The sequence below is a fragment of the Pseudomonas beijingensis genome, from assembly GCF_030687295.1.
Lineage (GTDB): Bacteria > Pseudomonadota > Gammaproteobacteria > Pseudomonadales > Pseudomonadaceae > Aquipseudomonas > Aquipseudomonas beijingensis.
In genome coordinates this window covers 3,075,883-3,133,553 of record NZ_CP117425.1, presented here as the reverse complement: position 1 = coordinate 3,133,553, position 57,671 = coordinate 3,075,883, and the positions used below count along the sequence as shown (strand labels likewise).

At 61.0% G+C, this 57,671-nt stretch carries 45 protein-coding genes and 3 pseudogenes (2 of these 48 only partly in view); 21 read left to right on the top strand and 27 right to left on the bottom strand.

Annotated elements, in window-relative coordinates; all coding sequences use genetic code 11:
- A protein-coding gene (locus PSH84_RS14140; protein ID WP_305483094.1) for a DUF2786 domain-containing protein crosses the window boundary here: on the top strand, positions 1-161 show its 3' portion. Its footprint begins 370 nt before the window's first position; only the last 161 of its 531 coding nucleotides appear in the window; its start codon lies beyond the left edge, outside the window; its stop codon occupies positions 159-161.
- A gap of 256 nt (positions 162-417) precedes the next feature.
- Positions 418-693, top strand: coding sequence for a pyocin activator PrtN family protein (locus PSH84_RS14135; RefSeq protein WP_305483093.1), 276 nt, complete (start codon positions 418-420; stop codon positions 691-693).
- Here the strand turns inward: PSH84_RS14135 and PSH84_RS14130 are convergent.
- Positions 668-1,819 (bottom strand): site-specific integrase, encoded by a 1,152-nt coding sequence (locus tag PSH84_RS14130; RefSeq protein WP_305483092.1) that lies wholly within the window; start codon positions 1,817-1,819, stop codon positions 668-670. The two genes, PSH84_RS14135 and PSH84_RS14130, sit on opposite strands and share 26 nt — an antisense overlap.
- A gap of 103 nt (positions 1,820-1,922) precedes the next feature.
- On the opposite strand from PSH84_RS14130, the gene dusA reads away from it, so the two are divergent.
- Positions 1,923-2,933: a tRNA dihydrouridine(20/20a) synthase DusA gene (gene dusA, locus PSH84_RS14125; RefSeq protein ID WP_305483091.1), complete on the top strand. Its 1,011-nt coding sequence runs from the start codon at positions 1,923-1,925 to the stop codon at positions 2,931-2,933.
- A gap of 177 nt (positions 2,934-3,110) precedes the next feature.
- A complete protein-coding gene (tal, locus tag PSH84_RS14120; protein ID WP_305470378.1) occupies positions 3,111-4,037 on the top strand; it encodes a transaldolase in 927 nt (308 codons plus the stop codon).
- Positions 4,038-4,254: 217 nt separating this feature from the next.
- Here the strand turns inward: tal and rssC are convergent, their stop codons facing one another.
- The 3 genes from rssC to PSH84_RS14105 all read right to left on the bottom strand — a co-directional run bounded on the left by rssC (position 4,255) and on the right by PSH84_RS14105 (position 6,952).
- The gene (rssC, locus tag PSH84_RS14115; protein WP_025212773.1) at positions 4,255-4,737 is read right to left on the bottom strand and encodes an anti-sigma factor antagonist RssC; all 483 of its coding nucleotides are present in this window, start codon (positions 4,735-4,737) and stop codon (positions 4,255-4,257) included.
- Positions 4,737-5,918, bottom strand: a complete 1,182-nt coding sequence (gene rssB, locus PSH84_RS14110; RefSeq protein ID WP_305483090.1) for a two-component system response regulator RssB — start codon at positions 5,916-5,918, stop codon at positions 4,737-4,739. The genes rssC and rssB overlap by 1 nt, the downstream gene beginning before the upstream one ends.
- Positions 5,919-6,262: 344 nt before the next feature.
- Positions 6,263-6,952, bottom strand: a complete 690-nt coding sequence (locus PSH84_RS14105; RefSeq protein ID WP_305483089.1) for an MlaA family lipoprotein — start codon at positions 6,950-6,952, stop codon at positions 6,263-6,265.
- A 201-nt stretch (positions 6,953-7,153) separates the two neighbouring features.
- On the opposite strand from PSH84_RS14105, the gene pcrP reads away from it, so the two are divergent.
- Together pcrP and PSH84_RS14095 are read left to right on the top strand one after the other, a co-directional pair.
- Complete coding sequence (gene pcrP, locus PSH84_RS14100) at positions 7,154-7,774, top strand: HAD superfamily inactivated hydrolase PcrP (protein WP_305470377.1); 621 nt, start codon at positions 7,154-7,156, stop codon at positions 7,772-7,774.
- Positions 7,775-7,882: 108 nt separating this feature from the next.
- Positions 7,883-8,146 (top strand): DUF4404 family protein, encoded by a 264-nt coding sequence (locus PSH84_RS14095; RefSeq protein WP_122567958.1) that lies wholly within the window; start codon positions 7,883-7,885, stop codon positions 8,144-8,146.
- Positions 8,147-8,333: 187 nt separating this feature from the next.
- Here the strand turns inward: PSH84_RS14095 and queF are convergent, their stop codons facing one another.
- Both queF and copI read right to left on the bottom strand, forming a co-directional pair.
- Entirely contained in the window at positions 8,334-9,173 is an 840-nt protein-coding gene (gene queF / locus PSH84_RS14090) for an NADPH-dependent 7-cyano-7-deazaguanine reductase QueF (RefSeq protein WP_305483088.1), read from the bottom strand.
- Between the two features lie 61 nt (positions 9,174-9,234).
- Positions 9,235-9,757: pseudogene (gene copI / locus PSH84_RS14085) on the bottom strand (copper-resistant cuproprotein CopI).
- A 151-nt stretch (positions 9,758-9,908) separates the two neighbouring features.
- Here copI and PSH84_RS14080 point away from each other — a divergent pair.
- Both PSH84_RS14080 and PSH84_RS14075 read left to right on the top strand, forming a co-directional pair.
- Entirely contained in the window at positions 9,909-10,589 is a 681-nt protein-coding gene (locus PSH84_RS14080; protein WP_122567955.1) for a heavy metal response regulator transcription factor, read from the top strand.
- Positions 10,586-11,938 carry a heavy metal sensor histidine kinase gene (locus PSH84_RS14075; RefSeq protein WP_305483087.1) on the top strand — a complete coding sequence of 451 codons (1,353 nt, stop codon included), beginning with the start codon at positions 10,586-10,588 and terminating at the stop codon, positions 11,936-11,938. The genes PSH84_RS14080 and PSH84_RS14075 overlap by 4 nt, the downstream gene beginning before the upstream one ends.
- 188 nt (positions 11,939-12,126) lie before the next feature.
- Here PSH84_RS14075 and PSH84_RS14070 read toward each other — a convergent pair whose 3' ends face one another.
- The 3 genes from PSH84_RS14070 to PSH84_RS14060 form a co-directional block, all read right to left on the bottom strand.
- On the bottom strand, positions 12,127-13,371 hold the full coding sequence (locus PSH84_RS14070; protein WP_305483086.1) for a lipoprotein-releasing ABC transporter permease subunit: 1,245 nt from the start codon (positions 13,369-13,371) through the stop codon (positions 12,127-12,129).
- A 63-nt stretch (positions 13,372-13,434) separates the two neighbouring features.
- Positions 13,435-14,118, bottom strand: coding sequence for a lipoprotein-releasing ABC transporter ATP-binding protein LolD (lolD, locus tag PSH84_RS14065; protein WP_305483085.1), 684 nt, complete (start codon positions 14,116-14,118; stop codon positions 13,435-13,437).
- A 7-nt stretch (positions 14,119-14,125) separates the two neighbouring features.
- A complete protein-coding gene (locus PSH84_RS14060; protein WP_122567952.1) occupies positions 14,126-15,376 on the bottom strand; it encodes a lipoprotein-releasing ABC transporter permease subunit in 1,251 nt (416 codons plus the stop codon).
- A 94-nt stretch (positions 15,377-15,470) separates the two neighbouring features.
- On the opposite strand from PSH84_RS14060, the gene PSH84_RS14055 reads away from it, so the two are divergent.
- Together PSH84_RS14055 and PSH84_RS14050 are read left to right on the top strand one after the other, a co-directional pair.
- Entirely contained in the window at positions 15,471-16,067 is a 597-nt protein-coding gene (locus PSH84_RS14055; RefSeq protein ID WP_053120743.1) for a PilZ domain-containing protein, read from the top strand.
- Positions 16,064-16,786 (top strand): glycerophosphodiester phosphodiesterase, encoded by a 723-nt coding sequence (locus PSH84_RS14050; protein WP_116831868.1) that lies wholly within the window; start codon positions 16,064-16,066, stop codon positions 16,784-16,786. Before PSH84_RS14055 ends, PSH84_RS14050 begins: the two co-directional genes overlap by 4 nt.
- 42 nt (positions 16,787-16,828) lie before the next feature.
- On the opposite strand, the gene sthA is transcribed toward PSH84_RS14050, so the two are convergent.
- A complete protein-coding gene (gene sthA / locus PSH84_RS14045) occupies positions 16,829-18,223 on the bottom strand; it encodes a Si-specific NAD(P)(+) transhydrogenase (RefSeq protein ID WP_003183399.1) in 1,395 nt (464 codons plus the stop codon).
- A 211-nt stretch (positions 18,224-18,434) separates the two neighbouring features.
- The gene (locus PSH84_RS14040) at positions 18,435-19,421 is read right to left on the bottom strand and encodes an FAD:protein FMN transferase (RefSeq protein WP_305483170.1); all 987 of its coding nucleotides are present in this window, start codon (positions 19,419-19,421) and stop codon (positions 18,435-18,437) included.
- A gap of 373 nt (positions 19,422-19,794) precedes the next feature.
- Here PSH84_RS14040 and PSH84_RS14035 point away from each other — a divergent pair, with 373 nt between their 5' ends.
- Entirely contained in the window at positions 19,795-21,093 is a 1,299-nt protein-coding gene (locus tag PSH84_RS14035) for an MFS transporter (RefSeq protein WP_122567949.1), read from the top strand.
- 169 nt (positions 21,094-21,262) lie between these two features.
- Here the strand turns inward: PSH84_RS14035 and PSH84_RS14030 are convergent, their stop codons facing one another.
- A complete protein-coding gene (locus PSH84_RS14030; RefSeq protein WP_305483084.1) occupies positions 21,263-22,726 on the bottom strand; it encodes a glyceraldehyde-3-phosphate dehydrogenase in 1,464 nt (487 codons plus the stop codon).
- A gap of 168 nt (positions 22,727-22,894) precedes the next feature.
- Here PSH84_RS14030 and mfd point away from each other — a divergent pair, with 168 nt between their 5' ends.
- Genes mfd through PSH84_RS14015 form a run of 3 tightly spaced genes read left to right on the top strand, consistent with a single transcriptional unit; the run spans position 22,895 to position 29,626 of the window.
- The gene (gene mfd / locus PSH84_RS14025) at positions 22,895-26,344 is read left to right on the top strand and encodes a transcription-repair coupling factor (RefSeq protein WP_305470372.1); all 3,450 of its coding nucleotides are present in this window, start codon (positions 22,895-22,897) and stop codon (positions 26,342-26,344) included.
- 10 nt (positions 26,345-26,354) lie between these two features.
- Positions 26,355-26,921 carry a CsiV family protein gene (locus tag PSH84_RS14020; RefSeq protein ID WP_305483083.1) on the top strand — a complete coding sequence of 189 codons (567 nt, stop codon included), beginning with the start codon at positions 26,355-26,357 and terminating at the stop codon, positions 26,919-26,921.
- An 11-nt stretch (positions 26,922-26,932) separates the two neighbouring features.
- Positions 26,933-29,626 (top strand): DEAD/DEAH box helicase, encoded by a 2,694-nt coding sequence (locus PSH84_RS14015; RefSeq protein ID WP_305483082.1) that lies wholly within the window; start codon positions 26,933-26,935, stop codon positions 29,624-29,626.
- Between the two features lie 1,363 nt (positions 29,627-30,989).
- Here the strand turns inward: PSH84_RS14015 and nagZ are convergent.
- A complete protein-coding gene (nagZ, locus tag PSH84_RS14010) occupies positions 30,990-31,988 on the bottom strand; it encodes a beta-N-acetylhexosaminidase (protein ID WP_305483169.1) in 999 nt (332 codons plus the stop codon).
- Positions 31,989-32,171: 183 nt separating this feature from the next.
- Positions 32,172-32,879, bottom strand: a complete 708-nt coding sequence (locus PSH84_RS14005; protein WP_013692622.1) for a TetR/AcrR family transcriptional regulator — start codon at positions 32,877-32,879, stop codon at positions 32,172-32,174.
- 241 nt (positions 32,880-33,120) lie between these two features.
- On the opposite strand from PSH84_RS14005, the gene lexA reads away from it, so the two are divergent.
- Positions 33,121-33,729: a transcriptional repressor LexA gene (gene lexA / locus PSH84_RS14000; RefSeq protein WP_003199651.1), complete on the top strand. Its 609-nt coding sequence runs from the start codon at positions 33,121-33,123 to the stop codon at positions 33,727-33,729.
- 10 nt (positions 33,730-33,739) lie between these two features.
- Entirely contained in the window at positions 33,740-34,213 is a 474-nt protein-coding gene (sulA, locus tag PSH84_RS13995; RefSeq protein WP_122567943.1) for an SOS-induced cell division inhibitor SulA, read from the top strand.
- Between the two features lie 70 nt (positions 34,214-34,283).
- Here sulA and PSH84_RS13990 read toward each other — a convergent pair whose 3' ends face one another.
- The 7 genes and pseudogenes from PSH84_RS13990 to PSH84_RS13960 form a co-directional block, all read right to left on the bottom strand.
- Positions 34,284-34,517: a hypothetical protein gene (locus tag PSH84_RS13990; protein ID WP_122568400.1), complete on the bottom strand. Its 234-nt coding sequence runs from the start codon at positions 34,515-34,517 to the stop codon at positions 34,284-34,286.
- Positions 34,518-34,623: 106 nt separating this feature from the next.
- Positions 34,624-35,148 carry a DUF6586 family protein gene (locus PSH84_RS13985; protein ID WP_122567942.1) on the bottom strand — a complete coding sequence of 175 codons (525 nt, stop codon included), beginning with the start codon at positions 35,146-35,148 and terminating at the stop codon, positions 34,624-34,626.
- 229 nt (positions 35,149-35,377) lie between these two features.
- A pseudogene (topA, locus tag PSH84_RS13980) lies at positions 35,378-37,991 on the bottom strand (type I DNA topoisomerase).
- A gap of 117 nt (positions 37,992-38,108) precedes the next feature.
- Complete coding sequence (locus PSH84_RS13975) at positions 38,109-38,345, bottom strand: DUF1653 domain-containing protein (RefSeq protein WP_025212748.1); 237 nt, start codon at positions 38,343-38,345, stop codon at positions 38,109-38,111.
- Positions 38,346-38,454: 109 nt separating this feature from the next.
- On the bottom strand, positions 38,455-39,630 hold the full coding sequence (gene fadA, locus PSH84_RS13970; RefSeq protein ID WP_024618393.1) for an acetyl-CoA C-acyltransferase FadA: 1,176 nt from the start codon (positions 39,628-39,630) through the stop codon (positions 38,455-38,457).
- A gap of 30 nt (positions 39,631-39,660) precedes the next feature.
- Positions 39,661-41,808 (bottom strand): fatty acid oxidation complex subunit alpha FadB, encoded by a 2,148-nt coding sequence (gene fadB / locus PSH84_RS13965; protein ID WP_305483081.1) that lies wholly within the window; start codon positions 41,806-41,808, stop codon positions 39,661-39,663.
- 599 nt (positions 41,809-42,407) lie between these two features.
- Positions 42,408-42,845 carry a hypothetical protein gene (locus PSH84_RS13960; RefSeq protein ID WP_122567939.1) on the bottom strand — a complete coding sequence of 146 codons (438 nt, stop codon included), beginning with the start codon at positions 42,843-42,845 and terminating at the stop codon, positions 42,408-42,410.
- A gap of 103 nt (positions 42,846-42,948) precedes the next feature.
- Here PSH84_RS13960 and PSH84_RS13955 point away from each other — a divergent pair, with 103 nt between their 5' ends.
- Entirely contained in the window at positions 42,949-43,389 is a 441-nt protein-coding gene (locus PSH84_RS13955; protein ID WP_122567938.1) for a universal stress protein, read from the top strand.
- Positions 43,390-43,586: 197 nt separating this feature from the next.
- Here PSH84_RS13955 and PSH84_RS13950 read toward each other — a convergent pair whose 3' ends face one another.
- On the bottom strand, positions 43,587-45,506 hold the full coding sequence (locus PSH84_RS13950; RefSeq protein ID WP_305470369.1) for an ATP-binding cassette domain-containing protein: 1,920 nt from the start codon (positions 45,504-45,506) through the stop codon (positions 43,587-43,589).
- A 213-nt stretch (positions 45,507-45,719) separates the two neighbouring features.
- Here PSH84_RS13950 and PSH84_RS13945 point away from each other — a divergent pair, with 213 nt between their 5' ends.
- Positions 45,720-47,648, top strand: a complete 1,929-nt coding sequence (locus tag PSH84_RS13945) for a transglycosylase SLT domain-containing protein (protein WP_305470368.1) — start codon at positions 45,720-45,722, stop codon at positions 47,646-47,648.
- A gap of 57 nt (positions 47,649-47,705) precedes the next feature.
- Here the strand turns inward: PSH84_RS13945 and PSH84_RS13940 are convergent.
- Together PSH84_RS13940 and PSH84_RS13935 are read right to left on the bottom strand one after the other, a co-directional pair.
- Positions 47,706-48,732, bottom strand: a pseudogene (locus PSH84_RS13940) (Fic family protein).
- A gap of 58 nt (positions 48,733-48,790) precedes the next feature.
- The gene (locus tag PSH84_RS13935) at positions 48,791-50,560 is read right to left on the bottom strand and encodes an ABC transporter transmembrane domain-containing protein (RefSeq protein WP_305470367.1); all 1,770 of its coding nucleotides are present in this window, start codon (positions 50,558-50,560) and stop codon (positions 48,791-48,793) included.
- A 259-nt stretch (positions 50,561-50,819) separates the two neighbouring features.
- On the opposite strand from PSH84_RS13935, the gene PSH84_RS13930 reads away from it, so the two are divergent.
- Entirely contained in the window at positions 50,820-50,999 is a 180-nt protein-coding gene (locus PSH84_RS13930; RefSeq protein ID WP_305483080.1) for a PA1571 family protein, read from the top strand.
- A 226-nt stretch (positions 51,000-51,225) separates the two neighbouring features.
- Here PSH84_RS13930 and pdxB read toward each other — a convergent pair whose 3' ends face one another.
- The gene (gene pdxB, locus PSH84_RS13925; protein WP_122567933.1) at positions 51,226-52,368 is read right to left on the bottom strand and encodes a 4-phosphoerythronate dehydrogenase PdxB; all 1,143 of its coding nucleotides are present in this window, start codon (positions 52,366-52,368) and stop codon (positions 51,226-51,228) included.
- Positions 52,369-52,662: 294 nt separating this feature from the next.
- Between pdxB and PSH84_RS13920 the strand changes: the two genes are divergently transcribed.
- Positions 52,663-54,066, top strand: a complete 1,404-nt coding sequence (locus tag PSH84_RS13920) for an MATE family efflux transporter (protein WP_305470365.1) — start codon at positions 52,663-52,665, stop codon at positions 54,064-54,066.
- On the opposite strand, the gene tusA is transcribed toward PSH84_RS13920, so the two are convergent.
- A complete protein-coding gene (gene tusA, locus PSH84_RS13915; protein ID WP_003183455.1) occupies positions 54,063-54,314 on the bottom strand; it encodes a sulfurtransferase TusA in 252 nt (83 codons plus the stop codon). The two genes, PSH84_RS13920 and tusA, sit on opposite strands and share 4 nt — an antisense overlap.
- 189 nt (positions 54,315-54,503) lie before the next feature.
- Complete coding sequence (rlmM, locus tag PSH84_RS13910) at positions 54,504-55,577, bottom strand: 23S rRNA (cytidine(2498)-2'-O)-methyltransferase RlmM (RefSeq protein ID WP_122567931.1); 1,074 nt, start codon at positions 55,575-55,577, stop codon at positions 54,504-54,506.
- Positions 55,578-55,749: 172 nt separating this feature from the next.
- On the opposite strand from rlmM, the gene acnA reads away from it, so the two are divergent.
- Positions 55,750-57,671, top strand: partial view of an aconitate hydratase AcnA gene (acnA, locus tag PSH84_RS13905; RefSeq protein ID WP_122567930.1) — the 5' portion only. Its footprint extends 820 nt past the window's final position; only the first 1,922 of its 2,742 coding nucleotides appear in the window; its start codon is at positions 55,750-55,752; its stop codon lies off the right edge, out of view.

Sequence of the window (57,671 nt, the reverse complement as noted above, 5' to 3'; positions counted from 1 at the left end):
CCTTCTCCGCATTTATACAGGCCAATCGATTATTTCCCGCCAGCCCATCAGGCAGTAGGGACATGGAGCTGAGCGAAAGCGACATGCGGGTCGTCGCCATGGCTTCAGCGATAAAACCAACATCTGTCCGCCCCCGCCTGGAACGGAAGGGGAACATATGACGGTTCTCTTGCTTTTGTACTTATGCAGCGACGCAACTCGTACTGACTGCCAGGTTCTGCCTGCGCAAAGCTGGCATGGGCCGGATGCCTATGAGCAATGCGTTGGCGCGTTGTCAGGGCTCACCCAGGCACTGAGCGCAACGAATCGGAATAGGCACAGGTTCATTTGCGAGATTCAGGCGGATGAGGCGCAACCTGCAGGACGTGCCGCCCGGCCGACGCTCATTCATCAATCGTTTCGGATGTGAGGGACATCATGAACACAGCCTTTATCCTGATGGCCCAGTACGACGGCCAAGCGATTATCTCGCTGGAGCAGGTTTGCCGGGACTACTTCACGCACCTGACGCCAGACATGTTCCAGCGCAAGGTGATGAGCGGTCAGATCAAGATACCCATCACCCGCCTGGAACGTAGCCAGAAGTCGGCCAAGGGGATCCACTTAACCGACCTGGCTGCGTATCTCGATCTACAGCGCGCAGCCGCGGTTAAAGAAAACAGCCAGCTCAACGGGTTAAAACACGCCTTTTAAGCCACTTCATTGATGCGGCGCCCAGTTGGACGGGCGCCCTCAATATCTCTTCGTACCATTCCCAGCCCACATAGCGATCCCCCTTGCCACGTAGGTGGGTGTAGCGCCTCAGCGAATTCCAGTCCCTGTGTCCTGAAACGCTCGCCACTCGGGGGATATCCCAGTCCATTTCGAACAGACGGCTTACGCCTTCGTGCCGAAGGTCATGAAAGTGCAGGTTCTGGATATTCAAGAGCTTGCAGGCCTTCGCCCAGGACGTGGAAATTGATTCAGGGCTGTAGGGAAAAATGTCTTCGCCGGCTCTGGGCATGGTCTGGAGAATCTTCCAGGCCTCGTCAGGCAGGTAGCACCACACGTCGTTGCCGATCTTCTGGCCTGGGTTCTTCATGTCGCGTACCAGAACTCGCTGGCCGGGCTCGTCGAGGTCGTCCCAGCGAATCCGGGTGATTTCGTCTAGACGGCGCGTCGAGAACAGGGCGAAGCCCACCACTTTCATCATGTTGATGATGCTTCGACGCCGGGCCTGCATGTCCTGGTAATGCTTCATGAGCGCCCCCAGCTCGTCCAACGTAGGGCGCCGGTCACGCTCGCGGCTTTTCAAGTTGTAGCCGAGCTTGCGCAGTACGCGCCGTGCGCCCCCCATCGCCAGAGGGTCTAGCTGATAACCCCACGCGTCCTTGCCGATGGAAAGCACGGCGCCGAGGTGGGCCAAGTCGTTGCCGGCGGTCTGCGGCTGGACGCCTCCCCCCTCGGGGCTCATCCGCCATAGCGCGTAATCGACCAGGCACTGGGTGTTGACCTGGGTATCGTCCAGCTTACCCATGTACGTTTCGCCAATGGCCGTGAGGGTTGCTCGTTTCGTCTTGCCCAGCGGCCGGGCTTTCTCGACCTCAATCAGGTACTGGTCAATCATTTCTTTGAGCGTGACGCCTTTGCGGCTCGCTCGCTCAATCGCACCAGGTTCATCCAGTTCGGATTCACGCTTGCGCGCCCAGGCCTGTGCCGTCTGTTTTCGGGCGAAGGTCTGGCTCTCTTGATAGACTTGCACTCCGTCGCGCTTGATGCGGATCTGAGCCGTGTAGCTAACAGACCCATCCGCCAGTTTTCTTGCCCTGATAGTCGCCATGTCAAAAGTGGTACGCGTCAGTTTTGAAGTGGTACATCGTACCACCGAGCCCTAAAAAACGCCTGAAAACGCCCGAAATCACGCCCAGAACACGTTGAGTAAAATGCTAGATAAACAGAGCCTTAGCCCAGTAAATACGCGGCCTACGCTGTCTCGGCGCTTCAGTGTTGCACCCATGATGGATTGGACCGACGCCCACTGTCGCTTCTTCCTACGCATCCTCTCCAAACACGCCCTGCTCTACACCGAAATGGTTACCACTGGCGCCCTACTCAACGGTGACCACGAACGCTTCCTGCGCCACCACGAGTCCGAACACCCCCTGGCCCTGCAACTGGGCGGCAGCGTCCCGGCCGACTTGGCCGCCTGCGCCCGCATGGCCCAGGAGCACGGCTACGACGAGGTGAACCTCAACGTCGGCTGCCCCAGCGACCGGGTGCAGAACAATATGATCGGCGCGTGCCTGATGGGCCATCCGGGGTTAGTGGCCGATTGCGTGAAAGCCATGCGCGATGCGGTGTCGATTCCGGTGACGGTCAAGCATCGCATCGGGATCAATGGGCGGGACAGTTACGAGCAGTTGTGTGAGTTTGTCGGGACGGTGCGTGAGGCCGGTTGTACGAGTTTTACCGTGCATGCGCGGATTGCGATTCTGGAGGGGCTGTCGCCGAAGGAGAATCGCGACATCCCGCCGCTGCGTTATGACGTGGCCGCGCGGTTGAAAGCGGATTTTCCGGAGTTGGAGATTGTGCTCAACGGTGGAATCAAGACGCTGGAGGCGTGCCACGAACATCTGCAGACGTTCGACGGCGTGATGCTGGGGCGCGAGGCCTATCACAATCCTTATCTGCTGGCTGAAGTGGATCAGCAGTTGTTTGGCAGCACCGCGCCGATCATCACCCGGGCCGAGGCGCTGGCGCAGTTGCGACCTTATATCGCCGATCACCTGGCCGCTGGCGGGGCGATGCATCACATCACCCGTCACGTGTTGGGCTTGGGCACCGGGTTCCCGGGAGCGCGGCGGTTTCGGCAGTTGTTGTCGGTGGACATTCACAAAACCAAGGATCCATTGGCGTTGCTGGATCAGGCCGGGCAACTGCTGGAAGGGCGTTAACCGTCACTTGCTTTGAACCTGCACGCGGTTTTGGCATCGTATCTACCGATACCGCCCCGGCCTTTCAAACAGCCGTTTTCAGGTTGTTGCCGCTGGGGCCGTCGATACCTCTTCACGCCCTTGAGTGGCTGCCGGCCCTCGGGTAATGTCAACGGACCCATAGGACAGAGCACGCTCATGACTTCCAAGCTGGAACAACTCAAGCAATTCACCACCGTCGTGGCCGATACCGGCGACTTCGAGGCCATTGCCCGCGTCAAACCCGTGGACGCTACCACCAACCCTTCCCTGCTGCTCAAGGCGTCGGCCATTCATGGCTATGCCGAGCAACTGAACGCTTGCGTGGCGGACTGCAAGGGCGATGTGGGCCTGGCCAGCGACCGTTTTGCCGTGGCGGTCGGGCAAGAGATTCTGAAAGTGATTCCTGGGCGTATTTCCACTGAAGTGGATGCGCGCCTGTCGTTCGACACCGAGGCCATGCTGAAGCGTGCGCATCGTCTGATCGATCTGTACGAAAAGGCCGGCATTGGCCGAGATCGCGTGTTGATCAAGATCGCCTCCACCTGGGAAGGCATTCGTGCTGCCGAGCAACTGGAGCGTGAAGGCATCCAGTGCAACCTGACGCTGCTGTTCTCCTTCGCCCAGGCCGCCGCCTGCGCCGATGCCGGGGTGTTCCTGATTTCGCCGTTCGTGGGCCGTATCTACGACTGGTACAAGAAAGCCAATGGCAACGACTACACCGGCGCGGATGATCCGGGCGTGCAGTCGGTAACGCGCATCTACAACTACTACAAGGCCAATGACTACAAGACCGTGGTCATGGGCGCGAGCTTCCGCAACCTTAACCAGATCGAGCAACTGGCCGGCTGCGACCGCTTGACCGTCAGCCCGGACCTGCTGGAAAAACTCGCCGCCGACGAAGGCAAGCTGGAGCGCAAGCTGGCGCCAGGGCAAGCTGGGGAGGCGCGCTTGATCCTCAACGAAGCGCAGTTCCGCTGGTTGTCCAACGAGGACGCCATGGCGACCGAGAAACTGGCCGAAGGCATTCGTCAGTTTGCCCGGGACCAGGAGAAGCTGGAGGCGTTGCTGCAAGCCAAGCTTTGAGCTGATTCAGCCGGCATGCAAAAAGGGCGAACCTGGTTGGGTTCGCCCTTTTTTATGCGGTTTGGCTTAAGAGTGTGGCGGCTCGACAGACGCTATCGCGAGCAAGCTCGCTCCCACAGAGGGATGTCGGTTAGGCTCGATTATGAGAACGCCACAAAACCTGTGGGAGCGAGCTTGCTCGCGATGAGGCCAGTGCAGCCTACACAAAGCCCAAGGCTCAAGGTCGCTCCAACGCATTCACCAGATCATGAAAGGCTTCACGATTGGAATCGTTGAGCCCCATGAGAATCTTGTGGGCTTCAAGCACCTTGATCCGCACTTCCTCTTCGGACTGGTCCTGGTCAGGCAGGTCGTCCAGGCACTCCGGACACGGCACAGGGTCGCCCACGATGTTGAACACCTGGTCGAAGCCCATCGATTGCAGCAGACGGGTGATGTCGTTGTGGGTGGTGACGACGGTCGGCAGCAGGCCGACCTTTTGCCGCGACAGGATCGACAGTTTGGCCAACAGGCCCAATGTGGTGCTGTCGATGCTGCGGGTTTCGGTCAGGTCGATCACGATGGCGCTGAAGTTCAGCGCGGTGAAGATCCGCTCAATAGTCGCATCCAGCGCCGAACACAGGGTCAGGCGCACTTCACCGACAAACTTCAGGACGAAGGTGCCGTCCTGCTCGGCGAACTGGATTCTACCGGTACTCATCAAAGGTTCCTGCTCAACACTAACAGGGCGATATCATCCGGCATCTCCCCGAGCGTGGCTAATCCAAACACTTGACGCAAGCCTTCCAGGCTGCCGCCCGCTGCGCTCACCCGTTCAGGCAAGGCCGCTTCTTTCTCTTTGAGTGTAGGTTCTGTCAAAAGGTCCAAAATGCCATCAGACATCAGCGTCAGGCTGAAGGTCGGCGGCAATTCCAGTACGTGATCTTCATAGGTGGCCTCGTTGAACAGGCCCACCGGCAAACCACGCCCTTCCAGATAACGAACACTGTCTGGCGTATACAACACAGGCAACGGCAGGTGACCGCCGATGCTATAGGTCAACAAACCAGTCTCCTCGTCGATGACTCCACCGACCATTGTGACGTGTTTGCCCAGCTTACAACTGATCAGGCCTCGGTTGATATGCCCAAGGACTTCTGATGGCTTGAACTCTGGCAGCGTGCCGTTGCGCTTGGATTCGAACAACAGCCGCGTGGTCATGAACTTCAACAGCACCGTCACGAAGGCCGAGGACGCACCATGGCCGGAAACGTCCGCCAGGTAGAACGCCACTCGCCGCTCATCAACGCGGAAATAGTCCACGAAATCGCCCGACAGGTACAACGACGGGATGATCTGGTGGGCAAAACGGAAATCGTCGACGGTCCAGGGGCTGACCGGCAGCATGTTCATTTGCACCTGGCGCCCGGCGTTCTGATCTTCCTGCAACAGGTTCAGGCTGGCTTCCAGCTCGCGGTTGGCGGTTTCCAGCTTCTCGCGGTAGCGCTGGTTTTCCACCAACAGGCGCGAACGGTCCAAGGCCCGGCGCACCGAGTGCTCGAGCACCGCGAGGTCTTCAAGGGGTTTGATCAGGTAATCCGCCGCACCCAGGCGCAACGCCTCGACCGCGTCGTTCATCACGCCCGCGCCCGACACCACGATCACCGGGGTCTGCGAGGAAATCTCGGTCACCTGGCGAATGAGTTCGAGTCGGCCCATCTGCGGCATGCGCAGGTCGCAGATGACCAGGTCGGGCTTGTCTTGCTCGAATACCTGAAGACCCTGTTGGCCATTGCTGGCCTGCAGGACGCTGAAACCACTGTCTTCCAAGTAGGCTGCGAGACTGGCTCGCACCACTTCGTCATCATCGATTATCAGCAGCGTGGCACTGGTTTTTGGCATGTGGGCAAACGGCGCCAGAATTAGGTTGGCGTAGCGGGCTGGGCGGTCGGGCCTGGCACGCACTACTGGATTCGCTTTCTAGCCTCTCTGTCGTACCGGTTTCAGGCCTTTGCCCTACACGCCGTTACATCAGAGGTGCCCTTCTAAGGCGCAGACGGTACTCCCATCCGCCGGGCGTTTCAAGCTCATGCAGATAGCCGCTTGCCGTCTTTATTTGTCAAAGCACAGAGAGTTATAAGAACCGAGCGAAGCGTAACTCAATGGAAGGATCAAACCCGCTCAAGCACGGCCTCAAAACACAGAAGGCGGCCTTTTGGCCGCCTTCTGTGTTTTACAGGTCGAGATTAAAAATCGTCTTCGACCTGGCCATCCTTGACCTTGAATTCGCGGTTTTGCAGGTAGGCATTGCGAATGAAAACGTATTTGTCGCCGCTCATCATCTTCTCGGCCGACAGCAGGCTGGCGCGGGTGTCGACGACGTTCAGGCCGCGAATGGAGTTACGCACCGAGACGTTATCGATATAACGGTACGGCGCCGTGTAGTCATCGACCAGCTTGGCCGGCGCGTCACGCAGGGTGCTTGGCCCCAGCAGCGGCAGCATCACATACGGACCACTGCCCAGGCCCCAGTAACCCAGGGTCTGGCCGAAATCTTCATCGCTGCGCTGCAGGCCCATCTGGGTGCCCACGTCAAAGAAGCCCAGCAGGCCGAAGGTGGTGTTGAAGATCAACCGGGCGGTGTCGACCCCGGCGGCGGCCGGCTTGGCCTGCAGCACGTTGTTGGCCAGGTTGCCGACGTCGCCGATGTTACGGAACATATTGTGGATGCCGTCCTCGAGGAACTGCGGCGTCACGTATTGATAACCCTGGGCCAGTGGCTTGAGCGCATAGGTATCGAGGGTGTCGTTGAAGGTGAAGATTGGACGGTTGATGCTTTCCCAAGGATCTTCTTCCGTCGCGGCCTGGGTGGCGAACGGAACCAGCAGGACACAAGCGGAAAGACACAGCTGAGCTAGACGATGGCTCCAGCGCATAGGGGAAAACTCCTTGGATTATTCAGGCAAGGGCGCCGAGCCCAGGCGGTAAGCTGGCTAGTATAAGACGGAACGCGTGGATAGGCAGCACCGAAAAACACGCAGGCCGTAGGACTTTTCCGCGACTGCCCCCCTTCATCTCACTGTCACCGGACTGTCATCGCAGCCCATTAGGCTGCTGGTTATTTCAAGGACGTTCCCATGCCCCGCGCCGAAGCCCTGCCCCTCCCCGCCCCCAGCCTGACCGCCGTACTGTTTGGCCTCAGCGGATGCCTGGTGGATTTCGGCGCACGCATTCGCCAGCCAGGGGCAGCGCCAGCGGATCACGCCCACCCGACACCCGGCGCCCTGGAAAGCCTGCACCGCTTGCAACACCTGAATATCCCCTGCGCCTGGCTCGACGAGTTGCCTCCTGCCATCAGCCATAGCCTGGCGGCCTCATTGCCCACGTCCATCAAAGCGCCGCAACTTCCTGCAACAAATTATCCATGGCCGGCGCCGCATGCCTGCTGGCAAGCGCTGATGGCGCTGAACGTCCAACAGTTGGACGGCTGCGTGTTGGTCAGCGGCGAACCACGGTTGTTGCAGTCAGGACTCAACGCAGGGTTGTGGACGATCGGACTGGCTTCCTGCGGCTCTTTGTGTGGCCTGGCGCCCGCCGAGTGGCAGGCATTGAGCCAACAAGAGCGGGAAAACAAACGCGCCAAGGCCACTGTGCAGTTGTTCGGCCTGGGGGTGCATTCAGTGATCGATCACCTGGGCGAACTCGACACTTGCCTGGCTGATATCTGCCTGCGTCGCATTAAAGGCGAGAAGCCCTGACCGGGATCATGCAGGGCACGTGAGTGTGGATTACTCTTAAGACAGGCCATGGACTTTTGACGCAGCGTCGCGGTCCATGGTGTGCCTATCAATAAAGGGAGTACGCCAATGCCTGCCCGCGAATTGCAAGAACAGCTCAATACACTGCGCGAGCAATTGGAACAGAATCCACCGCTTACCGAAGGCGAGCGCGAGGACCTGCACGCGCTGATGCAAAAGATCGAATTTGAGCTCGCGCTGGAAACCAAAACACCGGACAACAACCTCGCCGACAATGTGAACCTGGCTGTCGAACGTTTCGAGGTGGAACACCCGACGCTGGCCGGGACCTTGCGCAACATCGTGTTGGCCTTGGGCAACATGGGGATCTGAACCCTTCGAATGCAAAAAGCCCTGCTATCGCTAGCGGGGCTTTTTAGTTTCACGTGACCTGCAATGCAATCCCCTGTGGGAGCGGGCTTGCTCGCGATAGCAGTGTGTCAGCCAACCTCAATGTTGGATGTGCTGCCCTCATCGCGAGCAAGCTCGCTCCCACAAGTACCCGCTCCCACAGAGGTTATTACTGGCGGACCAGGCGCTGGTTCGGCAGTTGAACATCTTCGGTACTGCGATACGGGTTGATGTCCAGCCCACCACGGCGCACATACCGCGCATACACCGTCAACTTTTCCGGTTTGAGCAACCGCTGCAGGTCAAGAAAGATCCGCTCCACGCATTGTTCATGGAAATCCGAATGCTGACGGAAGCTGACAATGTAGGCCAGCAGGCTGGCCGGGTCCAAGGCCGCGCCACGATATTCCACCGCCACGCTGCCCCAGTCTGGCTGGCTGGTCACCGGGCAATTGGACTTGAGCAAGTGGCTGTGCAGGCTTTGCTCGACGATGCGCGAAGCATCGCAGCGCAGCAGCTCTGGGCGCGGATGCGCGTAGGAGTCGACGCTGATGTCCAGGTCGTCGATGCAGGTACCGGGCAATGCCACGATGCCTTCACGCTCCACGTCCTTGAGGCTGCGGATCCGCACACCCACCGTCTTGCCGGCCGCCGCCGACAGGTCCTGGCGCAGGGTAGCTTCCAAACTCGCGGTATCGGCGAACGGGGTCTGGTTCAAGGAGTTGAGGTACAGCTTGAAGGATTTGGATTCGATGATGTTCGGCGAATCCGCCGGGATCGCGAATTCACCGATGGCCACCACCGGCTTGCCGGAGGGCAACAGCCACGACAGCTCGAAACAGTTCCAGAAATCCACACCCTTGTATGGCAGGGTCTCGGCCGTCAGGCCCAGTTCCGCCCATTTCGCGGTGCGCGGGATCGGGAACAGCAGTGACGGCGTGTACGTGGCGATGTATTCGCTGGATTTGCCCAGCGGCGAATGTTCGGCATGTTCGGCTGCGGGATGCATGACGGAAACCTGACTGAATAATCAGCGGATTCTACCAGCCTTTGCCGCAGCCTTTGAGTGCTTACTGACTGACTGTCAGGTCGCCCTTCATCCCGGCCTGGTAGTGGCCGGGAATATTGCAGGCAAACTCCAGGCGCGTGGCCTGGCTGAAGGTCCAGGTCAGCTCGGCGGTCTTGCCCGGCTCCACCAACACGCTGTTGGGATCATCGTGGGCGCATGCTCGCCTGGTCGTGGCCCATGGCGGCATGATCCATACCCGGCTTCATCGCGGTTGGCAGCAACTGGCCGCTCTGCTGCATCTTGAGCATTTCCTGTTGATGGTCGGCGTGCATGGCCGCGTTGCCCAGGTTGAATTCGTGGAGCAACCGGCCCTTGTTGATCAGCACGAACCGAACCGTCTCGCCGGCCTTGATATCAAGGGCTCCGGGAGCGAACGTCATGTCACCCATTACCACCTCAATGCTACGACTGGCCTTGGCCGCCAGCGCTGGCTGACCAAAACCGAAATGGCCCGGCGACGCCCACAACGGCGCACTGAAAGCCAGCGCGCAAGCAGCCAGGATCAGGCGGTTCCCCATCAACATGTCCATACTCCAATCAGATTCAACGTGTGGGAAACTCTATCGTTGCAGGCCTGCCAGTCGGCTGACAGCTCGATTACAACTTTGTCAGGTTGTGCCACGAGCCCGCCTGCCACGGTATAACGCCCTCGTCCCAACCTGCCTTGAGCCGCCCATGAAATTGCTGATCGTCGAAGACCAAACCAAAACCGGCCAATACCTGCGCCAAGGCCTGGGCGAAGCCGGGTTCAACGCCGACCTGGTGGCCGACGGCGTCACCGGCCAGCAACTGGCCTTGAGCGGTGAATACGCCTTGCTGATCCTCGACGTGATGTTGCCCGGACGCGATGGCTGGCAGATCCTGCAAGCCGTCCGCGGGGCCGGGCTGGATACTCCGGTGCTGTTCCTCACCGCGCGGGACGCGGTACAGGATCGGGTCCACGGTCTGGAGCTGGGCGCCGATGATTATCTGGTCAAGCCCTTTGCCTTTTCCGAGTTGCTGGCGCGGGTGCGCAGCCTGTTGCGCCGAGGCAGTTCGACGCACCAGGAAACCAGTCTGCAACTGGCCGACTTGCGCCTGGACCTGATCCGCCGCCGTGTCGAACGCAGCGGTCGGCGCATCGACCTCACCGCCAAGGAGTTCGCCTTGCTGGAAATGCTCTTGCGCCGCCAGGGTGAAGTGCTGCCCAAGTCGCTGATCGCCTCCCAGGTCTGGGACATGAACTTCGACAGCGACACCAACGTCATCGAAGTCGCCATCCGGCGATTGCGCATCAAGATCGACGATGAGTTCCCCAATAAGCTCATCCACACCGTGCGGGGCATGGGCTACGTGCTTGAAGAGCACAGCCTGTGAGGGGCCGGTGGTCGCTGAGCAGCCGCCTGGCGCTGCTGTTCGCCGCCTGCACCGCGGTGGTGTCCTTGTTCGCCGGGGTCTTGTTCAGCCGTGGCAGCGAAGCGCATTTCATCGAGCTGGACCAGCAACTGCTCGAAGGCAAGCTGATCGGCCTGCGCCGAGCCCTGCAAGACCTCGACGCCGAGCAGACCCAGCGCCGACTGGAAGATGAACTGAGCCGTCAGGCCGACCTGGCGTTGCGCATCAAGGGCAGCGACGGTGTGCGTTGGTACGACAGTTCGATCCGGATTCCGCCTCAATTGCCGGAGCGTCCTGGCCTGTCGACCCTCAGCGATGCCGACAACGACTACCGAGTGTTGAATGCGCCGCTGTACCCAGGCCGAGCCGATTCGCCGCAGTTGACCCTGTTGCTGGACATCACCCATCACCAGCACTTCCTGCAACGGATGCAACGGCTGATCTGGCTGACCGTCGGTCTCTCGGCCCTGGCCACCGCGCTACTGGGGGCCTGGGCCGCCCGGCGGGCCTTGCGGCCGTTGCGACGCATGGGCGCCATCGCCGGCAACGTCTCGGCCCGTTCCCTCAATGCCCGACTGCCTGAAGAGCAAATGCCTGCGGAATTGGCGGAATTGGCCCACAGCATCAACGCCATGCTCGGACGCCTCGACGATGCCTTTCAGCGGCTCTCGGCGTTCTCTGCCGACATCGCCCATGAGTTGCGCACGCCGCTGTCGAACCTGCTGACCCACACCCAGGTCACCCTCACCCGCGAACGCTCCCTGGAGGATTACCGCGAGGCGTTGCACAGCAACCTCGAAGAACTGCAATGGATGGCGCAACTGGTCAACGACATGCTGTACCTGGCCAAGGCCGACCATGGCCTGCTGGCGATCAATCGCGAACCGCTGCAATTGGCCGAGGAAGTGGACGTGCTGCTGGATTTTTTCGCCCCCCTGGCCGAAGACGCCAATGTGCGCCTGAGCCGCGAGGGCGAAAGCCGTATCGAGGGTGACCGCAACATGTTGCGCCGGGCCCTTTCCAACCTGCTGGACAACGCCCTGCGCTTCACCCCCATTGGCGGCGAAGTTCGGGTGCGAATAGTCGATGGGGCTCAAGGGGTGAGCGTAAGTGTGGAAAACAGTGGCGAAGGGATTCCAGCGGACTTGCTGCCGCGCCTGTTCGACCGTTTCTACCGCGCCGACCCGGCCCGCCAGGAAGGCAGCAGCGAACACGCGGGGCTTGGACTGGCCATCACCCGCTCGATCATCCGCGCCCATGGCGGGCAGATTCGTTGTGAATCGGCCGATGGTTGGACGCGGTTTGTGATTGAGTTGCCGAAGGGTGATTGAGCTCTGACACAACCCTTTGTGGCGAGGGGATTTATCCCCGCTGGGGCGCGAAGCGGCCCTAAAACTGCCAACCCGATAATCTCAGGTTGATTGGGGGCTTTTGGGGCTGCTTCGCAGCCCAGCGGGGATAAATCCCCTCGCCACAAGGGACTTCAGCAAGCCTTTCAATCACTGGAGGCTGTTCGGGCTCAGGAATACCGCAAAGCCTGCGCAGGTTCGATCTTCGCCGCACGCCACGCCGGGTACACGGTGGCGAGGAAGCTCAGGATGAACCCGGCCGAGCAGATCAGCACCACGTCGCCCCGCTGCAGCTCCGACGGCAGGTTGCTGACGAAGTACACATCGGAACTGAAGATGTGCTGGCCGCTGACCCGTTCCAGCCAGCCCACCAGCGCACTGACGTTCAACGCCGCGATCACCCCCAGCACGCCGCCAATGAGCGTGCCAACGATGCCGATCACCGTGCCCTGGACCATGAAGATCGCCATGATCTGCCGTGGCGTGGCGCCGATGGTGCGCAGGATCGCGATGTCCGCGCCCTTGTCGTTCACCACCATGATCAGCGTGGCGATGATGTTGAACGCCGCCACCGCGACGATCATCAGCAACAGCAAGCCAATCATGGTTTTTTCCATTTTCATGGCGCTGAACAGGCTGCCCTGGGTATGGGTCCAGTCGTCAGCCTTGTAATCCGCGCCAAGACCGGTGGCGATGTCACCGGAGACCTTCGGCGCCGCGTACAAGTCCTTCACCGCCAGGCGCACGCTTTGCACCTGGTTCGGCTGCCAATGCTGCATCTGCGCAGCGTCGGCCAAGTGGATCAGGGCCATGGAGCCGTCCAGCTCGGCACCGACCTTGAACACACCCACGACGTTCAAGCGCTGCATCCGCGGGGTGATGCCGCCCGGCGCGGTGCTGACTTCCGGCACGATCAACGTCAGTTTGTCACCGACATTCAAACGGAAACGCCGGGCAGTGATTTCGCCGATGACCACGCCAAACTCGCCCGGTTTCAAGGCGTCGAGGCGCCCCTGGACGATATGCTGGGCAACGATGGACACCTTGCCTTCCTGGGCCGGATCGATGCCGCTGATCTGGATCGGCTGCATCGAACCTTTATGGCTCAGCATGCCTTCCATCTCAGTAAACGGCACCGCAGCGGTGACTTCGGGATTCTTCAGCGCCGCGGCGGCCACCGGCTGCCAGTCATCGATCGGGTTGACGCCGACGATGGTGGCGTGGGGCACCATGCCGAGGATGCGCGAGCTCATTTCGCGCTGGAAGCCGTTCATCACCGACAACACCACGATCATCGCCAGCACACCCAGGGCGAGGCCGATCATCGAGGTCATGGAGATGAACGAAACAAAGCGATTGCGGCGCTTGGCGCGGGTATAGCGCGTGCCGATAAAGATCGATAACGGTCTGAACATTCGCGGGGCACCGTATAAAAATAAAAGACCCGGCACGGGTTTCAAGTGCCGGGTTTCGGTCGGTCAGATGGGCGTCAGGCAACCTTCCTGCAAATGCAGGACGCGGTCCATCTGCCGGGCCAGGTTCATGTCGTGAGTCACCACCAGGAACGCCGTGCGCATCGAAGTGCTGAGCTCCAGCATCAAGTCCTGGATACCTTGGGCGGTGTGGGAATCAAGGTTGCCGGTCGGCTCATCGAGCATCACCAGGCCAGGCTTGTTGACCAGGGCCCGGGCAATCGCTACGCGCTGGCGTTCGCCACCGGACAGTTCGGCCGGCTTGTGTTCCAGGCGATGGCCCAGCCCTACCCGCTCCAGCAATGCCGTGGCGCGCTGACGGGCTTCAGGAATCGCCGTGCGACCGATCAACAGCGGCATGCAGACGTTTTCCAGCGCGGTGAACTCGGGCAGCAAATGGTGGAACTGGTAGACGAAGCCCAGGGAACGGTTACGCAGCAGGCCACGGGCCTTTTCGTTCAGTGCCGACAGTTCTTCGCCGGCCAGCCAGACACTGCCGGCGGTCGGCGTATCCAGGCCACCCAGCAGGTTGAGCAAGGTGCTCTTACCCAACCCGGAGGTGCCGACAATCGCCACGCGCTCGCCAGGGTGCAATTCCAGTTGCAGGCCCGACAACACCACCACCGACTCCGGACCTTCCTCGTAGGATTTGCCCAGGTTGCGGCAGCTCAAGATTGCTTTTTCACTCATGCCCGACTCACTCATAACGTAACGCCTCCGCAGGCTGGGTGCGCGCGGCACGCCAGGCAGGATACAGGGTGGCGAGGAAACTCAGGACCAACGCAGCGCCGCAGACCATCAACACGTCATCGGCCTGCAACTGCGATGGCAGGTAGTCGATGAAGTACACGTCGGCGTTGAGAAACTTGTGCCCGATCAGGCCTTCGAGGGCGGCGATCGCGGCGCTGACATTCAGTGCGGCGAACATCCCGACCAGGGCCCCCACGAACGTGCCGATCACGCCAATGACCGTGCCCTGGACCATGAAGATCCGCATGATCTGCCCCGGCGTGGCACCGAGGGTGCGCAGGATAGCGATGTCGCCCTTCTTGTCGTTCACCACCATCACCAGCGTGGAAATGATGTTGAACGCCGCCACGGCGACGATCAGTAACAGCAGCAGGCCGATCATGGCTTTTTCCATGCGGATCGCCTGGTAGAGGTTGCCGTGGGTGCGGGTCCAGTCCCGGGCGTAGTAACGGTCTTCGCCGAGCTGCTGGGCGATGGTCCAGGCCACACGCGGAGCCTGGAACAGGTCGTCGAACTTCAGGCGCAGGCCCTGGACCTGATCCGGTTTCCAGCGGTGCAGGCGAGCCAGGTCCTGGAGGTTGGTGACACCCAGGTAGCCGTCCAGCTCGCCAGCGCCGACATGGAAAATGCCGACCACGGTAAAGCGTTTCATGCGCGGGAACATGCCGCCCGGGGTCACGGTGACCTCCGGGGCGACGAAGGTCAGCTTGTCGCCGATGGCAACGCCGAGCTTGGCCGCGGCCTTGTCGCCGATAACGATGCCGAAGCTGCCGGGCGCCAAGTCGTCGAGTTTGCCCTGCTGCATGAAGTTATCGATGATCGATACCTGCCGCTCGAGCCCGGGGTCGATGCCATTGAGCAGCACCTTGGACACCTTGCCGTCGTTGGTCAGCAACCCCTGCATCTGGATGAATGGCGCCACGGCCAGCACCTGGGGGTTCTGCTTGACCTTGGCGGCCAGGCTCGGCCAATCGCTGATGGCTTCGCCGGTTTCGAGGGTCGCGTGGGGCACCATGCCCAGCACACGGGTGCGCATCTCATGGTCGAAGCCGTTCATCACCGAGAGCACGACGATCATCACGACCACACCAAGGGCCAGTCCGATGATGGACGTCAGGGAAATGAACGATACGAAATGATTGCGACGCTTTGCACGGGTATAACGCGTGCCGATAAATACGAAGAGAGGTCTGAACATGTCGGGGCTTGTTCGGAGGGAAAAGGAACGTCCTTGTGGCGGGGGTCACAAACCAGCTTTACACTCAGACCACCGCCGCTACCATGGGTTCGCCATGTCGACATTAGATGAAGAAGATCGCCGCGAATACTACCGTATCGAGGACACGATCGCACTGGAAATTCGGCCCCTGTCCATTCCTGAAGCTGCTGGCCAGGAAGTGTTGCAGGATGCTTCTCCATTGTTCAATCTGCTCAGCGAACTGCACCTGAGCGAATTCGAGTCACAGCACCTGTTGCGCCAGATCAGTGAGCGCGAACGCAGTATCGCGGCGTACCTCAAGGCGATGAACAAACGCATCGACCTGCTCAGCCAGGTCATTGCCCTGACGGTGCTCGGCGAAATCGGCGAACCGCAGCCGGTGATCATTTCCGAAGGCGGCATCGACTTCCAATACCCCACGCCAATCGCCGTCGGCACCCACCTGTCGATCAAGCTGGTGCTGATGCCCCAGGCCCTCGGCTTGTTGCTGCGGGCGCGGGTGACCCACTGCGACCCCAAGGGCGACGGCTACGACGTGGGCACCGAGTTCGAACGCCCGACCGACGCCCAGCGCCAGTTGCTGGCCCGCTACATCCTGCAGAAACAGGCGCAAGAACGGCGCCTGGCCCGGGAACTGAACGAATCAGGTATCAATAAGGAAGAACCGTGACCCTCATTTATGGCCACCGCGGCGCCAAGGGCGAAGCGCCGGAAAACACCCTGACCGGTTTTCAGGAGTGCCTCAAGCACGGCGTACGCCGTTGCGAGCTGGACCTGCATCTTTCGATGGATGGCGAGTTGATGGTGATCCACGATCCGACCCTCAAGCGCACCACGGACCGTCGCGGCAAGGTGGTGGAACATTCCGCCGCCGAGCTGGTGACCTACGATGCGCGCAAGGGTGGCCCGGGTTGGATCAAGCCGTGCCCGATCCCACGCCTGGAGGAGCTGTTCGAGAAGTGTGACTTCGAGCATTGGCAACTGGAGGTCAAGAGCGCCTCGCGCACCCGCGCCGCGGCCACGGTGCTGGGCATCCGTGAAATGGCCCAGCGTTTCGGGCTGCTGGACAAGATCACCATCACGTCCAGTTCCCGGGAAGTGCTCAAGGCGGCCCTGGACCTGACCCCGGACATCTCCCGCGGACTGGTGGCCGAATACGCCTGGCTCGACCCGTTGAAGGTCGCCCAGAGTTACGGCTGCGAGATTCTGGCGCTGAACTGGACCCTGTGCACGCCGGAACGCCTGGTCAAGGCCCAGCGCCAGGGGTTGCATGTGTCGGTGTGGACCGTCAACGAGCCCGCGTTGATGCGCAGGCTCGCCGACTTTGGCGCTGACAGCCTGATTACAGACTTTCCCGGTTTGGCCACTGCCACGCTCGAGAACTGCTGAAATCGGTCTCCCCGGCCGGCTCAGGCCACCGGCCGGAGCCGCTCAAAAAAGCCGGTTGAGGCCGTCGTAGGCGGCTACCCGATAGGCTTCGGCCATGGTCGGGTAGTTGAACGTGGTGTTGACGAAGTACTTCAACGTGTTCAGTTCGCCCGGCTGGTTCATGATCGCCTGGCCGATGTGCACGATCTCCGACGCCTGGTAGCCGAAGCAGTGCACGCCCAGCACTTCCAGGGTCTCGCGGTGGAACAGGATCTTCAGCATGCCTTGCGGCTCGCCGGCGATCTGCGCCCGCGCCATGCTCTTGAAGAAGGCCTTGCCCACTTCGTACGGCACCTTGGCCTGGGTCAGCTCCTGCTCGTTCTTGCCGATCGAGCTGATCTCCGGAATGGTGTAGATACCGGTCGGCACGTCGTTGACGAAGCGCCAGCTGCCGTTGTCGACAATGCTGCCGGCGGCCGAACGGCCCTGGTCGTGGGCGGCACTGGCCAGGCTCGGCCAGCCGATCACGTCACCGGCACCGTAGATGTTCGGCACGCAGGTGCGGTAGTTCTCGTCGACTTCGATCTGGCCGCGGCTGTTGACCTTCACGCCGATGTTTTCCAGGCCCAGGGTGTCAGTGTTGCCGGTACGGCCGTTGCACCAGAGCAAGGCGTCGGCCTTGATCTTCTTGCCGGATTTGAGGTGCAGGATCACGCCATTGTCGACACCTTCGACGCGGTCGTAGTCTTCGTTGTGGCGCACGGTGATGTTGTTGTTGCTGAAGTGATAGCTCAGGGCCTGGGAGATTTCCGAGTCCAGGAAGCTCAGCAACTGGCCGCGGTTGTCCACCAGTTCCACCAGCACACCCAGGCCGCTGAAGATCGAGGCGTATTCGCAACCGATCACCCCAGCGCCGTAGACGATGAGCTTACGCGGGGTGTGACCCAGGCTCAGGATGGTGTCGCTATCGTAGATGCGCGCATGGTTGAAATCGATGTCGGCCGGGCGATACGGGCGCGAACCGGTGGCGATGATGATGTGCTTGGCCACCAGCTTCTCGACCACGCCATTGCCGCAGACCACTTCGACCGTCTGCTCGTCGGCAAAGCTGCCCGTACCGAAGAACACGTCCACACGGTTGCGGGCGTAGTAGCCGGTGCGCGAGGCCACCTGCTTGGAGATGACCTTCTCGGCGCTCTTGAGCACGTCCGGGAAGGAGAACCAGCGCGGCTCGCCGATGGCCCGGAACATCGGGTTGGTGTTGAACTGCATGATCTGCCGGACCGAGTGACGCAAGGCCTTGGACGGGATGGTACCCAAGTGGGTGCAGTTGCCGCCGACCTGCCGACGGCTGTCGACCATCGCCACCTTGCGCCCTGCCTTGGCCGCGTTCATTGCCGCGCCTTCACCCGCCGGGCCGGAACCCAGTACCACCACGTCGTAGTTGTAGACAGCCATGCGTACTCCTCAGAACAGGCCGTGGCGCCTCACTTGGCACCAACGGCTAAATCATGCCGGCCTGCGGCATGAAGGAACAATTTGGGGCCGGTTCACGAGCCCGGCCACAGTCTATAGAAGCGTCAACGCCGCGCACATTACCCCTTGGTCGCGTCGTAGGCTAGTTTTGCCTGCGCTATTTCGCCACAGGTAACCTTTCAGAGCGCTGTCATCATTGGGTTTTTCCACCACTGATCCGTTCAAACGCATCGTTGGTACGGGAGACAAAACGATTGCCATCGCGCAACACGAAAAATACCCCGATGCCCTGTTTCTGGGCATAGTCCCAACCCCGTTCAGGCCCGAGAATCAGCAACAGCGTCGACAGTCCATCGGCCATCAACGCCGAAGGATGAATCACCGTGACTGACGCCAGGTTGTGTAGGACCGGGGTACCGGTGCGCGCATCGAAGGCGTGGGAATAACGCACGCCGTCCTGCTCGAAATAACGACGGTAATCACCGGACGTCGAAACCCCGTAGCCATTGACCTCGATGACACGCTCGGCCACTTGCCGGTCATCCCGTGGCTCCTCCAGGGCAATGCGCCAGGCCGAACCATCGGGTTTGCGCCCGACAGCCTTGAGTTCGCCGGTGGCTTCGGCCAGGTAACTGTCGATGCCCAAGGCCTGGAGCCGGGCGGCGATCCGGTCAACGGCGTAACCCGCGGCAATACTGTTGAAGTCGACCTCCACTGCGGCATCCTTGCACAACCGGTCGTCGTCGATACGCAGATGACCATGCCCGACGCGCTGGCGCACCAGGGTCAGAGCTTCTGCAGTCGGTACTTTCTCGGCTCGGGACTGGGGACCGAAGCCCCACAGGTTCAGCAGCGGCTCCACCGTCAAGTCAAAGGAGCCATCGCTTTGGGCCGACAACTGCTCGCCCACCCGAATCAATTCCAGGACCGGGCCAGGCATGGGCTGACAGCTGTTGGCCGGCGACGCATTGAAACGCTCAATGTCCGAGTCACTGCGATAGGTCGAGAATTGCCGATCCACTTCGGCAAGGATGTTTTCCACCTCGGCCTGCACCGTTTTCGGATCGGGCCCGGCGGTATGCCTGACGTACTGAATGGAATAATGACTGCCCATGGTCGGACCGTCGAAACGTTCCAGGCTGTCGCCGCTGCCACAACCGGATAACACACCGGCCAGCATCACAAGCCCAACCCATCGTCCAGTTAACAAATCTTCATCTCCCCTCAAAACCGCGCCGGCCATTATGAGCGCCAGCGCACGCAAAAAAACCTGTGGGAGCCAATGGAGTCCTGTGGGGCCATGGAGGTACTGGGGGAGCCATGGGAGTCTGTGGGAGCAAAGCTTGCTCGCGATGCAGGCGACACGGTTTAGCTGCAAGACCGCGTCATCGTTAATCGCGAGCAAGCTTTGCTCCCACAGGACTCCCAGACTCCCAGATTCCAAGATTCCAAGGTTCCAAGGTTCCAAGGTTCCAAGGTTCCAAGGTTTCTACAAAGCTCCCACAGGAGTGCAGCGCACTTCATACAAGATTTGCCAGAGTGAGTACCTATCCATGTCTTCCAATACGAGCAACGGCAAGGCGATTTTTCGCGTTGTCAGCGGCAACTTCCTGGAGATGTTCGACTTCATGGTCTATGGCTTCTACGCCACGGCCATCGCCAAGACGTTCTTCCCCGCCGACAGCGCGTTCGCCTCGCTGATGCTGTCCCTGGCCACGTTCGGTGCCGGGTTCCTGATGCGTCCCTTGGGGGCGATTTTTCTCGGTGCCTACATCGACCGCCACGGCCGCCGCAAAGGCTTGATCATCACCCTGGCGCTGATGGCCATGGGCACCATACTGATCGCCTGCGTGCCAGGCTACGCCGTCCTCGGCGTGGCGGCACCCTTGCTGGTACTGCTGGGTCGATTGCTGCAAGGCTTCTCCGCTGGCGTGGAACTGGGCGGCGTGTCGGTTTACCTGGCGGAAATTTCCACGCCGGGGCGCAAGGGTTTCTTTGTCAGTTGGCAATCCGCCAGCCAACAAGCGGCCGTGGTGTTTGCCGGCCTGCTGGGGGTCGGTCTCAATCACTGGCTGAGCCCCCAGGAGATGGGCGACTGGGGCTGGCGCGTACCGTTCCTGGTGGGCTGCATGATTGTCCCGGCCATCTTCATGATCCGTCGCTCGCTGGAAGAAACACCTGAGTTCCAAGCGCGAAAACATCGTCCCAGTCTGTCGGAAATTGTCCGTTCCATCGGTCAGAACTTCGGAATTGTCCTGGCCGGTATGGCGCTGGTGGTGATGACCACCGTGTCGTTCTACCTGATCACCGCCTACACACCGACCTTCGGCAAGGCCGAGTTGAACCTGTCGGACCTGGATGCGCTGCTGGTCACGGTGTGCATCGGCTTGTCGAATTTTTTCTGGCTGCCTGTGATGGGGGCGTTTTCCGACAAGATCGGCCGCAAGCCCCTGCTGCTCGGTGCGACGATCCTGGCGATCCTGACCGCTTATCCGGCGCTGTCCTGGCTGGTGGCGAACCCCAGCTTCAGCCATTTGCTGATCGTTGAGCTGTGGTTGTCGTTCCTGTATGGATCGTACAACGGTGCAATGGTTGTCGCCTTGACGGAAATCATGCCGGTCGAGGTGCGCACCACCGGTTTTTCCCTGGCCTACAGTCTGGCGACAGCGACGTTCGGCGGGTTCACCCCGGCGGCCTGTACTTATCTGATTCATGTGCTGGATAACAAGGCAGCGCCAGGGATCTGGCTCAGTGGTGCGGCGGTGCTGGGGTTGATTGCGACCCTGGTGTTGTTCAAGGGCAATCGGCATGAACTGCGGACGGCGCAGGCCTCGGTGGTCGGGGGCGCCTGATCGATCGCTATCGCGAGCAAGCTCGCTCCCACATTGGACCGCATACATCAGCAGCAACTCGGTCAACTGTGGGGGCGAGCTTGCTCGCGATGAGGCCAGACCAAGCAACACAAAACCCAGACAAAAAAACGCCCCGACAAGTCGGGGCGTTTTCATCTGCGGCTAAAGCTTAGCGCGGGAACGCAGGCGGGTTTACACCGGCCATGTCTTCCATCACGCGAACCACCTGGCAGCTGTAACCGAATTCGTTGTCGTACCAGACGTACAGGACAACGCGGTTGTCTTGGCTGATGGTGGCTTCAGCATCCACGACACCGGCGTGGCGCGAGCCCACGAAGTCGGTGGACACCACTTCCTGGGAATTGACGAAGTCGATCTGCTTATGCAGCTCGGAGTGCAGCGCCATGTAGCGCAGGTACTCGTCCATCTCTTCACGGGTGGCGGCTTTCTCAAGGTTCAGGTTGAGAATGGCCATCGACACGTTCGGCGTTGGCACGCGGATCGCGTTGCCGGTCAGCTTGCCGGCCAGTTCAGGCAGAGCCTTGGCGGCGGCGGTGGCGGCACCGGTCTCGGTGATGACCATGTTCAGCGCGGCGCTGCGGCCACGGCGATCGCCCTTGTGGAAGTTGTCGATCAGGTTCTGGTCGTTGGTGTACGAGTGAACTGTCTCAACGTGCCCGTTGACGATGCCGAACTTGTCGTTCACAGCCTTGAGCACCGGCACGATGGCGTTGGTGGTGCAAGAGGCGGCGGAGACGATCTTGTCGTCAGCGGTGATTTCGCCGTGGTTGATGCCGTGAACGATGTTCTTCAGCTTGCCCTTGCCAGGCGCGGTCAGGACAACGCGGTCGACACCCGGGCAGGCCAGGTGCTGGCCCAGGCCGTCGGCGTCACGCCATACACCAGTGTTGTCCACCAGCAGCGCATCCTTGATCCCGTACTGGGTGTAGTCCACCTCGGTCGGGTTCTTCGCGTAGATCACCTGGATCAGGTTGCCGTTGGCGGTGATGGTGTTGTTTTCTTCGTCGATGGTGATGGTGCCGTTGAACGAACCATGGACCGAATCGCGACGCAGCAGGCTGGCACGCTTGGTCAGGTCGTTCTCGGCGCCCTTGCGCACCACGATGGCCCGCAGGCGCAGGCCGTCGCCGCCACCGGTTTTTTCGATCAGGATGCGCGCCAGCAGACGGCCGATACGACCGAAGCCGTACAGGACCACGTCAGTGCCTTTGCGAGCCGAAACGTTCTGCTGGCCAACCACATCAGCCATCTCTTCACGCACGAACTGCTCGGCGCTGCGGCCATTGCCTTCGTTGCGGAATTTGAACGCCAACTTGCCCAGGTCCACCGAAGCCGCGCCGAGCTTGAGCTCGCTCATGGCCTTGAGCAGAGGGAATGTTTCGTGGACGGAGAGTTCGCTGTCGTCGGAAGAACGGTGGCGAGCAAAGCGGTGGGCTTTGAGGATCGCGATGACAGACTGGTTGATCAGGCTGCGGCCATAGATCGAGCTCACCACGTTGTTATTGCGGTAGAGCTGACCGATGAGAGGGATCATCGCTTCGGCGAGCGCTTCACGATCAATCCATTCACCAAGACACTGGTCGGGCTTCTGAGTCACGGTAACCTTCCACATGTAGGGGCTGAAAAAAGGGGCTACATTATGCCGCCGAGTCCTCGGCGGAGCAATGCGCGCCCGTCGCGCCGTGGTTTTCCTGTCTGCTGCGGTAGTCTGCGACTGACAGCCGCCCCCTTCCCCCGCTACAATTGTCGACTTTGTCGCAATGCTGGAGCTCAATCTTCCGTGCCCGTTCTGCGTCTTCCGCTTCTCCCTGCCGCGGCAGGTAAACAGCACTGGGGCAACCTGCCCGGTGCCGCCCTGAGCCTGGCCATCGCCGAGGCTGCCAGCGCTGCAAAGCGTTTTACCCTGCTGCTGACCGCCGACAGCCAAAGTGCCGAACGGTTGGAACAGGAACTGAGTTTCTTCGCTCCGGATTTGCCGGTCTTGCATTTCCCGGACTGGGAAACCCTGCCCTACGATCTGTTTTCGCCGCATCAGGACATCATTTCCCAGCGAATTGCCAGCCTTTATCGGCTGCCGGAGCTCAGTCATGGCGTTTTGGTAGTGCCGATCACCACGGCCCTACATCGCCTGGCACCGACCCAATTCCTGCTCGGCAGCAGCCTGGTGCTGGACATCGGCCAGAAGCTCGATGTCGAGCAAATGCGCACCCGCCTCGAGGCCAGTGGCTATCGTTGCGTCGACACGGTGTACGAGCACGGCGAGTTCGCGGTGCGGGGCGCCTTGATCGACCTGTTCCCGATGGGCAGCAAACTGCCGTATCGCATCGACCTGTTCGATGACGAAATCGAGACCCTGCGCACCTTCGACCCGGAAAACCAGCGCTCCATCGACAAAGTGCAGTCGATCCGCCTGTTGCCGGCCAAGGAGTTCCCGCTGCAAAAAGACGCCGTGACCCGCTTCAAGGCACGCTTTCGCGAGCGCTTCGATGTGGATTTCCGGCGCTGTCCGATCTTCCAGGACCTGAGCAGCGGGATCACCCCCGCCGGTATCGAGTACTACCTGCCGCTGTTTTTCGAAGAAACCTCGACCCTGTTCGATTACCTGCCCCAGGACACCCAGGTGTTTTCCCTGCCGGGCATCGAGCAAGCAGCGGAAAATTTCTGGAACGACGTGCGCAACCGCTACGAAGAGCGTCGCGTCGATCCTTCCCGGCCTTTATTGCCGCCGGCCGAACTGTTCCTGCCGGTGGAAGACTGCTTTGCCCGCCTCAAGAGCTGGCCGCGGGTGGTAGCAAGCCAGCAGGACGTGGAAACCGGCGTCGGCCGTGAACGTTTCCCGGCCAAGGCGTTGCCGGACCTGGCCATCGAAGCCAAGGCCACGCAGCCATTGGCGGCACTGGCGGGCTTTCTCGATGCTTTCCCCGGCCGCGTCTTGTTCACCGCCGAATCCGCCGGGCGTCGCGAAGTGCTGCTGGAACTGCTCGAACGCCTGAAGCTGCGACCGAAGACCGTCGACAGCTGGCCGGACTTCGTCGCCGGCAAGGATCGCCTGGCGATCACCATCGCGCCGTTGAACGACGGCCTGGTCCTGGACGACCCGGCCCTGGCACTGGTAGCGGAAAGTCCTTTGTTCGGCCAACGCGTCATGCAGCGTCGCCGTCGCGAGAAACGCGCCGACGCCACCAACGACGCCGTCATCAAGAACCTCACCGAGCTGCGCGAAGGCGCGCCCGTGGTGCACATCGACCACGGTGTAGGCCGCTACCTGGGCCTGGCGACACTGGAAATCGACAACCAGGCCGCCGAGTTCCTGACCCTGGAATACGCCGAGGGCGCCAAGCTCTACGTGCCAGTGGCGAACCTGCACCTGATCGCCCGCTACACCGGCAGCGATGACGCCCTCGCCCCGCTGCATCGCCTGGGCTCGGAAACCTGGCAGAAAGCCAAGCGCAAGGCGGCCGAACAGGTGCGCGACGTGGCCGCCGAACTGCTCGATATCTACGCCCGTCGAGCGGCCCGCGAGGGCTATGCCTTCGCCGATCCGAAAGCCGATTACGAAACCTTCAGCGCCGGCTTCCCGTTCGAAGAAACCGTCGACCAGCAGACCACCATCGAAGCCGTGCGCGCCGACATGCTCGCGCCCAAGCCCATGGATCGGCTGGTGTGTGGCGACGTGGGCTTCGGCAAGACCGAAGTGGCGATGCGCGCCGCGTTCATTGCCGTGCACGGCGGCAAGCAGGTGGCGATCCTGGTTCCGACCACCCTGCTCGCCCAGCAGCACTACAACAGTTTCCGCGACCGCTTCGCTGACTGGCCGGTGACCGTGGAAGTGATGAGCCGCTTCAAATCCACCAAAGAAGTGAACGCCGCCGTAGCCGAGCTGGCCGAGGGCAAGATCGACATCGTCATCGGCACGCACAAGCTGCTGCAGGACGACGTGAAGATCAAGAACCTGGGGCTGGTGATCATCGATGAAGAGCACCGTTTTGGCGTGCGCCAGAAAGAACAGCTCAAGGCCCTGCGCAGCGAGGTCGACATCCTGACCCTGACCGCCACGCCGATTCCGCGCACGCTGAACATGGCGGTGTCGGGCATGCGTGACCTGTCGATCATCGCCACGCCGCCGGCCCGGCGCCTGTCGGTGCGCACCTTTGTCATGGAGCAGAATAAAAGCACGGTCAAGGAAGCCCTGCTGCGTGAGTTGCTGCGTGGCGGCCAGGTCTATTACCTGCACAACGACGTGAAGACCATCGAGAAGTGCGCCGCCGACCTGGCCGAACTGGTGCCGGAAGCGCGCATCGGTATCGGCCACGGGCAGATGCGCGAACGTGAACTCGAACAAGTGATGAGCGACTTCTACCACAAGCGCTTCAACGTGCTGATTGCCTCGACCATCATCGAGACCGGCATCGACGTGCCGAGCGCCAACACCATCATCATCGAGCGCGCCGACAAATTTGGCCTGGCCCAGTTGCACCAGTTGCGCGGCAGGGTCGGTCGTAGCCATCACCAGGCCTATGCCTACCTGTTGACGCCACCGCGCCAGCAGATCACCCCGGATGCGGAAAAACGCCTGGAAGCCATCGCCAATACCCAGGACCTCGGCGCCGGCTTCGTGCTGGCCACCAACGACCTGGAAATCCGTGGCGCCGGCGAGTTGCTCGGCGACGGCCAGAGCGGCCAGATCCAGGCCGTCGGCTTCACCTTGTACATGGAAATGCTCGAACGGGCGGTCAAGTCGATCCGCAAGGGCGAACAGCCGAACCTCGATCAACCCCTGGGCGGCGGGCCGGAAATCAACCTGCGAGTGCCGGCATTGATCCCGGAAGACTACCTGCCGGATGTCCACGCACGGCTGATTCTCTACAAACGCATCGCCTCGGCCAGCGACGAGGAAGGCCTCAAGGACCTGCAAGTGGAAATGATCGACCGCTTCGGCCTGCTGCCGGAACCGACCAAGAACCTGGTGCGCACCACGTTGCTCAAGCTCAAGGCCGAGCAACTGGGCATCAAGAAAGTCGATGGCGGCCCCAACGGCGGTCGGATCGAGTTCGAGGCCCAGACCCCGGTCGACCCGTTGGTGCTGATCAAGTTGATCCAGGGCCAGCCCAAACGCTACAAGTTCGAAGGTGCCACGATGTTCAAATTCATGGTGCCCATGGAACGCGCGGAAGAGCGTTTCAATACCGTAGAAGCGCTGTTCGAGCGCCTCACTCCGACCACTGCTTGAAGGACGCCCCATGCGCCTGTTTCGCTCACTGACCTTGTTGTTGACTCTGGTCGCTCCCTTGGCGTTTGCCGATGACCTGTATCAGGTTGAAATGATTCTGGTGCGCCAGAACGCCGAGCCGGCGATTGTCAGCCGCGCCGCGCCGGAAGACTGGGACGCCGGCGCGCAACGCCTGGGCGCGGACAGCCAGCGCACGCCGGCCCTGGGCAACATCGTCGAGAAACTCACCGCCAGCGGCCAATACACGGTATTGATGCACAAGGCCTGGCAACAGCCCCTCGGTGAACAGGGCCGCAAAGTCGCCATCAGCGACGGCGCCGAACAGTTCGGGCAATTCCCCATCGAGGGCACCCTGGAGCTGAAACTGGGCCGTTTCACCGACGTGGATGCCGATTTCTGGATCAACCAGATCGACACCAATGGCCTGGTCACCGCCAGCGAGCGCCTCAAACAGCAGAGCCATACCAAGAATGGCCAACTGAACTTCCTCGACAACGGTCACCTCGGCCTGCTGATCAAGATCACCTCGTTGACCGCGCCCGCGCCAAGGCAGGCACCTGAAGTCATTCCGGACTGATTGGCGCGCCTATGCCCTCGCCCCTGAGCAAACCCCTGGCACCTTCCTGGGTCAATCGATTCAAGGAACAGAGCCTGGAGCGCGGGCGCCGTTACGCGCTGGAAAACCGCGTCAGGATCGTCGAGGCCGGCGACAGCACCATCACCGCCAGTTGCGAAGGCTCTGGCGGTAACGTCTACCGTCAAACCATTCGCCTTAAAGAGTCAGCCAAGGGCACGCTGATTCTGCTCGAAGCCGCGTGCTCGTGTCCGGTGCGCATCAACTGCAAACACTGCGCGGCGGTATTGCTGCAAGTCCAGGAAACCCTGGCCTACCCGGCCGCCGAAAAAGACGCCCACTTGCTGGAGAAACTCCAGTCGGTGCTGGACAACCGCAGCCCCAAGGCCCCGCCCCAAGTGCTGGTGGACAACGTGCAGCCGGTGCCGCGCCTGTGGCTGGCCAGTATCGAGTTCAGTGCCTTCGAGCCACGCAACGGCAAGATGCAGCGCTACATCCAACACCGCGCCGCCCTGTCCTTCAGCTATCTGGACGAGTACGTCAGCGGCCAGCGCAACACCGACGTGTTGATTCGCCAGGAAACCCAGACGTTGCGGATAAAACGCCACACCGATGTGGAGCAGTCCTACCGCGAACAACTACGAATCCTCGGCTTCAAGGTCGCGACCCGACAAAGCAAGGCCCTGCCGGAAAGCGCCGGTGAACTGTACGAAATGGTCAACGACAGTGCCTGGCTGACGTTCACCCTCAACGACCTGCCGAAACTGCGCACCCAGGGCTGGGAATTGCAGATCGACGAGGATTTCGGCTTCGACCTGACGGCGGTGGACGAGTGGTACGCCACGGTGGAGGAAACGCCGGAACGGGACTGGTTCGACCTGGAGCTGGGGATCATCGTCAACGGCGAGCGTCTGAGCCTGCTGCCGATCCTGTTGAACCTGATGCGCTCGCACATCGAATTGTTCAACCCGGAACGCCTGGCCAGGCGCCGGGACGATGAACTGATTCTGGTCAACCTGCCCAACCGCCCGAACTCGGAGTTCGGCCCGCAGCAAGTGGCCCTGCCCTACGGCCGGCTGAAACCGGTGCTGGCGACCCTGGGCGAGTTCTACCTGCAAGAACCCGGCACCACCAAACTGCGCCTCAACAGCGCGGACGCCTTGCGCCTGAACCCGCTGCAGGACATGCCGCTGACCTGGGAAGGCGGCGAACACATTCGCGGCCTGGCCCAGCGCCTGCGGGACATCAAGGATTACACCACCACCGCGCCGGAAGGCCTGAACGCGACGCTGCGGCCTTATCAACTCGAAGGCTTGAGCTGGATGCAATCGCTCAGGCAGCTGGAAGTCGGCGGCATCCTCGCGGATGACATGGGCCTGGGCAAAACCCTACAGACCCTGGCGCACATCCTCAGTGAGAAAAACGCCGGGCGCCTCGATCGCCCGTGCATGGTGGTGATGCCCACCAGCCTGATTCCCAACTGGCTCGACGAGGCAGCTCACTTCACGCCGCAACTCAAGGTACTGGCCCTGTATGGCGCCGGGCGCAAAAAGCATTTCGAACGGCTGGGCGAATACGACCTGGTCCTCACCACCTATGCCCTGCTACCCAAGGATGTCGAGCGCCTGGCCGCACAGCCATTGCACGTGCTGATCCTCGACGAAGCCCAGTACATCAAGAATCCCACCAGCAAAGCCGCCCAGGCCGCCCGGGAACTGAACGCCCGCCAGCGGCTGTGCCTGTCCGGCACGCCCCTGGAAAATCACCTGGGCGAGCTGTGGTCGTTGTTTCACTTCCTGTTGCCGGGCTGGCTCGGGGACGTCAAGAGCTTCAATCGCGATTACCGCGTACCGATCGAAAAACGTGGCAGCGATGTACGACTGCAGCACCTCAACGGTCGGATAAAACCTTTCCTGCTGCGCCGGACCAAGGAGCAAGTGGCGACGGAGTTGCCACCCAAGACCGAAATCATCCATTGGGTCGAGCTCAGCGATGCCCAGCGGGACGTCTACGAAACCATGCGCCTGGCGATGGACAAGAAGGTCCGCGACGAGATCACCCGCAAAGGCGTGGCCCGCAGCCAGATCATCATTCTCGAGGCGCTGCTCAAGCTGCGCCAGGTGTGCTGCGATCTACGTCTGCTCAACGACGCCGCCTTGCCCGCCCGAGGCAGCACGTCGGGCAAGCTCGACAGCCTGATGGAAATGCTCGACGAGCTGTTTGAAGAAGGCCGTCGGGTGCTGCTGTTTTCCCAGTTCACCTCCATGTTGGCGCTGATTGAAGATGAGCTGAAGAAGCGCGGCGTCGAGTACGCGATCCTGACCGGCCAGACCCGGGACCGACGCACGCCCGTCAAGGAATTCCAGAGTGGCAAGCGTCAGATCTTTCTGATCAGCCTGAAGGCCGGGGGTGTAGGCCTGAACCTCACCGAGGCCGACACGGTGATTCACTACGACCCGTGGTGGAACCCGGCCACCGAAAACCAGGCCACCGACCGCGCCTATCGCATCGGCCAGGAAAAACCGGTGTTCGTCTACAAGCTGATTGCCCGAGGCACGGTGGAAGAGAAGATCCAGCTGCTGCAGAAGGAAAAGTCCGACCTCGCAGCCGGCGTGCTGGACGGACGCGTGGCCGGAGATTGGAAATTGCAGAACGACGATATCGAGGCACTGTTCGCGCCGCTGCCGGAAAAGCTGGAAAAGCGCTGACGCTCCTCAATTCTTGTGGGAGCCGAGCTTGCTCGCGATAGCGGTGGTTCAGTTGCTGCAAATGTTGACTGTACCGCCGTCATCGCGAGCAAGCTCGGCTCCCACAGGGGAGTTGCGGCGTTCACATAACCTGATGTCCACCACACTTCCACTGTGGGAGCCGAGCTTGCTCGCGATAGCGGTGGTTCAGCTGGCGCAGATGTTGACTGTGCCGCCGTCATCGCGAGCAAGCTCGCTCCCACAGGGGAGTTGCGGCGTTCACATAACCTGATGTCCACCACACTTCCACTGTGGGAGCGAGCTTGCTCGCGATAGCGGTGGGCCAGTTGCTGCAAATATTGACTGTAACCGTCATCGCGAGCAAGCTCGGCTCCCACAGGGGAGTTGCGGCGTTCACATAACCTGATGTCCACCACACTTCCACTGTGGGAGCGAGCTTGCTCGCGATAGCGGTGGGCCAGTTGCTGCAAATATTGACTGTACCGCCGTCATCGCGAGCAAGCTCGGCTCCCACAGGGGAGTTGCGGCGCTCACAAAACCTGATGTCCACCACACTTCCACTGTGGGAGCGAGCTTGCTCGCGATAGCGGTGGGCCAGTTGCTGCAAATATTGACTGTACCGCCGTCATCGCGAGCAAGCTCGCTCCCACAGGGGAGTTGCGGCGTTCACATAACCTGATGTCCACCACACTTCCACTGTGGGAGCCGAGCTTGCTCGCGATAGCGGTGGTTCAGTTGGCGCAGATGCTGACTGTGCGGCCGTCATCGCGAGCAAGCTCGGCTCCCACAGGGAAGTTGCGGCGTTCACATAACCTGATGTCCACCACAGTTCCACTGTGGGAGCGAGCTTGCTCGCGATAGCGGTGGTTCAGCTGGCGCAGATGTTGACTGTGCCGCCGTCATCGCGAGCAAGCTCGCTCCCACAGGGGAGTTGCGGCGTTCACATAACCTGATGTCCACCACACTTCCACTGTGGGAGCGAGCTTGCTCGCGATAGCGGTGGTTCAGTTGGCGCAGATGTTGGCTGTGCGGCCGTCATCGCGAGCAAGCTCGCTCCCACAGGGAAGTTGCGGCGCTCACATAACCTGATGTCCACCACACTTCCAATGTGGGAGCCGAGCTTGCTCGCGATAGCGGTGGTTCAGCTGGCGCAGATGTTGACTGTGCGGCCGTCATCGCGAGTAAGCTCGCTCCCACAGGGGAGTTGCGGCGTTCACATAACCTGATGTCCACCACACTTCCAATGTGGGAGCCGAGCTTGCTCGCGATAGCGGTGGTTCAGCTGGCGCAGATGTTGACTGTGCGGCCGTCATCGCGAGCAAGCTCGGCTCCCACAGGGAAGTTGCGGCCACACTGCTCAGCGCTAATCAATCAGTTGGGCAGCCCGCAGCGCGCCGAGCGCCGCCAGCCAGCGAGGGTCCTGGCGGTATTCCGTGCACGCGTAGGCCTGGCCGCGCATGCGAGCGATCCGCGCCGAAGGCTTGACCTTCAGGCGCTGGGCGGCGCTCAAGGCCAACTCCGCGGCGGCGCGGTCGTTGCACACCAGGCCCATGTCACAACCCGCCGTCAAAGCGGCCTCGATACGGCTGGCGGCATCCCCCACCACATGGGCGCCGGCCATCGACAGATCATCACTGAAGATCACGCCATCGAATTGCAACTCACCGCGCAGGATGTCCTGCAGCCAGCGTCGGGAAAAGCCGGCTGGATTGGCGTCAACCTGGGGATAAATGACATGAGCCGGCATGACCGCCGCGAGCTGCTTGCTCAGTTGGGCGAACGGCACCAAGTCGTTGGCGCGAATCTGTTCGAGGCTGCGTTCATCGGTCGGAATCGCCACATGGGAATCGGCTTCGGCCCAGCCATGCCCCGGGAAGTGCTTGCCGGTGGCAGTCATCCCGGCAGCGTTCATGCCGCGGATAAAGGCACCGGCCAGCAACGCCGCGCGCTCGGGGTCGCCTTCGAAGGAACGACTGCCGACGACGGCGCTGCGCTGGTAGTCGAGGTCCAGCACCGGGGCAAAACTCAAGTCGAGACCGACCGCCAACACCTCAGTGGCCATGATCCAGCCGCACTGCTCGGCCAGGTATTCGGCATTCGGGTTGTCGGCGATCGCCCGCATCGCCGGCAACCGTACAAACCCCTGGCGCAGCCGCTGAACACGGCCACCTTCCTGGTCCACGGCCAATAGAAGGTCGGGGCGGATGGCGCGAATCGACGCGCTCAACTCTCGCACTTGCCGCGGATGCTCGATATTGCGGGCAAAGATGATCAGGCCGCCTACCTCAGGCTGGCGCAACAGGTGGCGATCTTCGGCCGTCAGCCAGGTACCGGCGACGTCCACCATCAACGAGCCTTGCAGGCCAGCAGTCATAGCATTTCCTTAATAACGATGAACCCGCGCGGTGGCACAGGCATGACCACACCGCCAGGCCCAAAGCCCGGCAGGTCGCGGTCATGCACTAAAGAATGGAACGGGTTCGAAACGAGAGTCGGCATGGGCGGCTAGCTTAGCGGATGTGGGCAGCCGCGCCCACCCGTGCACTCAAGCCTTGGCCAGCGCCGGCGTCGATTTGCTGCGTGGACGCAGTTGCGCGGCCGCCATGGCCTCATCGGTGACGCCGCTTTCGGCACGCATGCCGGCCGCCAGGAACGGCACCATCAAGCGCATCACCTGCTCAATTGACGTGTTCACGCCAAAATCGGTTTCAGCGATGGCCCGCAACGCCTTGATCCCGGACATGCTGAACGCCGCGGCACCGAGCATGAAGTGCACTCGCCAGAACAACTCGATGGGTGGGATGCGCGGTGCGGCTTCGTTGACCAGCAGCATGTAGCGACGGAAAACCTTGCCGTACATGTCTTCCAGGTAACGCCGCAGGTGACCCTGGCTCTGGCTGAAGGCCAGGCCCAGCAGGCGCATGAAAATGGACAGGTCGTTACCGCTACGGGGCTGCACGACGAGGGCTTGCTCGACCAGGATTTCCAGCAGCTCTTCCAGGGTCGGCTTGACGTCAGGCTTGGCCTGGCGCCGCTCCAGCTCGCGATCGAGACTGAGGCAGAAGGGCCCGAGGAACCGCGAGAAAACCGCCTGGATCAGGGCTTTTTTCGAGCCGAAGTGATAGTTCACCGCCGCCAGGTTCACCCCGGCCTTGCTGGTGATCAGACGCAACGAGGTTTCGGCGAAACCTTTTTCCGCGAACAACTGCTCGGCAGCATCGAGAATGCGTTCAACGGTTTCCGACTGGGCCATGGTTACTCCGCCTGACAAACACTTGTTTGAAACATACGTTTCAGCCTAGGGGTTGTCAAGCCTGCCGGGGCGTTTTGCGAACGCTCGGTCACGTATTTAACCACACCTTTTCACAGGGGGTAGCCCTGCCCTATCCAACAACCCGACCGACCGTCCAGCGGCCTGCGTAAAAAGGAGGATTGCCAAGCGGCGGCCACTGTATATAATCCCAGTCACTGTATAAAAAGACAGAGCGATCAATATGCTAAAGCTGACGCCACGCCAAGCAGAGATTCTGGCCTTCATCAAACGCTGCCTCGAAGACAACGGCTACCCGCCGACCCGTGCGGAAATCGCCCAGGAACTGGGTTTCAAGTCGCCCAACGCGGCTGAAGAACACCTCAAGGCGCTGGCGCGCAAGGGTGCGATCGAAATGACCCCGGGCGCATCCCGCGGCATTCGTATCCCCGGCTTCGAAGCCAAGGCCGACGAAACCACCCTGCCGATCATCGGCCGGGTCGCCGCTGGCGCACCGATCCTCGCCCAGCAGCATGTCGAGGAATCCTGCAACATCAACCCTTCGTTCTTTCATCCCAGGGCCGATTACCTGCTTCGGGTACACGGCATGAGCATGAAGGACATCGGTATCTTCGACGGTGACCTCCTGGCCGTCCACACCACCCGCGAAGCCCGCAATGGCCAGATCGTGGTGGCGCGAATCGGCGACGAGGTGACCGTCAAGCGTTTCAAGCGCGACGGCAGCAAGGTCTGGCTCATTGCTGAGAACCCGGAGTTCGCCCCCATCGAAGTGAACCTGAAAGATCAGGACCTGGTCATCGAAGGCTTGAGCGTTGGCGTCATTCGCCGCTAAAGGAGGCTTTATGCAGTTCCCACACACACCACAACACACACAACTTCCGCTGTTCGAGGCATTCATGGCCCAACCGCTGGTTCCAGTCCTGAAAGAGGTCATCGAGTCGCCCTGGGGCGTCGAACCCGAGGCTTTCAGCGAACTGTCGTTACGTGGTGCGGCCGGAAACTGCCTGAACCTGCTGGCGCCGATTCTGCGAGAACTCAGCCAGGACCAGGATGCCCGCTGGTTGACGCTGATCGCCCCACCGGCCAGTGTCACCCAGGCCTGGCTGCGGGACGCCGGCCTGAATCGTGAACGCATCCTGTTGTTGCAACCGCGGGGCACCCAAAGCGCCCAACAGTTGACCTGCGAAGCCTTGCGCCTGGGCCGTAGCCACACCGTGGTCAGTTGGCTCAATCCGCTGACCGCGACGGCACGGCAACAGTTGATCAGCGCCGCCCGCATCGGGGACGCACAAAGCCTGAATATTCGATTGGGCTAAGACAAACGCGGGGCTTCTCCATGATAGAGAAGCCGGACAGTCACACTTTCCAAAAAGCCGACAGACGGGATCAGTGAAGAACCCGCGGCCCCTCTTCCTTGCTGAATTCGCCTTCAACCAGGCGACCTGCCATTTGGACGCCCACGCTCAACATTGCCTTGGCGACTTCGACGTGTTGGCCCTGGAGGAATACCTTGGCATCTTCGGAGAAGTTCAAGGTAACCAGAGAACCCTCGTCCTCGGCCCTGCGCAGCTCGATGCGGCCATCAGGAAGTTCGACAATTTCTAGAAAGGACGTAGGCATAAAAGTCTGTTCTCCACGAAAGGCGAGGATTATATAGTCATCGGCCAGGCTCCGCTCGGGATCTTGACCAAGCGTTATCAACGAACGTAACGGGCCGAGGGGAAACTCAGCACTCGTTCAACCCTTCACGAAAGCGTATCGCCAAGCTCTTGAGGTTCTGGCGCCAGCTCTCCAGCTCCTCCCGGCTCAACTCTTGCTCGGGGTCTTGCTCATCCAGATTGACCGCAACGATTAACGGCTGGGTCACGTCCCCCTTGGGCTTGCGAGGGGCCCGTGGCGGCTCGAACAGCGCCGCATGAGCCGCCAAGAGCTTCGCCAGCCAGGTTTCCGGGTTATGCGCCAGTTCGACCATTTCGGCCAACTCTGGAATAGCGATGGTTTCCAGCACTTCGCGGGTCAACAGCAGCTCGGCCCGCGCGGCATTCGCTTGTGGCAGGCGATAAAAACCGGCGATTTCATGGCACAACCCCAACAACGCACCGTACAGGTGAAACAGTGCGGACTCGCGTCCTGCCTGGAGCAGCGCCGGGGAATTCATCGCACGCCCGTCTTCGGCCCTGGTGAGCGCTTCGAGCGACAGACCGGCGAAATATATTTTCTGATTGGTGCGGGTATAGAGTTCGTGGGCCATGGTGGCATCTCCCCAACGAAATGAAAGCTTCACGCAAGTGCGACAGTGTCGTGGATCAACCGAGGCCACTGCAAGCCAAAAACAAAAGGCCACATGAAAACCTATGGGTTGTCATGCGGCCTTTTGTTCAGTCGGGCCCTGTTGGGGACGGCTGCGCCGCCCAGCGGGAGCAAGCTCTCTCGCCACAGGGAAGCTCGCTTGGCCCCGTATTTTCAAACAGACGCCACAATCAGCGCTTGTCTTCGACCGTCCACTTACCGCCGTCGTAGTAGGCTTTCCAACCCGTCGGCTTGCCGTCGACTTCGGTCTGCACGTATTGCTCCTTGGTCTTGCGGCTGTAGCGAATGACCGCCGGGCGCCCTTCCGGATCCTTCTGCGGTGCTTCACAGAGGAAATGGTACTTCGGATCGATTTCGTCCTTGTGCGGCACGATCTCCATCACCAATGGCGCACGGGTCTCACGGTTTTTCGGGAACTGGCTGGCCGCCAGGAACAGGCCGGAGGCACCGTCGCGCAGGATGTAGGTGTCGTTGACCTTCTCGCATTTGAGCTCAGGCATCTTCACCGGGTCCATCTTCGGCGGCGCCGCGTCACCGCTCTTGAGCAGTTTGCGGGTGTTCTTGCAGGTCGGGTTGGTGCAGCCGAAGAACTTGCCGAAACGGCCGGTCTTGAGCTGCATCTCGCTGCCACACTTGTCGCATTCCAGGCTCGGGCCTTCGTAGCCCTTGATGCGATAAGTGCCCTCTTCAATCTCGTAGCCGGCACAGTCCGGGTTGTTACCGCAGATGTGCAGCTTGCGCTTCTCGTCCAGCAGGTAGGCATCCATCGCCGTGCTGCAGATCGGGCAGCGATGCTTGCCACGCAACACCAGGGATTCCGATTCACCCTCGTCGTCCGCGGCGATTTCGTCGCCCGGCACCAGATTGACCGTCGCCTTGCAGCGCTCCTTGGGTGGCAGGCTGTAGCCCGAGCAACCGAGGAAGACGCCGGTCGAGGCGGTACGGATTTGCATCGGCCGCCCGCAGGTCAGGCACGGAATGTCGGTCATGACCGGCTGGTTGGCGCGCATGCCGCTGTCAGGGCTTTCAGCCACTTCGAGTTTTTTCTTGAAGTCGCCGTAGAACTCGTCGAGAACGTTTTTCCAGTCCCGCTCGCCCTGGGCCACATCGTCGAGGTTCTCTTCCATGCCGGCGGTGAAGCCGTAGTCCATCAGGTTCGAGAAGCTCTCGGACAAACGCTCGGTGACGATATCGCCCATCTTTTCCGAATAGAAACGACGATTGTGCAGCGCCACATAGCCGCGGTCCTGGATGGTGGAAATGATGGCTGCGTAGGTCGAAGGACGACCGATGCCGCGCTTTTCCATTTCCTTGACCAGGCTGGCTTCGGAGTAACGTGCCGGCGGCTTGGTGAAATGCTGGGTCGGATCGAGCTTGATCAGCTTCATCACGTCGCCCTGGGCCATGTCCGGCAAGACGTCGTCATCCCCAGGCTTGGTGATTTGCGGCATGACGCGGGTGTAGCCGTCGAACTTCAGGATGCGGCCCTTGGCGCGCAACTCAAAGTCGCCGGCACCAACGCTGACGGTGGTCGACAGGTATTGCGCCGGCAGCATCTGGCAGGCCAGGAACTGGCGCCAGATCAGCTCGTAGAGACGCTCGGCATCGCGCTCCATGCCCGACAGCTTGCTTGGCTCGGTGTTGGCATCGGACGGACGAATCGCTTCGTGCGCCTCCTGTGCGCCTTCCTTGCTGCTGTAGACGTTCGGCGTGTCCGGCAGGTATTTCTTGCCGAACTCGCTTTCTATATAAGTGCGCGCCATTGCCACGGCATCGACCGAAAGGTTGGTCGAGTCGGTACGCATATAGGTGATGTAGCCGGCTTCGTACAGACGCTGGGCCATCATCATGGTTTTCTTCACGCCAAAGCCCAGACGATTGCTCGCAGCCTGTTGCAGCGTGGAGGTGATGAACGGTGCCGACGGTTTGCTGCTGGTCGGTTTGTCTTCGCGCTTGACGATGCTGTAGCTGGACGCCTTGAGCTTCTCCAGCGCCGCCATGGCCTGGGCTTCGTTGAGCGGCTTGAAGGCTTCGCCCTTCTCGCGGGCCACGTCAAAACGCACGGTCGCGCCCTTGGCAGTGCCGAGGTCCGCGTGGACTTCCCAGTACTCTTCAGGGATGAACGCGCGGATCTCGCGCTCGCGCTCCACCACCAGCTTCACGGCAACCGATTGCACACGCCCGGCCGACAGACCACGGGCGATCTTGGCCCACAGCAGCGGCGAGACCATGTAGCCCACCACGCGGTCGAGGAAGCGACGCGCCTGTTGGGCGTTGACCCGATCGATATCCAGCTCGCCCGGCTGGGAGAAGGCCTCCTGGATGGCCCTTCTTGGTGATTTCGTTGAACACCACGCGCTTGTAACGGCTGTCATCCCCACCAATGGCTTCGCGCAGGTGCCAGGCAATGGCTTCCCCTTCGCGGTCCAAGTCCGTCGCGAGATAGATGGTGTCGGCATCCTTGGCGAGCCGACGCAGCTCTTCGATGACCTTTTCCTTGCCCGGGAGGATCTCGTACTTGGCTTTCCAGCCGTGTTCCGGATCGACCCCCATGCGTGAGACCAGCTGCTTGCGCGCCTTTTCTTTCGGCGACAGCGCCGGCGCTTCACCGGCAGCAGCCTTGCCGCGCTTGGCGGCAGGCTCCTTGCTGGCGCTAGCCGAACCGCTGGTGGGCAGGTCTCGGATATGGCCGATACTCGACTTCACCACGTATTGGTTACCCAGATACTTGTTGATGGTCTTGGCCTTAGCCGGGGATTCCACAATGACCAGCGATTTGCCCATGGATCAGAAAATTCCTGAATTCTAAAAAGTGAAAGGCGGTTGGCGCCTGACGCGGCACCGCTATATATATAGTGGCTGCAAGGTGAGGTCAAGCGCAGGGTTGCCCGCATGCCGGCCTCAAGGCTTGGAAAAAATGCTCTCCTCGGCCTGCACCAAAGCAAAGCGTGGCACCTGTTCGCCGTCAACCTCGACGGACTCCTGGAACATGCTCAAAGGACGCACCCAAAAGCCGTAATCGCCATACAGGGCTTGATAGAAGACCACTTCTTCTTCGGTCTCGGAATGCCGCGCGATGCTGAATACGCGGTACTGCGGACCTTTGTAATGCTGGTAGAGCCCAGGTTGTATCGGCATGCGTGGCACTCACTCAAATTTTTTCAAAATAAAAACAAAATCTTTTTTTTACTAAACCCGAAAAAACAAAAACCGGGGCACTTGGCCCCGGCTTCCATCAACGCAACGCTTAGACGCGTTCGAAGACAGTGGCGATGCCTTGGCCGAGGCCAATGCACATGGTCGACACACCGAAGGTGCCGCCATTCTGCTTCATGACGTTGAGCAGCGTGCCGGAGATACGCGCACCGGAGCAACCGAACGGGTGACCCAAGGCGATGGCGCCGCCGTGCAGGTTAACCTTCTCGTTCATCTTGTCGAGCACTTTCAAATCTTTCAGCACGGGCAGGGCCTGTGCAGCGAAAGCTTCGTTGAGTTCGAAGAAGTCGATATCGGCAATACCCAGGCCTGCGCGCTTCAAGGCTTTCTGCGTGGCCGGTACTGGACCATAGCCCATGATCGCCGGGTCCACACCCGCCACGGCCATCGAACGAATCACCGCCATCGGCTGGATACCCAGGTCCTGGGCACGCTGGGCCGACATCACGATCATGCACGAGGCACCGTCGGTGATCTGCGACGAAGTACCGGCTGTCACGGTGCCGCCCTTCGGATTAAAGGCCGGCTTGAGGGCCGCCAGACTTTCCAGGGTGGTTTCCGGACGAATGGTTTCGTCGTAGTCGAACAGCTTCAGGAAGCCGTTCTCATCGTAGCCCTGCATCGGGATGATCTCATCCTTGAACTTGCCTTCCACAGTCGCCTTGTGAGCGAGCTGGTGGGAGCGCACGCCAAAGGCGTCCTGCTGTTCGCGGGTGATGCCGTGCATCTTGCCGAGCATTTCCGCGGTCAGGCCCATCATGCCCGAGGCTTTTGCCGCGTACAGCGACATGTGCGGGTTCGGATCAACGCCGTGCATCATGCTCACGTGCCCCATGTGCTCGACCCCACCGACCACGAACACATCACCGTTGCCGGTCATGATCGCCTGGGCGGCGGTGTGCAACGCGCTCATGGACGAACCACACAGGCGACTGACGGTCTGGCCGGCCGCGGTGTGAGGAATCTGGGTCATCAGCGAGGCCATGCGGGCAATGTTCCAGCCCTGCTCCAGGGTCTGGTTCACACAGCCCCAGATCACGTCTTCGACTTCGTTGGGGTCGACCTTGACGTTGCGCTCCAGCAGCTTGCTGATCAAGTGCGCCGACATGTCTTCGGCACGGGTGTTGCGGTGCATGCCGCCCTTGGAGCGGCCCATCGGCGTACGACCGAAGTCGACAATCACGACGTCTCTAGGATTCAAGCTCATAAATGTTCTCTCGCTCTAGTCGTTGGGCGCTTAACCGAAGAAACGCTGGCCGTTCTTGGCCATTTCACGCAGCTTCGCGGTCGGGTGGTACAGCGCGCCCAGATCAGCGTACTGGTCAGCCAGGGCAACGAACTCGGCCACACCGATCGAATCGATGTAGCGCAGCGCACCGCCACGGAATGGAGGGAAACCGATACCGTAGACCAGACCCATGTCGGCTTCGGCGGCGGTTTCGACAATGCCATCTTCCAGGCAACGCACGGTTTCGAGGCACAGCGGGATCATCATCCAGTTGATGATGTCCTCGTCGGTGACTTCGCGCTGCTCGTAGACGATCGGCTTGAGCACTTCCAGCACCGACGAGTCGGCGACCTTCTTCTGCTTGCCGCGCTTGTCGGTCTCATAGGCGTAGAAGCCCTTGCCGTTCTTCTGGCCCAGGCGCTTGGCTTCGTAGAGCACGTCGACAGCTGAACGACGGTCGTCCTTCATGCGGTCCGGGAAGCCTTCAGCCATGACGTCGCGACCGTGGTGGCCGGTGTCGATGCCGACCACGTCCATCAGGTACGCCGGGCCCATCGGCCAGCCGAATTTTTCCATGATCTTGTCGATGCGCACAAAGTCCACACCGGCGCTGACCAGCTTGGCGAAACCGCCGAAGTACGGGAACAGCACGCGGTTGACCAAAAAGCCCGGGCAATCGTTGACGACAATCGGGTTCTTGCCCATTTTCTTGGCGTAGGCGACGGTGGTGGCAACGGCCAGTTCACTGGACTTCTCGCCACGGATCACTTCCACCAGTGGCATCATGTGCACCGGGTTGAAGAAGTGCATGCCGACGAAGTTTTCCGGACGCTTGAGGGCCTTGGCCAGCAGCGAAATGGAGATGGTCGAGGTGTTCGAGGCGAGGATGGTGTCCTCTTTGACCTTGTCTTCGACTTCGGCCAGTACCGCCTGCTTGACCTTCGGGTTCTCGACAACCGCTTCGACCACCAGGTCGACATGGCCGAAATCGCCATAGGACAGGGTCGGACGAATGCCATTGAGCACTTCGGCCATCTTCGCGGCGGTCATGCGACCTTTGTCGACACGACCCACCAGCAGCTTGGCGGCTTCGGCCAGGCCCTGCTCGATCCCGTGCTCGTTGATGTCTTTCATCAGGATCGGCGTGCCTTTGGACGCCGACTGGTAGGCGATGCCGCCGCCCATGATGCCGGCGCCGAGCACGGCGGCCTGCTTCACGTCACGGGCGATTTCGTCGTAGGCCTTGGCCTTTTTCTTCAGTTCCTGGTCGTTGAGGAACAGACCGATCAGGCTTTGCGCGGCCGAGGTCTTCGCCAGTTTGACGAAGCCAGCGGCCTCGACTTCCAAGGCCTTGTCGCGACCGAAGTTCGCGGCTTTCTGGATGGTCTTGATCGCTTCGACCGGCGCCGGGTAGTTCGGGCCTGCTTGACCTGCCACGAAACCCTTGGCGGTTTCGAAGGCCATCATTTGTTCAATAGCGTTGAGCTTGAGCTTTTCCAGCTTCGGCTGGCGCTTGGCCTTGTAGTCGAACTCGCCGCTGATGGCGCGCTTGAGGGTTTCAAGGGCCGCTTCCTGGAGCTTGCCAGGTTCGACCACGGCATCCACGGCACCGACTTTCAGCGCGTCTTCGGCACGGTTTTCCTTGCCAGCGGCAATCCACTCGATGGCGTTGTCCGCACCGATCAGGCGCGGCAGGCGCACGGTGCCACCGAAGCCCGGGTAGATGCCCAGCTTGACTTCCGGCAGGCCGATCTTGGCCGTGGTGGCCATGACGCGGTAATCCGCCGCCAGGCACATTTCCAGGCCGCCACCCAGGGCGATGCCGTTGATGGCCGCGACGGTCGGTACGTTGAGGTCTTCGAAGTCGCTGAAAATACGGTTGGCTTCGAGGTTGCCAGCGATCAGTTCGGCATCGGGCAGCTTGAAGTTATCGACGAATTCGGTGATGTCGGCACCGACGATGAACACGTCCTTGCCGCTGCTGACGATCACACCCTTGATCGAAGCATCTGCCTTGATAGTGTCTACGGCCTGACGCAATTCATTCAGGGTTAGACGGTTGAACTTGTTGACGGACTCACCCTTGAGGTCGAATTTCAGTTCGACGATGCCACTTTCAAGAGCCTTAACCGTGATGGCTTTACCTTCGTAAATCATCAACTGATCTCCACGATATGGAAGCTGAACAGTACACGTTGGACGCTGACCGCAGGTGTGGCACTGACGTTATCGTCGATGCTACGCCAATCCGCCAGGCACACCCGTCAACGCGATAGTCGGGGTCTGTAGGAGCCGTCTGAAAATACAAACGCTCAATTCATACGCCCGTTTGATTTGGGTACGTCACCTTCACGGAATTTCCGACAATTGTCAATCGCCCTAAACACAGGCGTGAACGCGACTTCACGGTCATTTCCGTACCCTACGGATCCGCAACACGGCGCCGCATGAGCAGCCATTCATAGAATCAATCATTAGAAAAATCGCCCTAATTCCAGACAGACCGGATCCAGCCGGCTACGCTGTCGGGAGTGCGATTGAGATTTGCGGAACGAAGGGCGTTGCGAACGCACGCCCTGACACGAGATGGATTACCGGCCTGCCTGGCCAACCCGCCCGATGAGACTGTCGGGCTTTTTTATGCCTGTAGGAGCTGCCGAAGGCTGCGATCTTTTGATCTTTCGCTTGAGATTCAAGTGTCTGGGGAAAGATCGCAGCCTCGCTTCGCTCGACAGCTCCTACGTGGCTAAAGTCGCTCAGGCGAGTGCCTTGAGCGTGCTGGCAATGTCCTGCAAAACAGTGGCTTCGCCCTTTTCACCCCAATACAAGGCGATCATTTGCCCGTCGGCTTCAACTTTGTAGACGTTGGCCGGCAATTTTTCGAAATGATTGAGCAGGGACTCATCCAGACAAACTTCCCGCCACTGATTGACCCAAACGCCCGGCGCAGTTTGCCAGTAGCTCCAACAGGCTGGCTGACTGCCGCGCCGAGGCCGATAGTACTGGGCGCAGGGGTTTGGCGGCTGTTGGCCGAGCCAGTGCGGCCACTCCTGCGGCGCCAGTTGCATGGCCAGGCCCAGGCGTCGCGCTTCCATGCGCAGGGCCATGCGACCACTCTGTACACGGGACGGACGCAACCATGCCAATGGACTTAACACCACCAACAGGATTGACAGCACTATCCAGACCGTCATATTCGTACTCCCCGATTCTGATGAGCCCATTGACCCAGGTCGCCGTCAATGCGCTTGAAACCAGCCATACTTACCGTATCGCAATTCTCTGGAGTGCTCTTCCATGTACTACAAACACGTTCTGGTCGCCGTTGACCTCACTGAAGAATGCGATCCGGTCGTCAAGCGCGCCCTCGCCCTTTGCGAAGGCCGAGACACCCAGCTGTCGCTGGTGCATATCGTCGAACCGATGGCTATGGCCTTCGGCGGCGACGTGCCGATGGACCTTTCCCAGTTGCAGCAGCAGCAATTCGACCAGGCCAAGGAACGCCTTGACCGACTGATCGTGAAATACCCGGCCCTGAAGAAGGAGTTCAGCCACCTGACCTACGGCCAGCCGCGCCAGGAGATCCATCACCTGGCCAAGGAACAGGGTTGCGACCTGATTGTCGTCGGCAGCCATGGTCGCCACGGCCTGGCGCTGCTGCTGGGCTCGACCGCCAACGATGTGCTGCATGGCGCGCCTTGCGATGTGCTGGCGGTGCATCTGGTCAAGCGCGCATAACCCCATTCCCCTGTGGGAGCGAGTCTGTGGGAGTAAAGCTTGCTCGCGATGAAGGCCTCCCGGTCTGTCGAATGACCGCGTTATCGTTCATCGCGAGCAAGCTTTACTCCCACAGGCTGCCCACTACAGGGGAATAGCGTTTCAAGTAAAAATCCCGGCGTTCATTGCTGAAATCCGGGATTTTTCTCAACAGCGGATCAAGCGTCCAGTTCAGCCCAACGCTCGACCAGCGCGTCCAGCTCGGCCTGCAACTGCTCCAGGTGCGCGATGACCTTGGCGGTTTCGGCCGCTGGTCGCTGGTAGAACCCGGTGTCGGCCATTTCGGCCTCGACCGCTGCGATCTGCTGCTCCTTCGCGTCGATATCACCCGGCAACGCTTCCAGCTCGCGCTGCAGCTTGTAGCTGAGTTTCTTCTTCGCCGGGGCCGGGGCTGCTGCGGCGGCAACCGGGGCTGGCTCGGCTTTGACCACCGCCGAGTTCAGGTCAGCCTTGCCGGACTTGCTCTCGGTTACGCCCAGAAGACGCGGCGAGCCTCCCTGGCGCAGCCAGTCCTGATAACCACCAACGTATTCACGAACCAGGCCTTCGCCTTCGAACACCAGGGTGCTGGTGACCACGTTGTCAAGGAATGCCCGGTCGTGACTGACCATCAGCACGGTGCCATTGAAGGTCAGCAGCACCTCTTCCAGCAATTCCAGGGTTTCCACGTCCAGGTCGTTGGTCGGTTCGTCGAGCACCAGCAGGTTCGCCGGCTTGCTGAACAACTTGGCCAGCAACAGACGGGCGCGCTCACCACCCGACAGCGCCTTGACCGGCGTACGGGCACGCTGAGGACTGAACAGGAAGTCACCGAGGTAGCTCAACACATGGCGGCTCTGACCATCGATGTCGATGAAATCGCGACCCTCGGCCACGTTGTCGATCACCGTCTTTTCCAAGTCCAACTGATGGCGCAACTGGTCGAAGTAGGCGACATCGATCTTCGTGCCCTCCTCCACCTTGCCATTGGTCGGTACCAGGCCGCCGAGCATCAGCTTGAGCAAGGTGGTCTTGCCGGTGCCGTTGGCGCCCAGCAGGCCGATGCGATCGCCGCGCTGCAGCACCATGGAAAAGTCCTTGATCAGGAACGGACCGCCCGGGTGCGCGAAACTCACGTTCTCAAGCACCATTACCTGCTTGCCGGACTTATCAGCGGTATCCAACTGAATGTTGGCCTTGCCAGTGCGCTCGCGACGTTCGCTGCGCTCCATGCGCAAGGCCTTGAGCGCGCGCACACGGCCTTCATTGCGGGTGCGACGCGCCTTGATACCCTGGCGAATCCAGACCTCTTCCTGGGCCAGCTTCTTGTCGAACAACGCGTTGGCGGTTTCTTCCGCCGCCAGCGCCGCTTCCTTGTGCACCAGGAAGCTGGCGTAGTCGCCGTTCCAGTCGATCAGGCCGCCGCGGTCCAGTTCAAGGATGCGCGTCGCCAGGTTTTGCAGGAAGGAACGGTCGTGGGTGATGAACAGCACCGCCCCCTGGAAGTCTTTCAGGGCTTCTTCAAGCCAGGCGATGGCGCCGATGTCCAGGTGGTTGGTTGGCTCGTCGAGCAGCAGCAAGTCCGGCTCTGACACCAGGGCCTGGGCCAGCAGGACGCGGCGACGCCAACCGCCGGACAACTCGGCGAGGGTCTTGTCGGCCGGCAGTTGCAGGCGGCTCAGGGTGCTGTCGACCAGTTGCTGAAGGCGCCAGCCGTCACGGGCCTCAAGGTCGTGCTGCACATGCATCAACTTGTCCAGGTCGGCATCGGTGACGATGTTCTGGCTCAAATGGTGATACTCGGCCAACAGCGCGCCGACACCGTCCAGGCCTTCGGCAACCACGTCGAACACGGTCCGCTCGTCGGCCACCGGCAGTTCCTGGGGCAATTCGCCGATTTTCAGGCCTGGCGCACGCCAGACCGAGCCGTCGTCGGGCTTTTGATCGCCCTTGACCAGCTTCATCATGCTGGACTTGCCAGTGCCGTTGCGGCCGATGATGCACACCCGCTCACCACGGGCGATCTGCCAGGACACCTTGTCCAACAACGGCATAGCGCCGAAAGCAAGGGACACATCGCTGAATTTGAGCAGGGTCATGAGCTTCTCCAAAAACCGGGCGCGCATTCTACCTGAGATGAGCCCTCAAGGGTCCGCCAATTTCGCCACTGAAGCACTCTGCCCAACAAATGTTGCGAACTTGCACCGACAGCCCTGCAAAGCTTTCGCCGGCTGCTGGCAAAAGGCTAAGCTACAGGCAGTTACCCTGGGTTAACCCTTGGGCTTGTCATGTTTTTTCTGCCCGGATGTCTCATGCGCAGTCGCCTTTTCAGTGTTTTATCGTGTCTTTTTGTATGTGCCACTGCCGTTCAATCTGCTCAGGCGGTGGATATTTCCACTCAGCGCCAGTATTACAACGAGGCCAAGCGTGCCTTGGCCAAGGGTGATTCCGGCCCTTACTTTCGCTACAGCCAGGCCCTGCGCGATTACCCGCTGGAGCCGTACCTGGCCTACGACGAATTGACCGCTCGCCTCAAGAGCGCCAGCAACGCCGAAATCGAGAAATTCCTCGCCGAGCACGGTGACCTGCCCCAGGCCAACTGGATGAAGCTGCGCTGGCTGCGTTGGCTGACCGAGCGCGGCGATTGGGGGACCTTCGTCAAGTATTACGACCCCAAGCTCAATTTCACCGAACTGGACTGCCTCAACGCTCAGTACCAGCTTAGCCACGGCCTGAAGGCCGAAGGATACGCCAACACCGAAAAGCTGTGGCTCACCGGCAAGTCCCAGCCCCAGGCGTGCGACGCATTGTTCGGCCTGTGGGCATCCCAGGGCCAGTTGACCGAGCAGAAACGTTGGGAGCGCGCCAAACTGGCCGCCCAGGCGCGTAATTACCCGCTGGCCAACAGCCTGGTCAGCGGCCTGACCACCCTCGCTCCCCGTGGCCAGTTGCTGGTGGACGTGGCGCAAAAGCCCGAATTGCTCAACCAGCCCTCGCGCTTCAGTCCGGCCGATGAACCGATGTCCGATATCGTCAGCCTCGGCCTGCGTCGCCTGGCCCGCCAGGACCCGGAAAAAGCCATGGCATTGCTGGATGGCTACGCCAGCACCATGCATTTTTCCCGGGATGAAAAAGTCGCGATCGCCCGAGAGATCGGTCTGACCCTGGCCAAGCGCTTCGACAGCCGCGCCCTGGACGTGATGACGAAATACGACCCGGAATTGCGCGATGACACTGTTTCGGAATGGCGCTTGCGCCTGCTCCTGCGCCTCGCTCGTTGGGACGATGCCTACCAACTGACCCGCCGCCTGCCCGAGTCATTGGCCAGCACCAACCGCTGGCGGTACTGGCAAGCCCGCACGCTGGAGCTGGCGCAGCCGCAGAACCCAGAAGCCCTGACGCTCTACAAGCACCTGGCCCGTGAGCGGGATTTCTATGGCTTCCTGGCCGCCGACCGTTCCCAGTCGCCGTACTCGCTCGTCAACAAGCCGTTGGTGATGAGCCAGGCGCTGATCAACAAGGTTCGCAACACGCCCGGAATACGCCGGGCACTGGAATTCCATGCCCGAGGGGACATCGTCGACGGACGCCGCGAGTGGTATCACGTCAGCCGTCATTTCAACCGGGACGAAATGGTCGCCCAGGCCAAACTGGCCTACGACCTGAAATGGTATTTCCCGGCCATTCGCACCATCAGCCAGGCCAAATACTGGGACGACCTGGACATCCGCTTCCCGATGGCTCACCGCGACACCCTGGTGCGCGAAGCCAAGGTCCGTGGCCTGCATTCAAGCTGGGTGTTCGCCATTACCCGCCAGGAAAGCGCCTTCATGGATGACGCCCGCTCCAGCGTCGGCGCCGCCGGCCTGATGCAACTGATGCCTGGCACCGCCAAGGAAACCGCGCGCAAGTTCAGCATTCCCCTGGCCTCCCCCCAACAAGTGTTGAACCCGGACAAGAACATCCAGTTGGGCGCGGCCTACCTGAGCCAGGTTCATAGTCAGTTCAACGGCAACCGCGTCCTCGCCTCGGCGGCCTACAACGCCGGCCCCGGTCGCGTGCGCCAGTGGCTGCGCGGCGCCGACCACCTGAGTTTCGACGTCTGGGTCGAGAGCATCCCGTTCGACGAAACCCGCCAATACGTGCAGAACGTGTTGTCATACTCGGTGATCTACGGCCAGAAACTCAACTCGCCGCAACCGCTGGTGGATTGGCATGAGCGCTATTTCGATGATCAGTGAGTGAAAAATGCCTATGTGGGAGCAATAACTCCCACTTTTTTTGTGTGCCAAAAAGTCTCAGCGAGGATGCACCAGTGCTTGCTTACCCTGCGAGGTGAGACGATACCGCTGTACGGGACTATTGGGCGATTGGGTTGGTCATTTCGATCAATCCGGCCACCAATGCCGGCTTGAGGTAATTAGCCCGGGAGGTAGCTCTATGAGCCAATCCCAGCTGAACCATCAGCTCGTTGACCTTTAGTGAATTGCCGTTGTGTAGCGCCTGAAGCAGTCTTGCTACTTGGTCGGTTACTTGGTCGGTTACTTGGTCGGTAGCCGGCTCGTTACGGATCGCCTCTCCGAGCGCCACACTCAGCGACTGCAACATGAACTCAACAAAAGGTGTCGCCTCAGCCAGCCGGTCGGCAGCCGATAACGCAGCGTAATAAGCATCCTGCTGATCCCGTATGACGGCCTCGACTGGCAGGTAGGCCAGTACAGGTCGCCATCGACTAAGAATCAAGGTTTGCCAAAGACGCCCCATTCGCCCATTACCGTCTGCAAAGGGATGGATGAACTCGAACTCGTAGTGAAAAACACAGCTAATGATTAAAGGATGCCAGTCGCACGTTCCGGCCCACTCCAACAAATCGTCAATCAAATCCCTCACCCGACTGGGCGGCGGCGCCATTTGCACCAGCTGATCACCTCGATAGATGCCCACGCCGGCACGGCGTAACTGCCCAGCATCGTCAATCAAACCGTGCATCAGTAGTTCATGTCCGTTGAGCAGATCGATCCGGCTATCAGGCCGCCAGCCAGGCATGGCTTCGTAGGCGGCAAAGGCATTGCGCACCTCCTGGATTTCACGGGGTAATCCCAGCACTCGTTGCCCGGCCAGAACCGCGGTTACCTGCTCGACACTCAGAGTATTGTTTTCGATCGCCAGGGAAGCATGGATTGTGCGAATCCGATTTCCTCGGCGCAGTTGCGGGGTCTGCTGATTATCACTTACAGCCGAAAGCTGGCCGATCTGCTCGCTGATGTCAGCGATCAATCCCAGCATTCGGGTTGTCAGGGTTAACGGTGGCGTATAACGACTCATACCCTCATCCATGCCAGAGGCTGGCCGACATAATGCCCCAACATGCTGGCATCAGCACTCATCGAACATCCTCAGCCTGCTGATTGAACTGCAACGCCGCCAACCGCGCATACAGGGCATTGCTGGCGACAAGCTCCTGGTGAGTGCCCACGGCAACCACCTTGCCCTGGTCCATCACCGCGATCCGATCGGCGTTTTTCACCGTGGCCAGGCGATGGGCGATCACCAACGTCGTACGGTTTTTCATCAGGCTCGGCAAGGCTTGCTGGATCAGGTGTTCGCTTTGCGCATCGAGGGCGCTGGTGGCTTCGTCGAGCAACAGGATCGGGGCATCCACGAGCAAGGCCCGGGCGATGGCCAGGCGTTGGCGCTGGCCGCCGGATAACCCCAGGCCGCCGTCGCCCAAGTGAGTCTGGTAGCCGTCGGGCATTTTTTCGATGAAGTCATGGGCATAGGCGATCTGCGCGGCCTCGCGCACCTGCTCCGAGGTCGCCTGCGGATTGCCATAGCGAATGTTCTCTTCGACCGTGCCGAAAAACAGCGCCGGGCTTTGTGAAACCAGGGCGAAATGGCGGCGCAGGTCCAGCGGATCGAGCCGGGTCAACGGCACATCGTCGATCAGGATCTGCCCTTGCACGGGATCATAGAAACGCAGCAGCAGGTCGTAGACCGTCGACTTGCCCGCACCGGAAGGTCCGACGAGGGCCAAGGTCTCACCGGCCTTGATACTCAGGTCGAGGCCGTCGACCGCATAACTGTCCGGCCGGGACGGATAGGAAAACCGCACGCCTTCCAGACGCAAATCTCCGCGGACCCGGGCCGGCAAGGTCACGAGACCGGAAGCCGGCGCCTGGATGATGTTTTCCGAACGCAACAGCTCGGCAATGCGCTCCGCCGCGCCGGCCGCTCGTTGCAACTCGCCGATCACTTCGCTCAGGGTGCCGAAGGCACTGCCGACGATCAGGCTGTAGAACACGAACGCCGCCAGCTCGCCACCGGAAATCCGCCCGGCGATCACATCCATGCCACCGACCCAGAGCATCACCCCCACCGCCCCCAGCACCAGCACGATCACCAGGGTGATCAACCAGGCCCGCTGGGCGATGCGCTTGCGAGCGGTGTCGAAGGCCTGCTCCACCGTCACGGAAAAACGGTGTTCGTCCTGGACTTGGTGGTTGTAGGCCTGCACGGTCTTGATCTGGCCGAGGGTTTCGGAGACGTAGCTGCCGACGTCGGCAACGCGGTCCTGGCTCTCGCGCGACAAGCTGCGCACTCGACGACCAAAGATCAGGATCGGCGCCAACACCAGCGGCAGGGCAATCACCACGATGCTGGTCAGTTTGGGATTGGTGATGAACAGCAGCACGATGCCGCCCACCACCATCAAGGCGTTGCGCAAAAACAACGACAGCGACGAACCAATCACCGATTGCAGCAAAGTCGTGTCAGTGGTCAACCGTGACTGGATTTCCGAACTGCGGTTGTTTTCGTAGAAACCCGGGTGCAGATACACCAGATGGTTGAAGACCTGCCGCCGGATATCCGCTACCACCCGCTCGCCGATCCAGGACACCAGGTAAAAACGCGCAAACGTACCGATCGCCAACCCCACCACCAGCACCATGAACAGGCCGATGGACTGATTGAGCAAGTGCGGCGAGCGAGTCATGAAGCCCTGGTCCACCAACAAGCGGATGCCTTGGCCCATGGACAAGGTAATGCCGGCGGTGACAATCAAGGCCAGCAAAGCGCCGGCGACCTGTTTGCGATAAGGGGCGATGAAGCCGCTGGCCAGGCGTATGGCACGGCGATGTCGGGAAGAAAGCATCAAAGGCGTCCGATAATGCAGCAGGAAAAAGGCCAGCTCGCGACGCCGAAACGCAGCGCAACCAAGTTTGAATCGCAATGAGTCAGGTTAAATATGACCACTACGACTAGCGGCTAGATGTTATCGGTCTAAAGTCTGGCTGGAAACGCGACTGTGTTTCTGATTGAGTGGAGGTGTCGCCATGAACCTACAAGGAGTGTCATGGCTCGGTCACCTGGCGACATTAAAGTAGACATACAACCTGATGAGGAGACAGGCCATGTCCTTGCAACACAGCAGCGACGACAAGATTCAAGTAATCCGCACGCAACCGGACCAGTCTCTGGGCTGCTCGTTCATCGATGAACAAGGGCGCGAAGTACCGATCACCGAAGACATGATCCGCAAAGCCTGCAACGAGCTGGAAAAACGACTGGTCAAGCCTGCCGAACAACAGTGACACAGCCCGTCTCGATTGAACCCGACCATGATGTCGGGTTTTTTATGCCTGAAAGAACAAGGCTGTCATTGATCTCTGGCTTGGCACTCACTTGTGGCGAGGGGATTTATCCCCGTGGGCTGCGCAGCAGCCCCATTGGTTCAAACTGACACACCGCAATCTTCAGATTTCGGGGCCGCTTCGCGCCCCAGCGGGGATAAATCCCCTCGCCACAAAAAGGCGGCGTCTAGACGAGGGTGGCGCCCAACGCCGTGACAATCTGTTGCAAGACCGCCGACTGCCCTTCGATACGCACCTTCAAACTGTCGATTTCCCGCCGTGGCGGGTAATGCTTGCGCAAGGCATCGAACGCGCGGCGTTGCTCGTCGACGGTGCCCACCAGGCTACGACGCAAATTCGCGTCGTCGCCACGGGGGTCGTACACGCTCCGGCACAGCGCCGCCAAGGCCCAAGCCGGGTCGGTTTCGGCGTCCAGGGTGATGCCACCCAGCCAGGGCCGAGGCAACAGGTCGCTGAGGCTGACTTCAACCGGCCGCTCCAGGAACGCGCACAAGGCCTGGTAGATCTGGGCCGTGCCACGCTGGCGGCCATCGAGGCTGTAACCGGCAATGTGCGGGGTGGCGATCACGCACAAATCGGCCAGGTCCACATCCACGGTAGGCTCCTGCTCCCAGACATCCAGCACCGCTTGCAGGTCTTCGCGCTCCAGCAACACCTCGCGCAGCGCGGCGTTATCGATCACCGGCCCTCGGGCCGCATTGATCAGCCAAGTCCCGGGCTTGAGCTGGTTCAGGCGCGCTTCGTCGAACAAGTGCCAGGTCGGTTGTTCACCGTCGCGGGTCAACGGGGTGTGCAGGCTGATCACATCGCACTGCTCGATGATCTGCTCCAGGCTCACATAGTCGCCGCCCTCGGCAGCCTGACGCGGCGGGTCGCAGACCTTCACGGTCCAGCCCAGCCCCTTGAGCACCTCGATCAACCGCCCGCCCACCTGGCCCGCGCCAACCACGCCGAAGGTCCGCTGCGCCAGCGCCGCACCTTCTATTTCTGCCAGGGTCATCAGGCTGCCCAGCACATAGTCCACCACGCCGCGGGCATTACAGCCGGGGGCGCTGGCCCAGCGGATCCCCGCCTCGGCAAGATAATCCAGGTCCAGGTGGTCGGTACCGATGGTGCAAGTGCCGACGAAGCGCACCTGGCTGCCTTCCAGCAGGGCCCGATTGACTTGGCTGACCGAACGCACCAGCAACACATCGGCGCGCTCGACCATCGTCCGGTCAATCCCTCGGCCCGGTACCCGGCGGATTTCGCCAAATCCTTGGAAAAACGCATCAAGCAAGGGGATGTTTTCGTCGGCGACGATCAGCATGGCAGAGCTCCTTTGGCGGGAGGGGCAGTGTAGGCGTTCCGTTGGGCCTGTGCATTACCCGGAGCGAATGATGTTGTGGCGAGGGATTTATGTGGGAGCAAAGCTTGCTCGCGATGCAGGCGCCTCGGTTCCTCGGGGAGACCACATCAGCTTTATCGCGGGCAAGCCTTGCTCCCACAGGTGCTCGAAAACTGAGAAAGCGATTACAAATCCACAACACAGGTTTTTTCCTGACCACTGCGTCAAAGCGTAGAATTCGCCGCCTTGCGCTTAACCTTTTCGGACGCTTGCCCTGTGAATCCTGTCATCGACACCTCCACCGCCCTCTCCCGCCCGGCCCGGGTTCGTCTGGAACTCAAAAACTTGCTGGCCCTGGCCCTACCGATCATGGTCGCGCAACTGGCAACCACCGCCATGGGCTTTGTCGACGCGGTGATGGCCGGTCGGGTCGGCCCACGGGACTTGGCGGCCGTGGCCCTGGGCAACTCGATCTGGGTACCGGTGTTCCTGTTGATGACCGGCACGTTGCTGGCGACCACGCCAAAAGTTGCCCAGCGCTTCGGTGCCGGCACGTTCGACGAGATCGGGCCGCTGGTGCGCCAGGCGCTGTGGCTGGCGCTGGTTGTGGGGTTGATCGCGACACTGGCACTGTTCAGCGCCGAGCCGATCCTGCACATCATGAAAGTCGATCCCGAATTGATCGGCCCGTGCATGGAGTACCTGCGGGGCATCGGCACAGGCCTGCCGGCCGTGGCGCTGTATCACGTGCTGCGCTGCTTCAGCGACGGCCTGGGTCGCACGCGACCGGCGATGGTGCTGGGGTTGTGCGGGCTGGCGCTGAACATTCCGCTCAATTACATCTTCATCTACGGACACTTGGGCGTGCCCGCCATGGGCGGCGTCGGTTGCGGCTGGGCCACGGCGATCGTGATGTGGGTCATGGCCCTGGGCATGGCCGGTTGGGCGCTGTGGGCACCGGTCTATCAATCGAGTCGGTTGTTCAGCCGTTTCGACTGGCCGCAATGGGCGGTCATCAAGCGCCTGCTGGGCATCGGCTTGCCGATTGGCATCGCGGTGTTCGCCGAGTCGAGTATTTTCGCGGTGATCGCCCTGTTGATCGGCAGCCTCGGTGCCACGGTGGTGGCCGGGCACCAGATCGCGCTGAACTTCAGCTCCCTGGTGTTCATGATCCCCTATTCCCTGGGCATGGCCGTCACGGTACGGGTCGGCCAGGCCCTGGGCCGTCGTCAGCCTCGCGAAGCGCGCTTCGCCGCCGGCGTGGGCATGGGCACGGCCCTGGCCTACGCCTGCCTCTCGGCAAGCCTGATGTTTGCGCTGCGCGGGCCTATCGCGGCGATCTATACCGCCGACCCGGTGGTGATCGAAGTGGCGTCGATGCTGATCGTCTACGCGGCATTGTTCCAGTTTTCCGATGCGATCCAGGTCACGGCGGCAGGCGCATTGCGCGGCTACCAGGACACCCGGGTGACGATGATCCTGACCCTGTTCGCCTACTGGGGGATCGGCCTGCCGGTAGGTTACGCCCTGGGCCTGACCGACTGGCTCGGCGCGGCCAGCGGCCCGAGCGGATTGTGGCAAGGCTTGATCGTGGGCTTGAGCTGCGCGGCGCTGATGTTGTCGATCCGTCTGACACGCAGCGCGCGCAAGCAGATCCGCCTCAGCCGCTCGATGGATTAAGCGAGCTTCTTGCGAATCCAGTAGAGGTAGGTGCCCGCCTCTTCCTGCTGGGCCACCAGTTCGTGATCCAGGAACACGCAAAACTTGGGGATATCGCGGCGGGTCGAGGGGTCGGTGGCGATGACTTTCAGCAGGCCGCCGGGGGCCAGGTCACGGATGTGCTGGTGCAGCATCATCACCGGTTCCGGGCAATTGAGGCCCGTGGCATCCAGCGTGCCGTCGACCGGCGTGTCGTTCATTTCACTCATGTTCTACTCCTGAAACTGGCCGGCATTGTCGCGCAATGTCGGCGTTCGGTCACCCCTGGCTTAACGCCGCCCCTTGTGGGAGCGAGCTTGCTCGCGATGGCGTCGGCACATTCAGCATTGATGCAAGCTGCCCCACCTTCATCGCGAGCAAGCTCGCTCCCACAGGGAGAATTCATTGCCCTTAGAGAGCTAGCGGGACTTGGGCTTTTTGGTATCGAGCCGCCGCAGGTGGCACGTCACTTCCTCGCGGTCGTGGTACAGCTGCTTGCAACCGATCTCGACCTTGATGCCCCGGGCCTTGAACCCCTCGGCGATGCGTTCGAGCAGGCGTTTGACCTCGGCATAACGCTGTTTCATCGGCAGCTTGAGGTTGACCACGGCTTCGCGGCAATGGCCCTCGCCAATCCACTCTTCCAGCATCGCGGCGTTGCGCGCGGGCTTTTCGACGATGTCGCAGACCATCCAGTCCACCGGCTGCTTGGGCTTGAACGTGAAGCCGTCCGCCATCAGGTGCTGCACCAGACCAGTGTCCATCAGGCTTTCGGCCATCGGGCCGTTGTCGATGGCCGTCACCAACATGCCCCGGTTGACCAGTTGCCAGGTCCAGCCGCCTGGCGCGGCACCGAGGTCCACGCCGGTCATGTCGCTGTGCAGGCGCTCGTCCCACTGGTCCCGGGGAATGAAATGGTGCCAGGCTTCTTCGAGCTTGAGTGTGGAGCGACTCGGTGCTTCCCGGGGAAACTTCAGACGCGGGATGCCCATCGGCCACATCGCCGAATTATCCGCGTCCGCCAGGCCCAGGAACACTTCACGGCCACTCTTGAACGTCAGCAGCAGACGCGGCTTGCGCGGATCGTCCACCAGCTTGCCGGCCCCGCTCAGCGCCTTGCGCAGCGGGCCTTCGAATTTCTTGCAGAAGTTCGACAGTTCCTTGCCGTCGTTGGTATCGACCACTTCCAGCCACAGGCTGCCGCAAGCTGGGAATGCCGTCATGTGAGCCAGGATGACGCTGATACGGTCGGTTTCCGGTAACTCGATGAACGTGCCACGGGCCCACTGGCGCGGAAAAATCAGCTCGGCAAAACGCTGCCCACGCATCAGCCGCTCGGCGCCATCCTCTTCAGTACAGACAAATTCGGCGCAGGCACTGGCCGGTTTGGCCTTGGCGTAGCCGGCCACGTTGAGGCGTGCGGCGTGTTCGGCGATCTCGGAACAGACCTCGCCTTCGAAGCCCGGCCGGCAGTGCATAAAAAGCGTGTTCATTGAAACTCCGTAGCAAAGCCTGTCACGAAAACCGCCGCATGATAGCGGAGTTCGGAACCGCGAACCTTGCAATAGAGTCCAGTGATTAGTCATACGCTCAAAACAGGGCTAGGTTAAAGGCTCTGTCCGTCCCCTCAGTCCGTAGCCGTGCGGACTCAAAGGAGTGATTTCAATGCCGTCCCTCGATAGCCTGAAAACCCTTAAAACACTGCAAGTCGACGCCAGGACCTACCACTACTTCAGCCTGCCGGATGCCGCCCGAAGCCTGGGTGACCTCGACAAACTGCCCATGTCCTTGAAGGTGCTGCTGGAAAACCTGCTGCGCTGGGAAGATGAAAAAACCGTCACCGGCGCCGACCTCAAGGCCCTCGCCGGGTGGCTCAAGGAGCGCCGCTCCGACCGCGAGATTCAATACCGCCCGGCACGGGTGCTGATGCAGGATTTCACCGGCGTCCCCGCCGTGGTCGACCTGGCCGCCATGCGCGCCGCCGTGGAAAAGGCCGGCGGCGATCCCCAGCGGATCAACCCGTTGTCGCCGGTGGACCTGGTAATCGACCATTCGGTGATGGTGGACAAGTTCGCCAGCAGCCAGGCGTTCGAGCAGAACGTGGACATCGAAATGCAGCGCAACGGCGAACGCTATGCCTTCCTGCGTTGGGGCCAGAGCGCCTTCGCCAATTTCAGCGTGGTGCCGCCGGGCACCGGCATCTGCCACCAGGTCAACCTTGAATACCTGGGCCGCACCGTGTGGACCAAAGAAGAGGACGGCCGCACCTACGCCTTCCCTGACACCCTGGTGGGCACCGACTCCCACACCACCATGATCAACGGCCTCGGCGTACTGGGCTGGGGTGTTGGCGGGATCGAAGCGGAAGCGGCGATGCTCGGCCAGCCGGTGTCGATGCTGATTCCCGAGGTCATCGGTTTCAAACTCATCGGCAAGCTGCGAGAAGGCATCACCGCCACCGACCTGGTGCTGACCGTCACGCAGATGCTGCGCAAGAAAGGGGTGGTGGGCAAATTCGTCGAGTTCTATGGCGACGGTCTGGCCGACCTGCCCCTGGCCGACCGCGCCACCATCGCCAACATGGCCCCGGAATACGGCGCCACCTGCGGGTTCTTCCCGGTGGACGACGTGACCTTGGATTACCTGCGCCTGTCCGGGCGTCCGGCAGAAACCGTGAAACTGGTGGAGGCCTATTGCAAGGCCCAGGGCCTGTGGCGCCTGCCCGGCCAGGAACCGGTGTTCACCGATACGCTGGAATTGGACATGGGCAGCGTCGAGGCCAGCCTTGCCGGGCCCAAGCGCCCTCAGGACCGGGTCTCGCTGCCGAATGTCGGCCAGGCTTTCAGCGACTTCCTGGGGTTGCAGGTCAAACCCACCAGCAAAGAAGAAGGTCGCCTGGAAAGTGAAGGCGGCGGTGGCGTCGCGGTGGGCAATGCCGACCAGGTGGGCGAAGCCGAGTACGAATACGAAGGCCACACCCATCGCCTGAAAAACGGCGCGGTGGTGATTGCCGCCATCACCTCGTGCACCAACACCTCCAACCCCAGCGTGATGATGGCCGCCGGGCTGCTGGCGAAAAAAGCCGTGGAAAAAGGCCTGCTCCGCAAGCCTTGGGTCAAGAGTTCCCTGGCGCCTGGCTCCAAGGTGGTCACCGACTACTACAACGCGGCCGGCCTGACCGAGTACCTGGATAAACTCGGTTTCGACTTGGTGGGCTATGGCTGCACCACCTGCATCGGCAACTCCGGGCCGTTGCCGGACCCCATCGAAAAAGCCATCCAGAAAGCCGACCTGACCGTGGCCTCGGTATTGTCGGGCAACCGCAACTTCGAAGGCCGGGTGCATCCACTGGTGAAGACCAACTGGCTGGCCTCGCCGCCGCTGGTGGTTGCCTATGCCCTGGCCGGCACGGTGCGCATCGACATCAGCAGCGAGCCGCTGGGCAACGACCGGGACGGCAAGCCGGTGTACCTGCGGGACATCTGGCCCAGCAGCCAGGAAGTGGCCGCCGCCGTGGCTCAGGTCAACACCAGCATGTTCCACAAGGAATACGCCGCCGTGTTTGCCGGTGACGAGCAATGGCAGGC

What these genes read in the sequence shown, in the direction of transcription:
- fadB (WP_305483081.1), bottom strand. Translation starts at nt 41,808, where the DNA reads ATGATTTACGAAGGTAAAGCCATCACGGTTAAGGCTCTTGAAAGTGGC.
- tal (WP_305470378.1), top strand. Translation starts at nt 3,111, where the DNA reads ATGACTTCCAAGCTGGAACAACTCAAGCAATTCACCACCGTCGTGGCC.
- PSH84_RS13945 (WP_305470368.1), top strand. Translation starts at nt 45,720, where the DNA reads ATGCGCAGTCGCCTTTTCAGTGTTTTATCGTGTCTTTTTGTATGTGCC.
- rssC (WP_025212773.1), bottom strand. Translation starts at nt 4,737, where the DNA reads ATGAGTACCGGTAGAATCCAGTTCGCCGAGCAGGACGGCACCTTCGTC.
- PSH84_RS14035 (WP_122567949.1), top strand. Translation starts at nt 19,795, where the DNA reads ATGTCTTCCAATACGAGCAACGGCAAGGCGATTTTTCGCGTTGTCAGC.
- PSH84_RS14030 (WP_305483084.1), bottom strand. Translation starts at nt 22,726, where the DNA reads ATGTGGAAGGTTACCGTGACTCAGAAGCCCGACCAGTGTCTTGGTGAA.
- tusA (WP_003183455.1), bottom strand. Translation starts at nt 54,314, where the DNA reads ATGAGTGAAATGAACGACACGCCGGTCGACGGCACGCTGGATGCCACG.
- PSH84_RS13930 (WP_305483080.1), top strand. Translation starts at nt 50,820, where the DNA reads ATGTCCTTGCAACACAGCAGCGACGACAAGATTCAAGTAATCCGCACG.
- PSH84_RS13960 (WP_122567939.1), bottom strand. Translation starts at nt 42,845, where the DNA reads ATGACGGTCTGGATAGTGCTGTCAATCCTGTTGGTGGTGTTAAGTCCA.
- PSH84_RS14130 (WP_305483092.1), bottom strand. Translation starts at nt 1,819, where the DNA reads ATGGCGACTATCAGGGCAAGAAAACTGGCGGATGGGTCTGTTAGCTAC.
- PSH84_RS13985 (WP_122567942.1), bottom strand. Translation starts at nt 35,148, where the DNA reads ATGGCCCACGAACTCTATACCCGCACCAATCAGAAAATATATTTCGCC.
- PSH84_RS13955 (WP_122567938.1), top strand. Translation starts at nt 42,949, where the DNA reads ATGTACTACAAACACGTTCTGGTCGCCGTTGACCTCACTGAAGAATGC.
- sulA (WP_122567943.1), top strand. Translation starts at nt 33,740, where the DNA reads ATGCAGTTCCCACACACACCACAACACACACAACTTCCGCTGTTCGAG.
- PSH84_RS14105 (WP_305483089.1), bottom strand. Translation starts at nt 6,952, where the DNA reads ATGCGCTGGAGCCATCGTCTAGCTCAGCTGTGTCTTTCCGCTTGTGTC.
- pdxB (WP_122567933.1), bottom strand. Translation starts at nt 52,368, where the DNA reads ATGCTGATCGTCGCCGACGAAAACATCCCCTTGCTTGATGCGTTTTTC.
- PSH84_RS14070 (WP_305483086.1), bottom strand. Translation starts at nt 13,371, where the DNA reads ATGTTCAGACCGTTATCGATCTTTATCGGCACGCGCTATACCCGCGCC.
- sthA (WP_003183399.1), bottom strand. Translation starts at nt 18,223, where the DNA reads ATGGCTGTCTACAACTACGACGTGGTGGTACTGGGTTCCGGCCCGGCG.
- fadA (WP_024618393.1), bottom strand. Translation starts at nt 39,630, where the DNA reads ATGAGCTTGAATCCTAGAGACGTCGTGATTGTCGACTTCGGTCGTACG.
- PSH84_RS13975 (WP_025212748.1), bottom strand. Translation starts at nt 38,345, where the DNA reads ATGCCGATACAACCTGGGCTCTACCAGCATTACAAAGGTCCGCAGTAC.
- pcrP (WP_305470377.1), top strand. Translation starts at nt 7,154, where the DNA reads ATGCCCCGCGCCGAAGCCCTGCCCCTCCCCGCCCCCAGCCTGACCGCC.
- PSH84_RS14080 (WP_122567955.1), top strand. Translation starts at nt 9,909, where the DNA reads ATGAAATTGCTGATCGTCGAAGACCAAACCAAAACCGGCCAATACCTG.
- PSH84_RS14040 (WP_305483170.1), bottom strand. Translation starts at nt 19,421, where the DNA reads ATGCTGGCCGGTGTGTTATCCGGTTGTGGCAGCGGCGACAGCCTGGAA.
- rlmM (WP_122567931.1), bottom strand. Translation starts at nt 55,577, where the DNA reads ATGAACACGCTTTTTATGCACTGCCGGCCGGGCTTCGAAGGCGAGGTC.
- PSH84_RS14060 (WP_122567952.1), bottom strand. Translation starts at nt 15,376, where the DNA reads ATGTTCAGACCTCTCTTCGTATTTATCGGCACGCGTTATACCCGTGCA.
- PSH84_RS13990 (WP_122568400.1), bottom strand. Translation starts at nt 34,517, where the DNA reads ATGCCTACGTCCTTTCTAGAAATTGTCGAACTTCCTGATGGCCGCATC.
- lolD (WP_305483085.1), bottom strand. Translation starts at nt 14,118, where the DNA reads ATGAGTGAAAAAGCAATCTTGAGCTGCCGCAACCTGGGCAAATCCTAC.
- PSH84_RS14020 (WP_305483083.1), top strand. Translation starts at nt 26,355, where the DNA reads ATGCGCCTGTTTCGCTCACTGACCTTGTTGTTGACTCTGGTCGCTCCC.
- queF (WP_305483088.1), bottom strand. Translation starts at nt 9,173, where the DNA reads ATGCATCCCGCAGCCGAACATGCCGAACATTCGCCGCTGGGCAAATCC.
- dusA (WP_305483091.1), top strand. Translation starts at nt 1,923, where the DNA reads ATGCTAGATAAACAGAGCCTTAGCCCAGTAAATACGCGGCCTACGCTG.
- PSH84_RS13950 (WP_305470369.1), bottom strand. Translation starts at nt 45,506, where the DNA reads ATGACCCTGCTCAAATTCAGCGATGTGTCCCTTGCTTTCGGCGCTATG.
- lexA (WP_003199651.1), top strand. Translation starts at nt 33,121, where the DNA reads ATGCTAAAGCTGACGCCACGCCAAGCAGAGATTCTGGCCTTCATCAAA.
- PSH84_RS14055 (WP_053120743.1), top strand. Translation starts at nt 15,471, where the DNA reads ATGTCGACATTAGATGAAGAAGATCGCCGCGAATACTACCGTATCGAG.
- PSH84_RS14135 (WP_305483093.1), top strand. Translation starts at nt 418, where the DNA reads ATGAACACAGCCTTTATCCTGATGGCCCAGTACGACGGCCAAGCGATT.
- rssB (WP_305483090.1), bottom strand. Translation starts at nt 5,918, where the DNA reads ATGCCAAAAACCAGTGCCACGCTGCTGATAATCGATGATGACGAAGTG.
- PSH84_RS14005 (WP_013692622.1), bottom strand. Translation starts at nt 32,879, where the DNA reads ATGGCCCAGTCGGAAACCGTTGAACGCATTCTCGATGCTGCCGAGCAG.
- PSH84_RS14015 (WP_305483082.1), top strand. Translation starts at nt 26,933, where the DNA reads ATGCCCTCGCCCCTGAGCAAACCCCTGGCACCTTCCTGGGTCAATCGA.
- PSH84_RS14095 (WP_122567958.1), top strand. Translation starts at nt 7,883, where the DNA reads ATGCCTGCCCGCGAATTGCAAGAACAGCTCAATACACTGCGCGAGCAA.
- PSH84_RS13935 (WP_305470367.1), bottom strand. Translation starts at nt 50,560, where the DNA reads ATGCTTTCTTCCCGACATCGCCGTGCCATACGCCTGGCCAGCGGCTTC.